This is a genomic window from Lentimicrobium sp. S6, assembly GCF_013166635.1.
Classification (GTDB): Bacteria; Bacteroidota; Bacteroidia; order Bacteroidales; family UBA12170; genus UBA12170.
This window is the reverse complement of record NZ_JABKBZ010000026.1, coordinates 1-57671: the sequence shown is the minus strand read 5'-3', so window position 1 is coordinate 57671 and position 57671 is coordinate 1. Positions and strand designations below refer to the sequence as shown.

The window sequence follows — 57671 nt, the reverse complement described above, 5'->3', positions numbered from 1 at the left end:
TGTGCACTTCCCAATCTTTCTTCAATGGTACCATTCCATGAATTTTCATCATGATTAGTAATAAAATACATTTTGTATGCCCTTTGGGGAGTATTCTCTTTTTCTTTATCTATATACTCTAAAAGCTCTTTCTTTCCTTTTTCACCCTTAGCAATAGAATTCATAAGGTGATGAAATTCCCAACCATAATTCATATCAAATGCATATTCTAGCAAATCAGATTCCTCAGATTCTGCTAACATAAAAACAGGTTTGATTTTATCTAATTCTGTTCTTACTTCATTCCAAAAATCTGTTGGTACTTCAGAAGCCACATCACAACGATAACCATCAATATCAGCTTCGCGAACCCAATATTTAAGAGCATCTATCATTTCAGCTCTCATTTCTTTATTATTATACTCTAAAGAAACCACATCGGACCAATCATAAGGTGCAAACATCTCTCCCTGCTCATTCAATTCATAATACTCAGGATTACTCTTCATCCAATGGTGATCCCAAGCAGTATGATTGGCTACCCAATCAATAATGACATGCATTCCTTGTTGATGTGCTTTATCAACCAAATTCTTAAAGTCTTGAAAATCTCCGAATTCTGGATTTACTGCTTTATAGTCTTTAATTGAATAATAAGAACCTAAGCTTCCTTTTCTATTTTTTTCACCTATTGGATGAATTGGCATAATCCAAAGAATATCAACTCCCATTTTTTTAAGCCTTGGTAATTCTTTTGCAAAAGCATTAAAAGTACCTTCTTCAGTATACTGACGAATATTAACCTCATAGATATTAGCATTTTTGCTCCAACTAACAGGAAGTAAATCTGGATCTAATTTCATTTTTTCATTAGTTGAATTATTACAACTCATAAAAATAAGCAGTCCAAAAACTCCAATTAAACTTAAAATCTTCTTTTTCATGTTTTTTTGTGTGTTAAATTTTTCGATTTAAATATTCTGTATAATCTTTGATTTTCATTTCATATTCTTCATGAAATAAGGGTGAAGTAATAACGAAGTCGGCTGTTGATCTATTAGAAGCGGTCACCACATTATAGAGGACTGTCAATCTTAGCAGAGCTTTCACATCAACATCGTGAGGTTGTGCAGCCATAGGATCCCAAAAGAAAATTACAAAATCAATTTTCCCTTCTGCTATTAAGGCGCCTAATTGCTGATCACCTCCAAGTGGGCCTGATAACAAACGATGGACTTCCACAGCATGCCCACGAACATCTGTATTTAATTCATCCTGAACCATTCTCCCAGTAGTTCCTGTGCAAGTAATCAAATGCTTACGCAATTCCATCTTATTGAAGACCACCCATTCCCGAAGGTCTTTCTTTCTATTGTCATGAGCTACTATAGCTATTCGTTTCTTTTCTTTCATATTTTCATTTTTCGATTTGATAGTGGTACGTTCCTAAAATAATTATTTGATAATTTCAATGGAAAAACTATTCTTCTCCCATGGCATATTTATGGAGAGTGTCTTTGTTTTGCTATTATACTTAGCATCTATATTTTTTATGACAGGTTTTTGCAGAACATTATAGACATACTGTTCTTCTCCATCAATCAATAAAGACTCAGGAAAATCAACTAGATCATGAATAATCCAAACAATCCTTCTGCTGCCTTTATGGTATTCAAAATCTGACTCCTCTTTTTCAACTGAAATTTCCAAACTCTCTTCAGTGTTAGTCGACCAGAAATGATTGATTTGATATTGTTGATTCTCTAGGTTCTTTGCATTTTCACCATCATCTTCAAAAAGGTCATATGAAGAGGTTCTCCCTTCCTCAGCAGGATAATAATGCATATAAATTTTTTGATCTGGGTACTTATCAGTTGTTTGATAATCATCGAGCATTGGAATGAAAGAACCAGACTTAACGAAAACTGGAATTTCTGTCATACTAATAGGAAAAGCTTTTAATACTCCACCTTCCATTTTCTCTCCTGTATAAAAGTCAAACCAAATTCCTTCCGGCAAAATGATGTCTTTCTCAGATACTCCTCTATTGACAACAGGTGCAACTATCAGTTGATCACCATAATAGTAGGCCGAAGAATAATCAGTCAATAAAGCATTCTGATCGTGATAATAAAACAAAGGTTTCACAATAGGCTTACCAAATGCCGTATTTTGATAAGATGCATTATAAATATAGGGCATAAGTCGGTAACGAAGCTTAATGGAGGCTCTAACAATTTCTTGAGTTTTATCAGAAAAGAAAATAGGCTCCGAAGGAATTCCAGAACCATGCGGTCTGAATACAGGATTAAATACTCCCATTTGTAACCAACGTGTATATAATTCTTCATCTTTTTCACCTAAGGCAAATCCACCCAAATCACTTGAAATATAACCCAAACCACATAAGCTCATATTCAGCATTAAGGGAAGTTGCGCTTGCAATCCACTCCAACTTCTACTCACATCGCCTGACCATGGAAATATGGAGAAACGCTGACTTCCTGTTGCTCCAGAACGATTCAAATGGAACAACCTTGTTTCGGGGTAATGCTCTTTATATTTATGAAAAACCATTGACTCCCATTCGTGGGCATACATATTATGAACTTCAAAGGCTTTTCCATTAATGTGGAACATATCTTCGGGATGTGTTTCAGGCTCACCTAAATCACCCCACCAACCGGCTATGCCTATCTCTATTTGCTTTTGATACTGCTCCCAAAACCAATCCTTAGTAGTGGATTTGAACATATCCATCAATCCAGCATTTCCAAAATAGAATTCTTTCATCACATAAGTATCGCCATTCTTCTTGGTGGCCAATAATTGACTAGTATCGCAATGAGTAAACCAATAGCTAGTATCTATTACAAATGGCTCTGTAATTAAAATTGTTTTCACCCCTTTCTTTTTAAAATCACTAATCATTTTCTCTGGGTTAGGCCAATTTTTCTCGTACCACTTTAAATTTCCAAGGCCACCTTTTATGCTATCGCCAAACCAATAAAAGTCAATAATAACAGCATCTAAAGGATAATCACTCTCAATCATCTTGTCTACAATCCCTTCCAACTCAGATTGGGTTCTATAAGCCATCCTCGATTGAAGATTACCAAGAGCCCAACGTGGAGGTATGGGTTGACGACCCACTAATTGAGTAAAAGAAGAACTAATTTGGCTATGGGATTTTCCGGCCACGATGAAATATTTCATTTCACCACCTATGGCACCGAATTCTAAAATATCATTTTCTTTTTCACCTATATCTAAATACCCTTTTTGAGGATTATCAACGAAAAGCAAATATTTTCTATTTGAGAGCAATACAGGCAAACCATAATTAAGTTCACGGGCATTGATACCATAATTATAATCTGGTCTGTTGAACAAATCCAGTTTATAACCTCTTCTATTCATAGGAACTGAGCGCTCACCAGCACCATAAATCATTTCATCATATGAAAGTTCAAACCTTACTCCGATGCTATTCTCTTTTTCAAAGAAACCCAATTCCTCTTTCAACAATAATTGATTGGCATAGGAATAACTAATCACTAAGGGCTCCTTCTGAATATTCAAACTCATATCACCATTAGTCCATATAAGATGCTCACCATTCAATCTTAAATCTGGAACATATACATTAGGCTCCATAACAACAGAAATAGAGGTATCCTTTATTTGAACTCCTTCTGGAATAAAAGTAACTTTGATAATATCTTCAGCATAAAATTGGAATTTATAGTCTCCTTCTGAGGTCAATAATAACAAGTAATTGTCTTTTAATTGATGCCCTCTGTAGGTTCTACTTTGATATTTATATGGATCAGTAATAGGAACTTTAGGTTTAAACCCATTTAAGGGGATTAAAAAATCTGAGTCTTTATCAGTTTTTGCAACCAATTCTCCTTTGACATCTCGAAATACTAATGCTAATTGCTGAACTTCGATATCTGGTTCAAGTCCAAATCTCTCCGCCCAATTTATTTGTATTCGATATTTATCTCCGCCCAAACTTTCCATTTTTAGCTCAGGATCTGGCTTGCCCCAATCCCCAATAACAAATTTCCAATCGGAGGCTGATTGAGAAGTAGAGGTGATTAATCCTGCATGAAAAAAAACATCATCCTCATATCCAAACAAGGCTTTATTTCCCTTTCCAGCATCGAATATGATTTCAAATTCCTCATCAAAATTTGGCTGAGGCGGGCTGGTGAGAATTTGGCCTTCTGTTGTAAATACAATTACAAATAGAAGCACAAGAATTGAAAATATGTTTTTCATCTTAGCAAATATTAAACTGATTGGTTCGTAAATGGTTAAGCATCAACAAAAATAATACTTCTGGCAAAATTAAAAAAACAAATGACATCATATGAATATTATTTATATTTGGATATGGAATATTTCATTCTTTTCCTTTCAGGAATCGTTGGGGGATTAATAGCGGGATTATTGGGTTTAGGCGGTGGCATATTTTATATTATGGTCTTGCCATTTGTCATTCAATGGTATGGCATTTCTGCTGAGGACTCCTCTGCTTTTGTTGTGGCTAATTCTCTACTTGGTATCTGTATTGCTTCTGGAAGCTCAATGGTCACGGCATTTAAGAAATTAAAAATATATATTAAGGAAAGCTTAATGATTGGAATTCCAGCAATCATTATTTCTCTTCTCACTACTCATTTTATCGTACATAGCGAATGGTTTTCAAAAGAATTATTCAATGGTTTTGTGGTTTTATTAATGATTTTCATTCTTATTCAAATGATAGTCAAAACAAGAAAAACAACTGAGATATCACAATCTGATTCATTAATTCCATTATTACCAGCAGCTATTGGAGGAAGCATATCTGGCTTAATATCAGCAATAAGTGGGCTTGGAGGAGGAATTATCATTATCCCATTACTCCAAATCAAATTTAAACAAAGCCTAAAAAAGTCAAAACTAATTTCTTTAACTATAATATTTTTGTCTTCGCTCTTATTAAGTATTCAAAACCTGTTATCGGAAACGAATTTAAAATCGGAGGGGCTAAGTCAGATAGGATATATTCTCCCATCAATTGCTATTCCTATTGTTTTTGGGGTGGTGATTGGTGGTCCGCTTGGTATTACATGGAGTAGTAAAATGAAAGACAATACAATAAATAAAATCTTTATTGCATTTGTCACAATTATCCTTATTGAAAAAAGCACATATTTTATTTTTTAAAATGAAAGCTTAGGCTTTTTTCCTTTTTCAACAATCTCTAATTGAAAAACATCTTCATATAATGCTTTTAACATTTTTGCTGACTTAAGCCAACTGTATTTTTCAGCTTGCCTGTATCCAGCCTCTATCAAATTGTCTCTTTCTACTGAATCCACTGAGTATTTCATTATTCCTTCCGCAATTGAGTCGGAGTCAAAAGGATCTACAAAGCAAGCTCCTTCACCTGCTATTTCTGGCATACAAGATATATTAGAAGTAATAACTGGTGTTCCCATCACCATTCCCTCCAAAATGGGAATCCCAAAGGACTCTCGAATACTTGGGTAAATAAAAAGCTGACTATTTTTGTAAATCGATGGAATTTCCCAGTTACTTACATAACCTATAAACTTTAGATAGTCCTTATAATCTGAGTTTGCCGAATTTAAAAACAAAAACAAATCTCCTGGAGAATGATCTGCTAAAACCAATGGTACCTTTTCATCAGAATTGTCTAAATATGTATAATAAGCTTTCAATATATTAGTTAAATTCTTCTTTGGGCTGGTATTTCCCAAACAAAAGAAATATTTATCGGGCAGTTGATATTTTTCCTTTACCGCCTTAAAATTATTTTGCTTGCTACTTTTAAAAGACTCCCCATAACTGTTATAAATGACCCTCAATTTATCTCGTAGTTTAGGGTATTTTTGAACAATAGTACTTCTTTCAGTATTACTAACTGTAATAATTCTTTTTGACTGTTTTAATATTCTAGGGACTACCCATCTTCGGTAAAAATTCCCGATCAATTGATATAAGGTTGATTTATAAGAAATAAATTTAAAGTTCTCAAGATAAATAATATCATGAAGCGTTAGCACTAAAGGAACAGTAATAAACATCGGAGCCGTATTACTGGTGCAATGAAGAATATCAACTTTATGTTTTAGCACGGCTCTGGGCAAAGTAAATTGCTCCCATAGATGATAGGGCCGTTTTTTTAGACGAATAATATGAAAGTTCTTGGTGGGTTCAAACCAAGTGTCATCATCCCCGTCCTTTACAAAAATAAAATACTCATTCGCACTATCCAGAAGCTGAAGAGACTTAATGAGTTCCATTGCAACGATATCCATGCCATGTTTCTCCTTTCGAAATAATCGTTGTCCTTCAATTCCTATTCGCATGTTGTTTTTATTTTATTTATTGTAAATATAATAAAAATATGGCATTATTAATAATGTTATTTACTTAAAATCGCTTAAGCTTTCTACTAATTACAATGATTATTTAATGGATAAAAGAAAAATAACAAAATGGAATTTTTAAGAATTAGCTTAGGTAGCCAAACTTTTTCAACTCGTTTTCATTATCTCGCCAATCTTTCATCACTTTAACATAAAGGTTAAGAAAGATTTTCTTTCCAAAAAAAGCCTCCATGTCTTTTCTAGCTTCTGTACCTACTTTTTTCAGCATCTTTCCCTCATGACCAATTAGAATACCTTTTTGGCTTTGACGAGCAACATATATAACGGTATCTACTTTTATTAAACCTGCACTCTCCACAAAAGCTTCCACTTCTACTTCAGTGGAATAAGGCACCTCCTTTTGATAGTTTAGCAATATTTTCTCTCTAATAATTTCGCTGACAAAAAATCGTTCTGTCTTATCGGACATATCTTCTTTATCAAAATAGGCAGGAGATTCAGGAAGCTTTTCTACTATCACTTCAAGAACTTTTTCAATATTAAATTTCTCTAGGGCTGAAATTGGAATTACAATAGCATTTGGAAATTCGTTTTGCCAATATTGCATGCAATCCATTACAAGTTCTTGATTTGCCAAATCAATTTTATTAACGGCTATAATAAGAGGTTGAGAAGTGGTTTTTAAACGTTTAGTAAAATTCTCATTTTTCAGCTCCGCTTTTCTTTCAACTAAATATAAAAAGATATCTGCATCAATAATTGCAGTATCTACAAAACCCATCATTCCCTCTTGCAATTTATAGCTTGGACTTATTACACCAGGGGTATCGGAATATACTATCTGAAAATCCTCCCCGCTAACGATACCCATTATTCTGTGACGTGTAGTTTGCGCTTTAGAGGTAATAATACTCAATTTCTCTCCTACCAACGCATTCATAAGAGTCGATTTCCCTACATTGGCATTACCAATAATATTAACAAAACCGGCTTTATGTTTCTTATCTTTTGTATCAATCATTATTTGCTTACCTCTCCAATTTTATCTTCTATACTTTTAATTTTCGAATCTATTCTATTTGACTTATTTTTCTGAATATCAAAATTCACCGCACAATATATCCTATCATGTTCTTTTATCATTTCATAAGAATCCTCAATAATTTTTAATGCTTCTGGCATGGTTTCAGTTTCAAAACTGGTTCCCATAGGGTTCAATTTATAAGAAACACCAGATGAATCTATCATTTTAATGATTTGACTCACATATTTACTAACACTTGTTCCGCTATCTGTAGGAAACATGGCAAAATTTACTAAAACTGACATTTTAACTCTTTATTTTAAATTGTATGGCATTATATTCTTGTCCATCCCGTTCTACTTTTGAGCGCACAAAGATAAGCTTAGTATGGAATATATTATTGTATAATGAGATTCTTTCTTTTGTCAACTGCTCACAAATAATCTCTTGTCCTCCATATCTTTTGATATAGCACTTCCCTTCATCAGAGAAACCAAGTCCAATATCAATGATTTCATAAATAATAAAAGAGTTTTCTTTATATATATTAATTTCAATCCTATTGTCTTCATCTGATTGCTGAACACACTCCTCTGCTGCATATTCCAAAAAAGGATAAATCAACATAGGCGGAACTTTCTCTTTAACTAAATCTAAATCAGGATTAATATCAATAATGAACTTCATATCATCACCAAATCGCAACTGCTGTATCTGCATAAACTCCATAACAAAACTTATTTCAGCCTGAAGGGTGATATATTTTTTATGAGTTATGGTGAGTACTTTAGTAATTAAGCTAGAAAACACAGTTAAATAATGAATAGCTGTTTCAATTTGGTTTTGATAAATCAGACTTTGAATGGCTGTTAATGCATTAAACACAAAATGTGAGTTCATCTGTATGAAAATCATTTTTTGTGAGATACCAATTAGCCTTCTTCTACTCTTACTCTTATTGTATAAGAAAAGTAAATAACTAGAGATTACTACTAGAATTAATGAAGCTAGAATAAATTTGATGATGATCATATTCCTATCTTTCAAGCTTTTTTGCAACAAAGTTTCTGCACGTATTTCTTTCTTTTGCTGCATATATTTTTCCAATTCGATATTGGTCTCTAACTGATCTAACTTTTGCTTATTCAACATCAAATAAATACTATCTTCAATCTCAATAATAGCTTCCAAGGCTTGATAAGCCTTATCAAATTCATTTCTTTTTAAAAATATTTCCTGCTTTACCTCAAGTCCACGAGTAATATTTCTTTTTATAGGATAATTAATATAATTTACTGCACCCAACTCTGTATAATAAAGAGCACTGTCATATTGTTGCATCTGAATCAATGTATTTGCCATATTAGTATAGGAACTTGCAACAAGGTAAAGAGAACCCAATCGCTTACGTAAATTCAATGCTCTTCTGTTATAACCTAAGGCATCTTTATAATGTTCCTGCCTCATTGACACTGCGGCCTGAAGCGTTGTCACATGACTTTCAGATATTCTATCATGAGTTTGTCTCAAATTTATTATAGCTTCGTTAAACAATTCGTTTGCTTTATTTAAGTTTTTTTGGTGAAAATAAAAGAGGCCTTGAGCAACTAAAACATGAGCATTTACACCATTATCGTTTATAGTTTTTGCTAAATCTTTTGCCTTAGTTAAATAAATAAGTGCTTTCCCGAAATTATGAGTTTTTATATTTAATCTTGAAATGGATAACCACAAATAGAATTGAGTTTTCGGCTTTCCACAATCATCAATCAATGATAAGATATCGGTCTCATAATTAGTAGCTTTTTCCAAATCACCATTATCCGTACTGATAACCAATGCTTTATGAAGTAGTTCTAACTGACCATCAATAAATCCACTTTGTTGATAGATTAAGTAAGCTTGCTTTGCATATTCTAGTGCTGCTAAATTCTCATTGTAAACTTTGGAAATAAAATATTTGTCTTTTAATATTTCAGCCTTCACAAAAGGGTGAAGATTCTTAATTGGAATATTAATTAGAACATCATGAATACTATCAGACAAACTCAGATTACCGATATGAAAAGCAGCCCTTCCAGCTCTTGACAATAAAGAGCTATACATTCCAGGTTTATCATAGAATTTAAGCTTATTAATTTCATCCAAACAAAGAGATAAACTTAGGTTGAAATCATTTTGTGCTAAACTATCAGCTTTATCTAACAACTCCTGCTTTTCTTCATCTAATTCAAAAGAATGAATATCTATGAATTGCGAAAAGCTAGGGTAGGGAAATAAAAAACATAGGGCAAACCATAAAATTGATTTCCCCAAATATCTATTATAATTTCTCAATATGATTCGTTTCATGAAGAATATCAAGTTAGTCCTGCTATTTATCGAATATAAAATACAACTCCAGGACTTTTTTTTAATTTATCTCAAAGATAGTCATAATTATATGGTTTGCAAATACCAATATTTGTATCTTTGGATCTTTAAAATGAGAACCAAACATAAAAATTTAGAGATATGTCAGACCAAATTTTAGATCATATGGAACCGGGTGTTATTTTCGGTGAGGATGTCAAAAAATTATTTGAATTAGCAAAAAAGAATCAATTTGCTTTACCAGCTGTAAATGTAGTTGGAACAAGTTCAGTTAACGGTGTTTTAGAGGCTGCAAAAAAAGCAAACTCTCCTGTTATCATCCAATTGAGCAACGGTGGAGCTAGTTTTTACGCAGGTAAAGCTTTATCAAACGATGGCCAACAGGCCGCTATTTCTGGAGCTGTTGCTGCAGCTTATCATGTTCACGAGATGGCTGAACATTATGGAGTTCCCGTTATCCTTCATACAGATCATGCTGCTAAAAAATTATTACCTTGGATTGATGGTTTATTAGATGCAGGCGAAGACTTCTTCGAAATGAATGGGAAGCCTTTATTTAGCTCTCACATGCTTGATTTATCTGAAGAATCTTTGGAAGAAAACATTGCCATTTGTAAAGACTATTTAGCTCGAATGAGTAAAATGGGAATGACTTTAGAAATTGAACTTGGGATCACAGGTGGTGAAGAAGATGGTGTAGACAATACTGATGTAGACACTTCAAAACTCTATACCCAGCCAGAAGAAGTTTCTTATGCCTATGAAGAACTTTTAAAAGTGAGCCCTAATTTCACTATTGCTGCATCTTTTGGAAATGTTCATGGTGTATACAAGCCAGGTAACGTTAAGCTTACTCCGAAAATACTATTAAACTCTCAGAAATTTATAGAAGAGAAATTTAATACTGCTAAACAACCCGTTGATTTCGTTTTCCATGGTGGTTCTGGTTCAAGCCAAGAAGAAATTAGAGAAGCTATATCTTATGGTGTTATCAAAATGAATATTGATACCGATACACAATGGGCATTTTGGGATGGTTTAAGAGCATATGAAGCTAAGCATCATGATTATTTACAAGCTCAAATTGGAAACCCTGATGGTGACGATATTCCTAATAAAAAATATTACGATCCTCGTAAAGTGTTAAGAGCTGCTGAAGAGGCTTTTGTAATTAGACTTCTAAGAGCATTCGATGATTTAAATGCTATGAACAGAAACTAATATGAATTAATGATATATTTAAAAGGAGCTTTTTTAGCTCCTTTTTCTTTTTCTATTCTTAGAAAAGATAAGGCCTATAAATATTTGAATTAATCAAAATCAAGATTGATTGTTTTTTTTATTGACAAATTGAAAAAATATACTTAAATTTGATAGATTAATAGTAGGAAAAGATATTCGATATGACAGATAGCAATATGAATTACGATTGGAAAGGTAAAACGGTTTTAATTGTTGAGGATGTAAATCACAATTATAAGTTTATTGTTCATGCCATAAAAGGTACTCAAGTAAGTATCCTATGGGCTAAAAATGGTAAAGAAGCATATGAAGCATGTAAAACTGATACCCAAATCGATCTTGTGTTGATGGATATCAATATGCCTATCATGAATGGCTATAAATCGATAAGATTGATTAAAAACCTAGGCAAGAATATTCCAATAATTACACAAACTGCCTATGCTTTTGCTGGAGAGAAGGAAAAAAGTTTTGCTGCCGGGAGCGATGACTATATCCTAAAACCAATTAGAACTTCTGAACTTTTAGAAGTGATGGCTAAGCATTTAAAGTAAATAGATACAGATATAACATAAAAGGCTCTTTCAAATATTTGAAAGAGCCTTTTTATTATGCTTTTACTTGTCACTAACGACTCATAGTCATTATAAGTTCTTTAGGTTGAATATTTAAAACTGGAATATGTGATTTCGTTATTAATTGCTCTGCAAATGTACCTTTCCAAAGGTTAGAAGCTGAAGATACCTGTACCGTCATACTTGAAATCAAATCTGCATTAATATCTTCGGAATAATCAATAGTAGTCTGAACAATATCATCTGTTTCAACAGATTTCACAATAAAATTAACCTGCTGTCTTTCTAGATATTCTGCAGCTTGACGAGTATAAGAAATAATATTTTCCTTCACCATTTTCACTTTACTATGATACATAGCTAACATATGTACTTCTGCATTATAAATTTTTGCGAGCCTTACTGTAAAAGGCACCTTTTGACGACTCTCTAAAGTTGCATCTATAGGAACCAAAATGGTTTTTATTTCTGTATTAATATGTGCACCATCCTTAATAGTAACTACTGGAATGGCACTCTTTTCTACAATTTCAAAAGCCAAAGAGCTACTAAATAATTTTATACCTGTATTTCCATGTGTTCCAACAACAATCATCTCCGCTCTACTTTCTACAGCTTGTCTATCTAGTTCTTCAGGAATTTTTCCTTCACGGATCTTATAGCTAAAACGGTTTTTATCCAAAATATCAGAGTACTTTTCAACTAAATTAATGAATCTAGCTTCAACCTCCTCATAAATTTTACTTTTAGGACGCTGAAATATATCTTTAGATTTATCTGGCTTATTCACAAAAACCAACATCACATAGCAATTTACTTTAATTGCCATATTCACTGCAAATTTCATGGCAGCATATGATTGGTTTTGAAAATCTATTCCTACAACAATTGATTTCATAAATGAGGTACTTTGATGATAGCGTAAATATACAATTTTTTTTTATTCGAACAAAGGTGGATTATAGATCTTATCTTTTACTTCAAAAGCAGCAGGATAATCATCAATAATATCCTTCAAGAAACCTTTAGCTTCTATTATAGTTCTAAAATCTCCTACGCGTATTCTATAATAAGGTTCGCTAAAAGAGAGATAATATCTAATTTCTGGATAATTTTCCTGGAACTTCTCCGCTGTTGCCATAGCTAAATCTTTGCTATAATTTCCACTTTCAAAAAATATTTGCACCCGATAACCAGGCACCAAACTATCTAAACTATTAATTCTTTTGTGCAAGATAATCAAGCTATCTAATTTACTGTCCTGCTGAATAAACTGGGTTTGTGCCAATAAATACAGTGGGCAAAAAAACAATATCGAGACTAACAACTTAAATTTTATCATGTATTAAAAATCATTTTATCAGGTTTAACACTTAAAACAGGAATTGGTGATTGATTAATAATCTGTTGTGCTACTCTTCCCATGAGCATATCGGAAGTAGCTTTATTTTGATCTGTCATGATTACCATCAAATCCGCTTTATCATTCTCTGCATACTTAACGAGTGAAGCAGAAATATTATTTGATGTACAATGAATAAATTTGTGATTCACCTCATTTTCAGCCAAATATTTTTGAGTTTCTCTAACAAATTTATCTGTACGCTTACGAATAAAAGCTAAATCACTATTGTAAACCCCCAATATTCTTATTTCAGCATCAAACTCTTTTGCCATATCAACAACCATTGGTACTTTCTTTGTAGTATCCAATGAATCGTCAATAGGTAAAATAATCCTGTTAATATTTCCTCCTAGTCTATAATCGGTTCTTACGCTAATCACTGGGCAAGGGCAATAACTTATTATTTTATAAGCGTTACTTTCAACCCAAAATTCCTCGGCACCATTGATACCATGAGTGCCAATAATAACAATATCGGATTGGTTATGATAAGCAAAAGAAGCTACTTCTTGATAAACCTTACCTCTTTTCTGCTTAAAGTTCACTTTCAGTCCTGGTTGTTTAAGTATAATCTTTTCAACTAAATTTTCAAGTTCTACTTTTGCGTCATAGCGAATCTCATTCCTTTCACCAGGCAATACTTTATCTCTAGAGCTCGGCTCCACCCATAAAAGTGTGATTTCCGAATCCGTATTAACCGCCACATCCACAGCATATTCAAGGGCATTTAAAGCTCCTTGAGAAAAATCCATTCCTACAGCAATTTTTTTCAAATCATTTTGTTTTATTGTGATGCTAAAATAATAATTTTTTTTGCATGCTTTAGGATTAATTATATAATTAATAATATCCAGTATTCATTTGACCATTAAACCAATACATACAAAATACTATTCTCGTATCATTTATTCATTTTTAAATACAACATATATCCAAAACCCCACGCAATTACGTGAATCCCGTATTTATAAAAATTTGTAAAGCATTTATAATTAATCTACAAGCTAAATAAATATGTATTGATATTTTTTACGTAATTTGCAATAAAAATATTTGTGGACATTTTTCAATCAATAAGACCATATAAAGATTCTGAAGTTAATAGTATTTTACAAAAATACTTGGACAACTCAGTTTTTCATAAGCTTGTAAATCATGTTTATCCTAGTTGGGAAGATGATATACTACCAAAGAAATTAAGTAAAATAAAAACTGTTAATGCTTTCAAAGAACAGTTTATTTATCCAGCTACCAAAGCCGGGATAGATAGAAGCATGGATAATTTTACGGTTAGTGGTTACGAAAATATAAAAAGAGACGAGAATTATCTTTTCATTTCGAACCATAGAGACATTGTACTGGATAGTTCCTTACTGTTCTATGTTCTATATCAAAACGAATTTAAAACAGGTGAAACAGCTATTGGGAATAACCTCCTCAGCTCTGAGATAGTAACAGATATTGTTAAACTAAATCAGAATTTCATTGTCAACCGTAATCTTCCAACAAGAGAAATGATCAATAACTCTAAACTATTATCTAAGTATATTGGTCATGTCTTACAAGAAAAAGAACAATCTATCTGTATAAGTCATAGAGAAGGACGAACCAAAGATGGCAATGACAAAACCAATCCTGGTGTCCTTAAAATGATTGCCATGGATGCTGATGCAAATAAAATAGATTATTTGCTAAACTTGAAAATCGTACCTGTAAGTATTTCATATGAATTTGAAAGCTGCGACTTGTTAAAAGCCAACGAATTGGCTGAAATAGAGCTTAATGGTAAATACGAGAAAGATGGCACTGAGGATATGAAAAGCATCATCACTGGAATCACTCAACAAAAAGGAAGAGTTCATTTAGCATTTGGTCAACCTATTAAGAAAGATGATTTAGATTTAAGCTCTGATAAAATACAGAACCATTTTAAAGAATTAGCAGATCATATCGATCTTCAAATACATAAAGATTTTAAATTATTTCCAGGAAACTATATTGCTTATGATTTGGTAAACCAAAGCAATCAGTTTAGCGACAAATACAATGCCTGGGAAGAAGGGAAATTTATGGAGCACATCAATGGAATTTTAAATACCAGAAAAGATAAAGATGGCTTCGATATTTTTAAAAGAATTTTACTCAATATATATGCAAACCCTGTAGTCAACCAAGTTGAAAAAAATATTTTATGAGAAAATTAATTGAATGCGTTCCCAATTTTAGCGAAGGACGTAATATGGACATTATTAAGCAAATTACAGATGCTATTGAAAGCGTTGATGGTGTTAAGCTTTTAGATGTAGATCCAGGTGCAGCTACGAACCGTACGGTGGTTACCATTGTTGGTGAGCCAGAACCAGTTATGGATGCTGCCATCTTAGGAATGAAGAAAGCTAAAGAACTGATTGACATGTCGAAACACCATGGTGCACACCCTCGTTTTGGAGCTACTGATGTATGTCCTTTAGTACCTGTGGCTAACATTACTATGGAAGAAACCGTGGAATATGCACGTCAACTAGCCAAAAGGGCTGGTGAAGAGTTAGATTACCCAATCTATTGTTACGAATTTGCTGCACTGAGCCCAGAAAGAAAAAATTTAGCTCATGTCCGCTCTGGTGAATATGAAGCTTTAGAAAATAAGTTAAAAGAAAAACAATGGAAACCTGATTTTGGTCCGGCTAGATTCTGCCCTAAATCGGGTGCTACAGCTATTAGTGCCAGAAATTTCTTGGTCGCTTTTAACGTAAACCTAAACACCACCTCTACTCGCAGAGCTAATGCTATTGCATTTGATGTTAGAGAAAGAGGTCGCGTTAAAAGAACCGGACACCCTATTACTGGGAAACCGGCTATAGATGAGAATGGTGAACAAATTATGATTCCTGGCTCATTGAAATCTGTAAAAGCCATAGGTTGGTTTATTGAAGAATATGGCATTGCTCAAATTTCTATGAACTTAACTGATATTTCAATTACATCGGTTCACGAAGCTTATGATGAAGTATTCAAAAAATCACTAGAGAGAGGAATTAGAGTTTCAGGTTCTGAATTAGTAGGAGTTATTCCTTTGGATGCCATGCTTAAAGCTGGAAGGTATTTTTTAGCCAAGCAAAATCGTTCATTAGGTGTAAGTCACGAAGAATTGATTAAGGTAGCGGTGAAGTCCATGGGACTAGACGATTTAAAACCATTTGATCCAAGAAAGAATATCATCGAATATCTAATTGAGGATGGTAATGAAAAGAAATTGATCGACATGGATTTAGCAGCATTTGCAGACGAAACAGCGAGCGAGTCTCCTGCTCCAGGTGGTGGTAGTATTTCTGCCTATGTTGGTGCTTTAGGAATTTCATTGGGAACAATGGTGGCTAATCTTTCTGCACACAAACCTGGTGCAAACTGGGAAGATCAGTGGGAGAAGTTTTCTGAGCAAGCCGAGAAAGGTCAGAAATTAAAAGATCAATTGGTTCATTTAGTGGATGAGGATACTAATGCTTTTAACAAAATTATGGATGCCATTAGACTACCAAAAGGAAGCGATACTGAAAAAGCTGCACGCTTACAAGCGATTGAAGAGGCCTCTAAATACGCCATTGAAGTTCCATTTATGGTGATGGAGAAATCATTAGCTAGCATGGACGTAATTAAAGCTATGGCTGAATATGGTAACCCAAATTCTGTTTCAGATGCTGGAGTTGGGGCTCTTTGTGCTCGTACAGCTGTTATGGGAGCCTATTTAAATGTAAAAATTAATGCTGCTGATTTAGAAGACAAAACTTATGTGGATGACATCCTCAATAGAGGTGCTGAAATTGAAAGAAAAGCCAATGAATTAGAGCAAGAAATATTAAAGATCACAAACGAAAAGATTAACAAATAGTTCTTATTTTCAAGAGTAAAAAAAACCGGAATCACAATGTGATTCCGGTTTTTCTATTTTATAGAATAAACTATATCCATTTAATCAATGGGAAAGAGTTAGGATGAACTATCAAATCTGATTTAGGATAAATTCTAAATACATAATCGTGAACTCCAGCCCTATATATTGGAATATTACATTCATAGATATGTAAGTCACCTGATGAGGTCACTGTAAGTTCTTGTTTATGAACAATAGATTTCACTTCATTATCATACTTTTTAGCGAACAAAATCTCTACTCCAATTTCTTCAGGAGCCAATCCATTTAAATCCAATTCAATTTTAGCTTCAAAAGTATCATTGGTATTTAAACTATTTTCCTGATTTGTTTGGGGTAGGGTTTCAGAAACCACTTTAATATTATTCCATTGCGCCAAAATATCGCGTTTCCATGCTGTTACTTTTCCAGCATATTCATAATCATTGGCTCTAACTTTTCCAGCTCTAACAAATAATGAATTATAGAACTTTCTATAATAATCGTCCAACATTCTCTTCATAGTGAAATTAGGAGCAATTTGAGCAAAAGTATTTTTAATATGCTTTACCCAAGACTCTGAAACTCCAGACTCATCTATTGTATAGTAGGAATTGGTAATATCATTTTCCAGCGTATTATAAATAACTTCGGCATCCAGCATATCCTGTAAACCTTGATTCTCATATGTTCTTTGCTCATCAATGGCCCAACCAGCACCAGGTTTATAACCTTCTGCCCACCAACCATCAAGAACACTAAAATTCATCACTCCGTTCATTATAGCTTTCTCACCGCTAGTTCCAGAAGCTTCTAATGGTCGTGTTGGAGTATTTAACCATACATCTACACCACTAATTAAATGCTTAGCTAAGTGAATATCATAATTCTCAATAAACATCACTTTACCAACAAAATCAGGCATTCTAGATATTTCCACAATTCGCTTAATTAAGTCCTGTCCAGCTTTATCATGTGGATGTGCTTTACCTGCAAAGATAAATTGTACAGGTCTATCAACCTTAGCTAGCAACCTCTTCAACCTGTCGATATTAGAGAACAGTAAATGCGCTCTTTTATATGTAGCAAAACGGCGAGCAAAACCTATAGTTAATGCTTTTTCGTCCATACTTTGCAACACATTAAATATGTGAGCAGGATCTTCTTGACGAGAAGTCATTTCACTAGTCAACCTCTTCTTTAAGTAATCGAACAATCTCTTTTTCTGAATATTATGAAGCTCCCAGATTTTCTTATCTGGCACATCAAAAATCTTTTTCCAAACATCAAAATCATCTTGCTTACTTAAGAAGTCCTTCCCGAAAATTTCATAATGAAAATCTTGCCACTCTTTAGCAGCCCATGTTGGATAATGAACTCCATTGGTTACATAATTTATATGCAATTCATCGGGATAATAACCAGGATAAAGCCCTTTGAACATATCTTGAGATACTTTACCATGAATCTGACTCACACCATTCATTTCCTGTGAAAGCTTAGCTGCCAAAACACTCATAGAGAACTTCTGATTCCCTTGGTTTTCTACCCAACGACCTAGGTTCATAAAACGCTCCCAACTAATATGTAAACGATGAGGATAATGAGGGATATATCTTCTCATTAATTCTTCGTCAAAGCTATCGTGACCAGCAGGAACAGGTGTATGCGTAGTAAATAGAGTTGTTGAACGAACTACCTCAACCGCATCATCGAAGTTGAGTTTATAAACGTTCATCAAATTATTCAAGCGTTCAATGCTATTAAAAGCAGCGTGCCCTTCATTAGCATGAAATATTGAAGGCTTAACACCAATTGTATTTAGTAGCCTGATTCCTCCAACTCCTAATAACAACTCCTGCTTTAATCGATTTTCCCAATCACCACCATATAACTTATGTGTAACCTCTCTATCTTGATGTTGATTTTCTTCAATATCTGTATCCATTAAATACAATGGGATTCTTCCTACATCAACACGCCATATTTTTGCAGTCATATTTCTACCAGGCAAAGAGATAGAAACTTTTTGCCAATCGCCATTTGCATCACGGACAGGGCGAATTGGAAGATGAGAGAATTTCTGTGGATAATACTTGTCTATTTGGACTCCAAAACCTGAAATTTGCTGCTTGAAATAACCATATCGATAGAGCAATCCAATACCCACCATACTCACATTACTATCACTAGCTTGTTTTAAATAATCACCTGCCAATATACCAAGACCTCCACTAAATATCTTCAAAGTATCATCAATACCAAACTCCATACTGAAGTATGCTGTCAGATCTTCTTTGTTTTGAGTAGGCTCAGCCATGTATGTATTGAATTTATCAATAACTGAATGATAGGCAACCATAAATTGAGGATCTTTCACTAATTTTTGAAGACGATCAGAGGAGATTTCCTCCAATAAAGAAATTGGGTTTTGCTCCATTTGATTCCATAATTCAGGGTCAATTGAACAGAATAGTTCACGAGCATCAATATTCCAAGTCCACCACATATTTTTGGCAAGAACATCTAATCCTTTAATTTCTTTTGGTAATACAGGCTTTATTAAAACCTTTTTCCAATCTGGCTTCTGTTGGATAGTCAAATTGTTTGTCTTCTTTAAGATTGTTTTAATCACTGGGCTCATCTCATCAGAACTTGTAGAAACCTTTGCAAAAGCAAATTCGTAAGCTTCAAAATAATATTTTACAAGATTCTCCCATTGTGCTGTCTTACTAATCTTTTTAGCTTCTTTTGATGATTTATCTTTATCAGTTGCAGATGCATGAGACATTTTCAGTATCAAATCCATCAATTGAGCTTCAACCTCATCACTATTCTCGTCATTTCTTTCTAAAACAGTAATTCCATTTGCTGATGGTTTAGATTCCTTTTGTACCCATTTGCCAAAACCAGCCAAATCAGTAGTAACGGTAGGAATTGCAAAAGCCAAACTTTCAAGAGGGGTGTAGCCCCATGGTTCGTAATACGAAGGGAAGATACTCAAATCACACCCCATAAGAAGATCATAATAATCCATATTAAATACCCCATCATCCCCTCTTAGATAAGCAGGAACAAAAACTACGGTTAATCCACTGCCCCCAAGATTATTTAAACCATGCTGATTACAAAATTCTATAATTGGATCTTGATCATAATCTATCAGATTATGTGTCAACCTAGCATCTGTAATTTCTGTAGTCTTTCCTTCTAATCTTTTCACAAGGTTTACATCAGGACCAAAGTGAGCCGTTGGAACGGTAATGAATGCCAAAACATTTTTTCCTTGTTCTATTTGAGGTTTTAGCGTTTTGAGTGTCTCTAAATAAATATCAAGCCCTTTATTTCTATATTCATATCTACCACTTGTAATAGTGATAAATGTATCATCTTTTAAATCCTTTCCACTGAGAGCCGCTGCAACAGAAATCATTTTTTTTCTGGCTTTTTCTCTTATGGTATGATAAGACTTTCCTTTCGGAACCAAAGTGTCGTCGAATCCATTTGGAGTAATGATATCTGGTTTTTTTCCAATAAAAACTTCACACTCGCGAGAAGTAACATCACTTACGGTTGTAAATACATGTGCATGTTCAGCTGCTTTTTTTTCTAAAGAATATTTGGATCGCAAATTAAATTCTGTAGAAACTACTTCGGGATTATAGGCTTCCATATCGTCGTAAAGATTCAATCCATTACCTGCAATGGAACGACCTAAAACAGTAGCATGTGTTGTGAATGCCCTTGCAATCTGTGGTGCATTAGATTCAAGGTATAGAACTCCAGCACCTGTCATCCATTCATGGAAGTGAGCGGCAACTCGAGATCCAAAGTTCAGGAAATAACTATAATAGGATTCTATAACTTTACCAGCTGCATAGCCAAACAAAGCAGGTTCTACATAATCCCATTGCCCACTTAAACTATCTAGCTGGTAGCGCTCCCATAGCTCTGCTAATATCTCGTTCTTCTTAGGGAATAAAGCTGTAAAATCGATAAGGATTGCTATGGGAGAACCTTCAATCTTCCACCTACCAATTCTTATAATAACACCTTCCATAGCCATTTGGTCTTTCCAATCGGCCATTAGGTTTTTATCTTCAATAAATTCAGTATTCCCCTGTGTATCCTTATTCAACTCGGGTCCGATAAACATATACTTATCGCCATATTCAGGTTGAATGCTTTTCAATTTGGTAGCAATAACAGTATGGATTCCTCCAACTTTATTACACACTTCCCACGATACTTCAAAAATATAATCTGGTTTAACTTTTGTTTGCATTTCTTATCATTTTAAAATAAGTGAAGGTTTGTTAGTGAATGAAAATGAAAAATCATGACATACAATAACAAACCCAAATACTATAATCATTTATCATTAAATCAGCTGCTTATAAAAAGCGCTGAATTAATTTCTTGGTTTTATCTAATTGATCTTTAGAGAAGGATTTTACATCCTCTAAATCGGCTAAAGCTTTTTGTTTTCTTTTGCCTAAATACTTCTCTATTTTCTCGTTTAGGTCATTACTCACAATTGCTCGTACTTTGGCTAAATCTTCTACATCTATTTCAGCTAAAAACTTCTTTAATTGAGCGGCAGTCATTTTTTGCAATTCAGAGAAATCAATGCTTAGTTTACCCTCCTCTAATTGAACAACATCTCCCTTTTGCTCCACCATTTCGTTTACCCGGATTTGGAAATCTGAAAGCACATTCATATAATTGATGAAGGCTTCATAGGGTGATGGATATGGATTAAAATATTCATGAACATCGCTATCAGCAAACCATTTGGTACACATATAATAAAAATGATCTGAGGCTTGTAGTTTCAACCAATCGGTTTGTAATTTTGGGTCTGTGGCCCCTTTCATTTTATCTGCCAGAGCATAAAGTTTATCGAAAGCTTCATCTTGCATTTCATTACCTAACCAAGCTGTAACATCACGCTCTTCATCTGCCCAAGAAATAGGGTAAGGCACGTGCAACTCAGATACGACTTTTGCTTCTTTTGCAATTTCCGAAGGTGTTTTAAAATCAAATTCACCATCCTCAATAATCTTAGTTGGTAAGATTCTCATAAACTCAAATATTCCACTCTCAGCCCATTGATGCTCACCAAAAGTTTCATAATCCATAAATAGATTGACCACTTGCTCGTCCTTCTCTACTTGCTTCAACCAATGCAAATATTTATCAGTAGTTAATGGCCATTCAGACCATGATTGAGAAGAGAAACGGAAAGCTACATCATCACTCAAACGAAAGTTCTTTAATAATAACTTCAAGTTTTTATGCTCTGGGTGATGGTAAAGATAATTTGGGCTTTTCCAACCTAAAACATGTTTAGCTCCTTCTGTTAACATAGTCTCGAAGCCAAGTTCAGCTACTTTAGTTCCAACCTCGTCAGAATAAATAAGCTCCGTATTTCGAAAAGTCACAGGCTCTATTCCAAATAACTCTTTAATCTTGCTTTTATGCATTTCAACCTGACGCTTGAATTCAACATCATTTTTCAAAGATACTAATGAATGGGCATAGGTTTCCGCCAAAAACTCGACCTGACCAGTAGCTGCTAATTTCTTAAAACTTTCTAATACTTCTGGAGTATATTGCTCAAACTGATCTAAAGCTAATCCTGAAATCGAAAAACTAACTTTAAAGTCTTCGCCGTGTTTCCCGATTAAATCGAGCAACAAATTATTCATGGGTAAATAACTCTTTTGAGCTACTCTTTCTACAATAGATTTATTTAGGTATTCATCATCATAATAATGGTCGTTTCCCATGTTAAAAAAACGATAATCCTTTATGCGATAAGGCTGATGTACCTGAAAATAAAAACAAATGGAGCGCATATATATTTTTTTTAAGATTTCTAATTTGATATTACCTTTTGGTATAATTCTTTGATTTTTTCTGCAGCATGTTCCCACTTCAGATTCTCTACTTCTTCTTTTCCTTCTACTTTAAACATATTGGATAAAGACTCGTAGTGTAATAATCCATAGATAGCATCTGCCATTCCATCCACATCCCAAAAATCAACTTTCAAGGCATGCTTTAGAACTTCTGCTACACCAGATTGTTTACTTATCACAACTGGAACATTACTTCTCATGGCTTCTAGTGGAACCAAACCAAAGGGTTCCGATACTGAAGGCATTACGAAAACATCACTTAACAAAAACATTTTGTCTACATCCTCCCCTTTTAGGAAGCCTGTAAAATGAAAACGATCTGCAATTTTCAATTGCGCTACCCGACGAATCAATTGATTCATCATATCGCCATTTCCTGCCATTACAAAACGGACATTATTATCTTTCTCCAAGATTTTTTTAGCCGCTTCCACAAAATACTCTGGCCCTTTTTGGAATGTTAATCTCCCCAAAAAGGTAACGACTTTTTCTTTTACTGCTTTTTTCACTTTTAAATCAGCTTGTTCAACTGGTTCAATAGCATTATGCACAGTGATAACTTTTGCAGGATCTATACCATATTTATTTATCACAGTCTTTCTAGTAAGGTTACTCACAGGAATAACCAAATCTGCTTTTTCCATTCCCATTTTCTCCAAATCGAAAACATTGGAATTCACACGTCCTTCACCACTTCTATCATACTCTGTGGCATGCATATGAACTACTAGAGGCTTTCCTGTTAATTCTTTGGCTGCAACACCAGCGGAATAGGTCAACCAATCGTGTGCATGGATAACGTCAAAATCGAATTGTTTGGCAATGCTGGCTCCAACTAAAGCATATCGAGCTACCTCTTCCATTAGGTTTGAACCATATTTACCCGAGAAGTCATATTTTTCGCCTAATACTAAATGTTCTTTCTCTTTAAGAAGTTTTCCTTCCTCTTGATGAAGATTTTCAAACTCTAAAGGGTCAATATAAGGCATAATACTGCTTCCTACTTCTAGATAAGTCATTCTATGATAAAACTCTTGAATTTCTTTGCTCTTATAATTTACTGGAATTTCGCTGGCATTTACAATTCTAGCAGCCCTCTGATCCTCATCGCCATAAGCTTTGGGAACCACGAAAATGATATCCACATTATGTTTTACTAATCCTTTAGTAAGACCATAAGATGCAGTACCTAATCCGCCAGTGATATGAGGAGGAAACTCCCAACCAAACATCAATACTTTCATTCGTTTTGCGTTTTTTATTAATCTTTTTCTGTTTTCTCTATCAACCAAATGATTCTTCTCATCTCGGCCACACTCCAAGCTTGTGAAATAGCTCCTTTACCATGGTGAGGAGGGTCTCCATTATACAGCTCAGAGATAGTACCTAAACCATGAAGTTTCATTTCCTCCTCGAAGCCTTTCACTAAGTTCTTAATCTCTGCCAATCCTGATTTACCATGAAGTTTCAAATAAGCTTCGGCATAAGCTCCTAAAAGCCATGGCCATGCTGTACCTTGATGATAAGCAGAATCTCTCGCTTCAATATTACCCTCATACACCGATTTATAATAGGCATTTTTAGGTGATAGAGTTCTAATTCCTCTTGGGGTTAATAATTCTTTTCTTACTATATCTAGAATTTTTTTCTTTTGCTCGTTATTAAGTGGAGAATAGGGTAAAGATGCAGCAAATAACATATTGGGTCTAACATCCCAATTACAATGGTCTTTGGCAACATAATCACAAATTAATGCTTTTTCTGGATGTGTAAATTTCTCTAAAAAAGCCGAATCTATAGTTCTTTGAACGGGGTTCCATCCTATCACAAATTGAACGTCCTTGTTTTTCGTGGCTAAATTCATAACGAAAGCTACAGCATTATACCAAAGTGCATTTACCTCTACAGCGAATCCAGGCCGCTGTGTTACTGGTTTTCCATGAAGTACAGCATCCATCCAAGTTAATGGAGTATTCTCTTTTTCAGCATAAACCAAACCTTTCTCATCTACATATAGACCTAATTCTTCAATGCCATTACGATAGCGGTTTAGGATATCTTTCATCAATTTACCATGCTTCTTCCAAACCCATTCTTCGTCACCAGTAAATTCAATATACTGTTGCAAGGATCGGAAAAACCATAGTGAAGTATCTGATGACAAAAAGTTTTTATCCTTTCCTGTTCCCTTATTGGGAAACAGGTTATCTTCCATTTCTTTAATTAGAGTATCGAGGACCGATTTGTATAGCGCAACATCACCTTGTATAAGTGTAATACCAGCCAAACTAATTAAAGTATCCCTTCCCCATCTACCAAACCAAGGTAATCCAGATGCTAATTCTGTATTCCTACCTTTTTTAATCACAAACTGCTGTGCAGCATTGGCTAAGTTATGCTCAAAACTATCTCTGGGAATCCTTTTAGAAATCTCATTATTAAAACTTCTTAGGAAGGTACCAGGGTTACCTTCTTCAATAGCAGCTTGAAAAATAACAGACTCACCTTTCTTAATAGTGAATTCAAAATGACCTGAAACCAGCAAATCTTCATTCGCTTCATATCCTCGGCTAGCTTCTTTCATATACTCTATGTCTTTATGCCAAACAGGATCATGCTTATATTTCACCTTTTTACTAAACTGCATATAAAGTGGAGTGAAACCAGGATAAAGATTCATCATTACACCATTCTTGGCTGGATTGCAATCGGTATTTGCATGAGAATTCTCTTTGGTTAACTCATGTATACTTCTGAAAGCTAAAAATGGACGAACTTTTAAAGTAGTTGGAGAATGGGCATCTTCCAAAGTATATCTGATAAAGATACGTGCCAATGATTCACTGAAGATTCTTTCCACTGATAATAAAACTCCGCCAACTCTGTAAGTTAGTTTTGGAATAGGATCAGATTGAAAACTTCTAATATACTTATGGCCTTTAGGTGAATATCCACCTCCTTTATATTTGTGGATTCCTAAATTGAATTCAGCATCTCGTTGCATCACAGTTACATCAGCATTTGCCAACAAAACATGATTTATTCCGCCAAAATTTTCTTGAGGAACCACTAATAATCCATGGTATTTTCTAGTATTACAGCCTATAATAGTAGAACTAGCATATGAACCTCCTCTATTGGTTCTCATCAACTCTAACTTTAAGGCATACTCTAAATTGGTCAATTGACCTTTATCTATTTCTATATAACTCATATGTATTTAATGAAGTTATTATTTGGTTCTAAAATCATTTACATGTTCATTTATCACAATACGTATTGGACTTATTTATCCTCAGTAAATAACGCAACAAAGATATTCCAATTTCTATCAATGAACAAGGAAAATTAAGAGGTCTTAACAATTCTTTAATTTGCAAATAACGACATATGCATACCACTGAATATCAAAATCTTAAAACAGGAACGAAAACATAATATTACTATTTCACATTCACAATCTAATCATATCTTATGAACATCATTATAAAATATGAAAAATGAGGATTCGAAATGGGTAAATACATTTTCAAAACAAAATATTTAGAGATATGGATTATCATGAATCTCAACATTGAATGCATTTTTAACATTCCAAAACAAACCATCTACATAAGCCCAAAACATTTTAAGGTTACCCCTTAAAAGAAATGATATTGCATTCTTTCCAATAGCCACAAAAATTTGATAAATCATACTAATGACAAAATCTTTTCCATGAATATTTCTTCTCATATAAACCAACCTATTTCTAGTGAGGTAATATACTTTTAACACACTTATCTTACCGGTAGTTACAGACTCTTTATGAAATACTTTAGAATTATGAACATAGCCAATTTTATAACCATGATTTCGAATACGATTACACCAATCTGCTTCCTCATAATACAAGAAAAATTCATAACTCATCATCCCCACATGCTTCACTACTTCCATGGGTACCATCATAGCAGCTCCATGAGCATAAGCCGTTTCATAATCTTCATCGTATTGCCCATTGTCTATTTCACCTTTTCCAATGGTTTTATTTCTTACAGTCTTGGTATCAATATTTGTAAAACCGGCATATTGAATGGTATTGATGGTATGATAGTACATGATTTTAGGGCTAATAGCTCCATAATCTGGATTTTTTTGGAACTTCAACACTAAAGGCTCTAAAAAATCTTCAGGAACGATTACGTCATTATTCAATAATAAAATATAATCACCTCGAGCTCTCATGATACCCAAATTATTACCCCCAGCAAAACCATAATTGATGACACTTTCAATCAGAATAACTGAAGGATATTTCTCCTTAATAAGCTGAGGATTATCATTTGGGGAGGCGTTATCTACTACAATAATCTCAATGTTTGAATAGCTGATTTTAGAAATTGATTCCAGCAACTCTAATGTAGTTTCAGAATGATTATAATTCACTGTAATAATTGAAACCAAGGGGTAATAATCTAATTTTGTCATTGTTGTGTCTTAATCCTTGCACAAATTTAATTTTTTTTATTATCTTTATAATAGAAATTAATTATTAAAACAACAGCCATGTTTGAAACCTATCTTTATGGAACTTTTAAATCCAATAATGAAATCACAAACGAACTCAACATTCAAATAGAAAGTGGAAATATTAAAAACCTTGCTTTTTCAAATTTCGAATATATTAATACATCCGACTCCGCTTTGGTGTTTAATGGTATTATTTATAATAGAAAAGAATTATTAGATTTTACTGGTTTAAAGCAAGCCACAGACCCCGAAATCCTTTTAGATATTTTCCGAAAGGAATCCTACCAAGGATTTAAAAGGATAAATGGTAAGTTTTTAATCCTTGTTCAAAGGGATAATGAATTAATTGTGGCTCGAGATAGATACGGCCAAGGACCTATGTTTTTCTATAATAATGAGGTTTTTACCAATCAATTTTGGCAGTTAAAAAATTTTAAGGGTTTCGAATACCAACCTAATACAGATGCCTTAGGAAACTACCTCATGTATAGCTATATTCCCTCCCCTCTTACTTCTACAGTTGGGGTAAGCAAACTACATGGCGGTGATGTTTTAATAAAAACTCAAAATGGAATAAAAACCGAAAACTTGTTTACATTTGAAGAGTTCACCGAGGAGAGGATGCAAATTGATGAACATGAGGCCTTAGAAGAATATGACAGACTATTCAAACAATCTATAAAAAGAAGAATTGGCGATCACGAAACTGTGGGAGCATTATTATCTGGTGGGTACGATTCAGGCGGAAATATATGTACTATTCCTGATGTCTTTAAAGGCCCTATAAAATCGTATAGTATTGGTTTTAAAGACAACCCCTTTTCAGAGCTACCATATGCCAGAATGATGGCGGAAGAAAATGGAGCCCAACATAACGAATACCTTATGGATGGCAGTGAAATTGAAGACCTCCCCTTTTTAGTTAGAAACTTGGGAGATCCGTTCTCGGAGTCGGGTTGGATGCTCAATAATTCAGCCATGAAATTAGTTCATGATAAAAACCTGCCTGTAGTTTTAGGTGGTGATGGTAGCGACCAGTTATTTACTGCTGCACTAAGAGAGATTGCTTATAGGTATAAATTTAAGAAGAAAATGTTAGCTCCTGCGCAAAAAATATTTGGGGCAATGGCCGAAAACAGCATGTTCGAAAACGACAACCTCCTCTTTAAAGCCCGTTTCCATAATGATAAAATTTTAAACATCCTAGCTCCTGACCATTTTGGATTTAGAAAATATCAGGTGAAGGAATTAATGGGAACTCATTTTAATCCTCATCCAGCCTTAGATGCTATTCCAAAAAGTTTTAAAAATTTCGATGAATTATTCAATACCAGAAATTTCTTTGTAGATATTAAACAAAACTCTACTGAAGTCATCTTATTTAAAGCCAGTAGAATCTCTCAATTATATGGAGTAAATCTTGCTTTCACCTATATTGACGAAGACATTGTAAAATTTGTAAAAGCATTGCCAAGGCAACTAAAAGCTAAAGGAAATGTGGATGATTTAGCTGCTGGAAAAGGAATTAGCAAATATTTACTAAAAGCACTCATTAAGCCCAAATTACCAGAAGCCGTAACCAGCAGAAAGAAACAAGGCGGATTCTCTCCACTACAGATTTTCTTTAGTGATGATTTAAAAAGAAGAAAAATGTATGAGTTCGTATTAAGAAGCGACATCAGCAAAACCTATCTTAATAAAAAGCATCTTCAAAAATTCTTGGAAGCTTATGACAAAAGTCTTAAAGGAGAATATTGGTTTTGGTATAAACAAACCATGGCCAACAGACTTATTAACCTACTAGTCCTCAGTATTTGGTGGGAAGTATTTATGAATAATAACTATAAAGAGAAACTATCTGATTATACTGGGTAAGACCTCAATTTATTAACAATCTTCGGAGAATAATTATTCGTAAAGACTAATCAGAGCGGTAAAAGATAATGTACTTTTACCATCAGATTCTTTGCCTCAAGAAATGAAGACTATATGAAGGAAATTGAAGTAGTATTAAGTATGCCCCTTTTTCATCACCGATTGGTGAGGAAGAACAGTATAGCTGTCGTTATTGATATACTTCGTTCTACCACTTCTATTATAGCCGCATTAGATCATGGCGTTAAAAGTATTATTCCCGTGAGCTCAAAAGCCGAAGCAGAAGTCATGAAACATGAAGGATATTTATTAGCCGGTGAAGAAGATGGACGAAAATTTGATTTTGCTGATTTTGGAAATTCTGCTGATGAATTCTGGAGGGATGACATTATCGGAAAGGAGATTGTCTACAGTACGGGAAATGGAACTAAAGCATTTCGCCTTACAAGAGAAGAATCTGACAAAGTTGTTATCGGTGGTTTCCCGAATTTAAGTGTATTATCTAAATTCCTAGTTGAACAAAACAAAAACGTCGTACTTGTGTGTGCAGGTGAAAAGAATATGATGGCACTAGAAGATCAACTTTTTGCAGGAGCTTTGGGAGAAAAATTAATGGAATCTGGGCAGTTTGATCATTCTTGTGACAGTTTAATATCAAGTATGAGTGTTTGGAATGAAGCCAAAAATGACTTATTCAGCTATATTAAAAAGCTCAACCAACTCAAGAACAATCCAAATTTAATCAATCAAAAAGTCATGGACTATACATTTACTCTAGACTCTTCTCAATCTATACCTACCCTACATTTCAATCACATCACTGCCATCTCCTATAAATAGAAGTCGATTCACTTCATTTTCTCTTATGAATAAAGCATAGTCATAACCTAGCATAAATATAGTATTTTTGCAAAAATGATTACTAAACAAAATACATTTTCATATAAATGATTATCGATAATTTTAAGATACAAACTGAACAATTTGCAGACATTAGAATCCTCAGATACCAAGTACCAGGTTTCGAAAATTTAACTCTAAATAAAAAACTACTCATCTATTATTTATCTCAAGCTGCTCTTTGGGGACGAGACCTTATTTGGGATCAGAATTTCAAACACAACATAAAAATTCGAAAAACTTTGGAGCATATCATTTCAACTTATAAAGGTGATAAAAGCTCTAATCAGTTTCAAGAATTTGAAGACTATGCAAAAAAGGTATTTTTCTCCAATGGAATTCATCATCATTATTCTATGGACAAATTCTTTCCACTTTGTGATAGAGCTTATTTCGAGTCTTTAATTGAGAACTCCAATAAAGAAGGATTCCCTATAAACATGAATCAGTCTTTACAGCAGTTCAGCTATGATATTACAAATATTATATATGATAAATTAGAATTTCAAAAAAGGGTGAGTTTGGATACTTCTGGTGATTTAGTAGAAGATAGTGCTTGTCACTACTACGATAACGTAAATCAAGCAGAGGCCGAATCTTTTTATTCTAAACTACAAAAAGGTAATTCAAAATTATCATGGGGTATAAACTCTACTTTGATTAAAAAGGACGGACAAGTAAAAGAAGAAGTCTGGAAGTTGGGTGGTAAATATTCTGATGTTATTGAGAAAATGATTTTTTGGCTAAAAAAAGCGGTTTCTTTAGGCGAAAACGAAGAACAAAAGCAAGCTCTTGATAAATTAATCCAGTATTATGAAACTGGAGACCTTCAAACTTTTGATGATTATTGTATTCTTTGGCTAAAAGACATCAACTCCACTGTAGATATCATTCATGGGTTTATTGAAGTATATGGCGACCCTTTAGGAAAAAAAGCCAGCTACGAATCACTTATTTCCATTATTGACGAGGAGGCTTCTAAAAGAGCAAAAACCATAAGCGATAATGCCAGTTGGTTTGAGCACAACAGTAGTACAGACCAAGCCTTCAAGAAAAAAGAAGTAAAAGGAGTAAATGCAAGAGCTGTACATGTTGTGATGGAAGCTGGTGACTGCTCCCCTGCTACTCCCATTGGAATCAACCTCCCCAATGCAGATTGGATAAGAGCAGAATACGGTTCTAAATCGGTTACCATCTCCAATATTATAGATGCTTATGACGAAGCTTCAAAAGGGAATGGTAGTATCAATGAATTTGCTTTCAATGAGAAAGAAATTGAAATCCATAATAAATATAGTGGCATTGCCTCCAAGCTTCATGTTGACTTACACGAAATTGTAGGCCATGGAAGCGGGAAATTGGCTGAGGGAGTTTCAGATCCTTCTGAGACTTTAAAAAGCTATGCTTCAACAATAGAAGAAGCAAGAGCCGATTTGGTAGCACTATATTTTGCATTGGACGAACAATTAATAAAATGGGGCTTAATGCCAAGTATTGAAGTAGGCTATTGTGAATACAATAGTTATATACGTGGAGGCCTAATGACACAGTTGGTTAGAGTAGAAGAAGGTAAAGTTATTGAGGAGTCTCATATGAGAAATCGTCAACTCATTGCCAAATGGGCATTTGAGCAAGGAAAAGATAAAAAGATTGTAGAGAAGGTCCAAAAAAATAATAAAACCTATTTTGTGATAAATGATTATCTTGGCCTTCAGAAAATCTTTGGACAACTCCTAAAAGAAGTCCAGAGGATAAAGTCAGAAGGAGATTATGAAGCTGCACAAAACCTAGTGGAAAACTATGGTGTAAAAGTTGATACAGTGATTCATAAAGAAGTGTTACACCGCTGGGAGAAACTAAAAATTGCACCCTATGCAGGTTTCATCAATCCTCAATATGATTTATTAGAAAAAGATGGAAAAATAGAGGATGTTATTATTAGATACCCTGACAATTTCACCAAACAAATGCTATATTACGGGCAAAACTATAGCGCCCTTTAAAAGAAAAATATGTTCAAAGATTTAAAACTATCTGGTGATATTCTCGATGCAATAGATGCAATGGGTTATAAAGACGCCACTCCAATTCAGGAACAAAGCATCCCCATTATTCTAGAAGGTTCTGACCTGATGGCATTTGCTCAAACAGGAACAGGAAAAACAGCTGCTTTTCTACTTCCCATGGTGGACATCCTCCTGGATTATGCCGATGAAGCCTATACTAAAGCCCTCATCATTGCACCAACTCGTGAACTTGCTGGACAAATAGACCAGCAGTTACAAGGTATGGCCTATTACACTCCAATTGATTCTTTAGCTATATATGGAGGAGGCGACGGAAAAGATTTTAGCCAAGAAAAAAAGGCATTAGAGAGAGGGGCCAGCATTATTATTGCCACTCCTGGAAGATTCCTAAGCCACTTAAAAATGGGATACGTAGATTTGTCAAAATTAGAATTTCTAGTTCTTGATGAAGCAGATAAAATGTTAGATATGGGATTCCTTCCTGATATCCTAGAGATTAAAAAACAGTTATCTGGTAAACAGCAAAACCTATTGTTTTCAGCTACAATGAATCCCAAAATTAGAACCCTGGCCAAATCTCTTTTAAACAATCCCAAAGAGATTAACATCGCCATGTCCAAACCTGCTGAAGGAGTTATCCAAGCAGCATATCTAGTCCATGATTCTGAAAAAATCAGACTCCTTAAACATTTGCTCAAAGATAAAACGGAGCAAAAGATGATTGTGTTTGCTGGAAGTAAAATTACAGTAGACAATATTGCAAAAAACCTAAAAGATTTAAAACTTGGAGTACAAGCCTTTCACAGTGGATTTGATCAAAAAGATCGTGAAGAAATCATGCTCAATTTTAGAAGTGGAAAAACCAAAGTCCTCATTGCTACGGATATTGTAAGTAGGGGAATTGATGTTGATGATATTGACCTGATATTAAATTTTGAGTCCCCTAGCGATGCTGAAGATTATGTGCATAGAGTGGGACGAACCGCCAGAGCAAAAAGGTCTGGTTTAGCCATCAGCTTGATCAACTCTGATGATGTTTACAAATTTCAACAAATAGAAAAACTCATCGATAGAGTTATTCATAAGATACCATTACCAGCAGATTTTCCAGCAGGGCCTGAATACACATCAAAAGGAGGAGGCCGGAAATTTTCACCCAAAGGTAAATTCAATAAGAAACCTGGAAACAAAAAATTCAATAAGAAGCCTAATATTAAAAAAGATTAAAGAAATTTAAATGACCTAAAAGCTTAACAAATTTTAAGTCCAAAAATTTTTATTTCATCTTTGAAAAAAGCACATTTGCATAAAATTAATCTAAAACCACATGAGTTTATTATTCTTTGTTCTGAGTATTCCAGTTTTGCTAACTATTCCAGCAGCTTTTGCATATCCTTTATTTGAGAAAGCAGGAATACCAGGTTGGAAAGCACTGATCCCCTTTTATAATTTCTTTATTTGGGTAAAGTTAGTTGAGAAATCTTATTGGTGGTACCTATGGTTGATCATACCATTTATCAATGTATTCACATTCATGCTATTATGCATTGAACTCATTAAAGGATTTGAGAAAAACAAACCATTAGATCAGGTTTTAGTAGCCCTGTTCCCTTTTGTATATATGCCCTGGCTAGGAACTAAAAATGAACTAAAATGGATTGCCCCAGAAGATCGTCCTAAGATTAAAAAGTCTACTATTAGAGAATGGACAGATGCCATTGTTTTTGCAGTTATCGCAGCAAGTATCATCAGAATATTCCTTATGGAAGCCTATACAATACCTACTTCTTCTATGGAAAAAAGCTTATTGGTTGGAGATTATCTATTTGTAAGCAAAATGGCTTTCGGGCCAAAATCCCCACAAACTCCAATTGCTTTTCCGTTTGTTCACCACACGCTCCCAATGACCAAAATCACCAAGTCCTATGTTGAATGGTTGGAACTGCCTTATCACAGATATCCAGGATTTGATGTGGTAAAAAATAATGATGTAGTGGTTTTCAATTATCCAAGTGGTGATACTGTGGTTCTAGAAAGACAAAACGAAGATTACTATCAAATAGTTAGAGATAAAGAACTTGAATTAGCAGAAAGATATGGCGACAAATACAAACCAGGAATGGGAAGAAAAGCCATCTGGAAAGCTTATCACGTTACAGATAGACCCGTTGATAAAAGAGAGAATTATATCAAACGCTGTGTAGCCATTGCGGGTGATGTTATCGAAATAAAAGACCGCCAATTATTTGTAAATGGTGAAATGGCTGATAATCCAGAGAATATGCAATTCATGTATGATGTTTACACAAATGGAACTGGTTTTAACAAAAAAACCATTGACAAATTAGACATTACAGAAGGTGGAAGAATGAATAATAGTCATTATGTATTGCCATTGAGTGAGGATAAATTAAAAGTCTTAGAGAAATATCCAAATGTAAAGAAGATTACTCCAAGAATTCAAGCAAAAGGAGAAATCTACTCCCCTATTTTCCCACACGACACTAAGAACTTCCAATGGAACCAAGATAACTTTGGTCCATTAACCATTCCTAAAGCAGGAGAAAATATAAATATAAGCCTCAACAATATTGCACTTTACAAAAAAATCATCATGAAGTATGAGGATAATGATTTTGAAATAAAAGGTGATAAAATCTATATTAATGGAGAATTGGCTACAACATATACTTTTAAACAAGATTATTATTGGATGATGGGCGACAACCGCCACAATTCAGCAGATTCAAGATACTGGGGATTTGTTCCTGAGGATCATGTAGTGGGCAAAGCAGTATTTGTTTGGTTATCATTAGACCCCAACAAAAGTTTAAGTGATGGCAAAATTAGATGGAATAAAATATTTAGAACAATAAAATAATCATAGAAATGGCAACAGCAGAAATTAAAACCAAACATGGTGTTATGAAGGTGGAGTTTTACGAAAACGATGCCCCAAAAACTGTAGAAAATTTTATCAAATTAGCTAAAGATGGCTATTATAACGGATTAACCTTCCATAGAGTCATTCCTGATTTCGTAGTTCAAGGCGGATGCCCTGATGGAACAGGAATGGGTGGACCTGGTTACACAATCAATTGTGAATTAAGTGGAGAAAACCAACGTCACGATCGTGGTGTATTAAGTATGGCTCACGCAGGAAGAAATACTGGTGGATCTCAGTTTTTCATTTGCCACAGCCGTGAAAACACTGCTCATTTAGATCGAAACCATACTTGCTTTGGAAAAGTAATTGAAAACGTTGATATCGTTGATCAAATTCAAGCTGGTGATAAAATGGAAGAAGTTATAATTATCGACTAACCATACATTTTTACAATACAAGAAAGCCTTATTTCATCATATGATTTAAGGCTTTTTTATGTTTATATCATCCATATATTTACATGATGGCTATAAATCAGATTTATCAAAAAACCAACCCTAAGTATAATCCCCTACAAAGCCTACAAACATTAGCCCTACATAACAACAGTAACCTTCAGAAAAACACCTAATAATTATTAATCTCAGCCCATTTATAGTTTTTCAATAGGAACCTAATTATTCTTCTATTGGCCACTAAATATCTCCTTTCTATTAATACCTTGGAATTCCATGATACCAACACAAAAACAAAAGACATGCAAAATTATCTGCAAACAACTGCCTTCACTGATGTTTAGAGATTCATAAACCATTCTTAATCTAATTTTTACACTTCGACTGGGTGAATCCGAAAAATAACAATCCAATCCCAATATGGAGCATTAATGGCTGATCAATTAAATTAAATAAGCAATAAACAATTTCCACCTCAAGCTAAACGGCATGTTACTACATATGTAAATATCCTAATTTTTGTTTCTGAATATCCAATAAAGCATGCCATTCGTGAAAATCACTTAGAAACATTCATAAAATAGAACTTAACTATTATCTAAATTTGAAGTACACAGATTTTAATAATTTAAAAATATTTCTATGAAAAAAACATTACTTTTTTTAATGAGTCTTGTACTTACTATTAGTGTGCAAGCACAATGGATGATTCAAAGTCCAAATTTCCCTGATGAATCAACAGGAGTAAAACACATCAGCATTGTTAACGATGATATTGTATGGATCTCTGCTTATGATGGTTCTGCATCTAGCGAACATCGACAAAATTTCAGCAAAACTATTGATGGTGGTACCACATGGACTGCTGGTATGATTGATGTTGGATCTTCAACCGTAGATATTGCAATGATTACAGCCATTGACGTAGATAAAGCATGGGCTGTTGGATACCCTAACACCTCAGGGCAAGGTGGCATTTTCCATACTTCTGATGGAGGAGTAACTTGGGCACGTCAGGAATCGGCTTCTTACACTGCAGCATCTTCTTTCTCAAACGTTGTTTGGATGGATATTGATGGTAATGGTTTTTGTCAAGGTGACCCAATTGATGGCTACTATGAAAACTATACAACTAATGACTATGGTGCTAATTGGACACGTGTTCCTGAAGCTAATATTCCTACTCCCATTTCTGGTGAATATGGTTATGTCGGCCAAATTTATAGTACAGCAAATTCTATTTGGTATACAACAAATAAAGGAAGAATTTTCAGATCGACTGACAAAGGTTTCAACTGGGAAGCTTTCCAGAGTCCCATTTCAGATTTCGGTAGTGCAACATCAAGTGGAAACATTGCTTTTTCAGATAATAACTATGGTTTACTCATCAACAATACTGGAAGTGTATGGAACACTGAAAATGGTGGAGAAACATGGACTGAGTTAAATACTACAGGAACTATTTTTATGAGTGGTTTAGATTTCGTTGATGGAACTTTGTTTGCTGTAGCCACTGGTGCTGCTACTGATAACTCAGGTTCTGCCTGGACACAAGATGGAGGTATCACATGGAATGTAAATGATGGAGATGTTGACCAACACACTTTTATAGCTCTTAATGAAAACCACCAAGGATGGAGCGGTGGATTCACCGGTGCAGATGGTAGCGGTGGTATTTACAAGTATAATGGGACCTATGTGAAAGTAGAGGAAATGGATGCAAAACAAAACATTACATGCTTCCCAAACCCTACTAACAATTTATTACAAGTGCAATCTCAAGAGCAAATTAAAGAAGTTCGTATTCTTAATTTTGTTGGTCAGATAGTAAATAGAATTCAAGGAACAGATGCTTATATGACCATTGAAATGGCAGGCCTAAAAAACGGTGTTTACTTTGTAGAAGTAGAAACTTTAAATGCTCAGCATTCTGTAAAAGTTGTGAAACAATAAAAACACATCTCATTCATTTCACTTTGAAAAGAGGCTATTTCCTTTATTGGATTTAGTCTCTTTATTTTTGAAGCCTTACCATCCAAAAATAGCACCATTATTTTGGGTTTAAAACCTAGAAAATGACTTCACATGCAATAAACCCAACCTCAATCTCCTAATTATCTTATCAGAACATGTGGTAGAAATGGATATTTTGTGCACAATTCCCTTTTAACAACTTTACGGCATCCTTCTACCCTCCTCCTAATTTTACCCTATTTTTGTATTAAACATAGTATATCCGGATGGCAAAGAAGACAAACAAAACAAAACCAGAAAGCCCTAAAAAAAGCTCAACAAAAACCAAGAAGAAAAGCTCAATAAAAGCTCCTTCCCTGTCATTTATTCAATCGGATAAATTCAAGTTGAGTCTGGGAATATTTCTTCTTCTTCTTTCCATTTACATGACTTTTTCTTTTCTGTCTTATTTATTTTATTGGACGGCCGACTACGATAAAGTTTATAATTTTGAATGGTCCGATTTAAGTGGGACCGTCCCTGTAAATAATTGGGGAGGATATTTAGGGGCTTGGCTGGGACATCTTTTTATTTACAAAATGTTTGGTATCGCTTCCTTTCTTTTCATCCTTATCTTCTTTTTAATGGGAAGCAATCTTACCCTTAGAATAAGTTTTCTTCCTTTCAAGAAAACACTCAAAATTTCATTTGTAACCATGCTTTGGTCTGCTGTTTTCTTTGGAAGTATTTTCCACCATTCCGCTTTAGCTATTTTAGGAGGCACTTTCGGACATCAAGTTTCTTCATGGATTCAAGGTCTTATGGGCATGACAGGACTAATAATCATTCTTGCATTTAGCCTCATTTCGTTTCTTATTGTCCATTTTAACTTTCCTATGAAATGGTTTAATAGATTTTATGCTCAAAAAAGCAAAAACAACATCCAGGATAAGGATGAAACGACTACCAATTTTGATGAAAATAATAATGGCGACAAATACAATACCAACGAATATGCTGTAAAGGAAATAGAAAAAACAGAAGATGACAAGGAATGGCAGGATTCTGTTCCAACACCAGAACCCGTCATTATAAAGGAAGAAGATAACTCTGGGCCAATAACCCTTGTTCACGAAGAGGAAACAAAACTAAAAAAGAAGAACAACCCCAATTTAGATTTGGAATTAGACGAGTCAATGCCAATTGATATAATTGAAAATACAATAACTGAATCTTCATCACATATATCTGAGTCTATTAGTGATATTGAAACAGAAAGTGTAACAGGCATGAATGTGTCCATCGGGAAAGAAGAAGTGGTTGAGGAAACCAAATCTCACAGTATTGATACACCTTATGATCCTACTGAGGATTTATCTGACTATCAACTCCCTCAGATTGATATTCTTGAAGATCATGGTTCGGATAAAATTAATATTTATAAAGAAGAATTAGAAGCCAACAAAAACAGAATTGTTGAGACTTTGAATCACTATAATATTAAGATTCAAAAGATAAAAGCTACTGTTGGACCAACAGTCACCCTCTATGAAATTGTTCCTGCACCAGGAGTTAGGATTTCTAAAATCAGAAACTTAGAGGATGATATTGCTTTGAGTCTTTCTGCTCTCGGAATTAGAATTATTGCTCCAATTCCTGGAAAAGGTTCCATTGGAATTGAAGTACCAAATAGCAAACCCGAAATTGTTCCCATGCGTGCTGTCATTCAATCCAAAATATTTCAGGATTCAACTTATGAACTACCAGTAGTAATGGGAAAAACCATTAGCAATGAAAGTTACATTTTCGATCTAGCCAAAATGCCTCACCTTCTTATGGCGGGTGCTACAGGGCAAGGTAAATCTGTAGGCTTAAATGCTATCATTACCTCACTACTTTATAAAAAACATCCAGCACAATTAAAATTTGTTATGGTTGATCCTAAAAAAGTAGAACTTACTTTATTTAGCAAAATTGAAAGGCATTTCTTAGCCAAACTTCCGGATAGCGAAGAGGCAATCATAACAGATACACAAGCTGTTGTTCAAACACTATACTCCTTAGTGAAGGAAATGGATAACCGCTATGATTTATTAAAAGATGCTCAAGTAAGAAATATTAAAGAATATAATGCCAAGTTTATTGCTCGTCGATTAAATCCAAATAACGGCCACAAATACATGCCATATATAGTATTGGTTGTGGATGAGTTTGCTGATTTAATGATGACGGCAGGTAAGGAAGTTGAAGGACCAATTGCTCGTTTGGCCCAGTTGGCTCGTGCCATCGGAATTCACTTAATCATTGCCACTCAACGTCCATCAGTAAATGTTATTACTGGTATTATTAAAGCCAACTTCCCAGCTCGCATTGCTTTTAGAGTAACATCAAGAATCGATTCTCGAACTATCCTTGATTCAGGAGGAGCAGATCAATTAATTGGTCGTGGAGATATGTTAATGTCAACTGGTAACGATATGGTCAGAATACAATGTGCCTTTATTGATACGCCTGAAGTTGATAGCATTACTGAATTTATTGGAAGCCAAAGAGCCTATACTTCAGCATATATTCTGCCAGAAAGCGAAAGTGACATAGGAGACCAAGGTTCTGAAATTACCATTGCCGATAGAGATGAATTATTTGAAGATGCTGCAAGAGTAATAGTAAATGCTCAACAAGGTTCAACTTCTTTAATTCAAAGGAAACTTAAACTGGGATATAATAGGGCAGGCAGAATTATAGATCAATTAGAGTCCGTTGGCATTGTAGGACAGTTTGAAGGAAGTAAAGCAAGAGAAGTTCGTGTGGCCAATGAAATGGCTTTGGAACAGTTTTTGAAAGACCTTTATGCTAAAGAGCTAGAATAATAATTGAATTATTGTACTTTTGCTCGCTATTTAATAAATTATCCTAATACTATTACAATGAAAAAAGGTATTCAATACATGATCATACTTGCCATTAGCTTAAGTTTCATGAACATGAGTTTTGCTCAAAAAGCAGAAGATATTCTTGAGGAGCTTAGTACAAAAACTAACTCCTATAAAAATATTAAAACCAGTTTTGCTTATAAAATGGTGAATTTAGAAGCGGAGATTGACGAGACTACCAATGGAACATTAATTGTAGCAGGTAACAAATACCATTTAAATATAGCCGGACAAGAAGTTATATGCGACGGAGAAACCCTTTGGACTTATCTAGCAGACAGCGAAGAAGTACAAGTCAATGAAGTTAGTGATGACGAAGGCTTCAGCCCTACTAAACTATTATCGAGCTATAATGATGACTATACCTCAAAACTAGGAGATGACATTATTAAAGAAGGCGTATCTTTTTATCAATTAAATCTTAAACCAAAAGATAAAAACTCTAATTTCGATTATGTTGTATTATCAGTAAATAAGGAATTATTACAGCTTTCGGAGTTTACCATGTACGATTTTGATGGAAACATATTTTCTTATGAAATCAAGCAATTTGTTACTGATAGTGAAATTCCATCAGACAGTTTTACATTTGACACTGCAAAATATCCAAATGTAGATGTTATTGATATGCGCTAACTGAAATTAGTCCATCCACTTTTTAAAAACCTTTTTCATATCTTCAAAATTTACTGGTTTAGAAATAAAATCTTTCATCCCAGCATTTAAACATTGTGCTTCAGACTCCCCTAATACATTTGCTGTCATGGCAAATATCAATGGTGCTTTTCTCCCTAAGTCCTGATGATGTTTGAGAATATTTCTAGTAGCATCCAAACCATCCATTTCAGGCATTTGCACATCCATTAAAATTATGTCATAATCTTTTTCCATACAAGCTTCCACAGCCAAGCGACCATTCACCGCCAAGTCGGCTTCTAAGCCTAGGTTCTTTAACTGACTCAATGTTACTTTCTGATTGATTAGATTATCCTCGGCAACTAATATCTTTAACTCCGATAACTTAAAGCTAGAATCCGTCTTAGCTAGAATCATTTTATTTCTATCATCCTCTAATAATCCCATAGCTAACCTAATGGAACGACATAATTTATGCTCGCGGGCAGGTTTCATTAAATAGATATTAAACAAATCTCTTTCTTGTGGACTAAAATCTACTTTAATACTAGAAAGAATAATGATCGGAAGAGCAGAAAAGCCTGATGTAGTTCTTATTTTCGAAGCTACCTCAATACCTAAACAATCGGGCATCTGCATATCTATAATTGCTAAATCGATATTTAGTACTTCAAATTTCTCTATGGCCAATAAAGGATCTTGAAAAGCAAAAACCTCAAATCCCCAAATAGACAATTGCTTCGTTAAAATGGTTAAATTGGTTTCATTATCATCAAGTATTAAAGCTCTTTTATTTTCAAATATGCATTCATCAGATATGTTTCCTGGTAAATGTTCCGACTTGTCCATCTTTGCAAGAATAGTGAAATAAAATACAGACCCTTTGTTTTCTTCCGACTCCAGTCCAATTTGGCCACCTAATAAATTTACCAATTGCTTACTGATGGCTAATCCTAAGCCAGTACCCTCAAAGCGTCTTGCAATACTTGCATCCACTTGTGAAAACGATTGGAACAAACGATCAATCTTATCCTTTGGAATACCGATGCCTGTATCTTTCACTCTAAACTCTACTTCAACACCCTCCTCCGAGCTGTTTATTATTCCAAGATGCAGCAGAATTTCTCCCTCAAAAGTGAACTTTATGGCATTATTTATCAAATTAACAAGTACTTGTTTTAACCGATGTGGATCAGAAATAATATATTTCGGCAAATTATCATCATAAGTTAACAAAAGCTCCAGTTTCTTTTTTGCTGCAGTAGAGGAAAGCAGAGCGAGTACATCTTCGGCCGTTTCTACTAAATTGAAACTTTGCAATTCCAACTCCATTTTTCCTTGCTCAATCTTAGAGTAATCTAAAATATCATTAATTACGGTCAATAGATTATCTCCACTTATTTTTATAGTTTCCACATACTCAAATTGCTCCTTTGTAAGATCCGTGCGTTTTAGAAGATCTGTCATTCCAATGACACCATTCATAGGTGTTCTGATTTCATGACTCATAGTAGCCAAAAACTCTGCTTTAACCTTAGCTCCTTGCTCAGCTTTTAGTTTGGCTTGCTTAAAATAATAAGCAAATTGATAAGATAGAATTAGAGATTGAAAGAAAAAGAATAATAAATACCCAATGAAATACCAATAAGGATAAGCAGGTAAATAGCCCATATAATTCAAGATATGAGTTACAAAAACACTAAAAAGGACAAGAACACTTATTATTCCATAAAAAGATCCTGCTCTCTTTCGATAAGCAGCAAAAACAAAAATCCATGTTCCATAGGCTATATAAACAAATAAAATCCCAAAAAATGGTAATATCAAAAAGGTGAAAATTTTACTACTTAAGAAAATGGTGATAAATACCAATACCAATGACATGGCTTTTAAAACATTGGCTGCCCACTTTTTGGTTTCTTGTGGATATACCGATTGAATAAAAAGCATAAAAAAGAAGGGACTCAAAAACAAGGTAATATATTCTAGCCTTACCGTCAGGTGCCAACTTAAATTTGGGAATATGGAATGAAGATAATACTCCCCTGTCCCGATAATCCTATAGCTGTAAACCAAACAAAACATGCTAAAATATAAAATAGCTTTATTATGCCTACCAAAAATAAACAACCCCATAAAAAACAATCCTCCCATGAGTAATGCTCCTGTCAAAAGCAGATCTATACCAATAAGTTTTTCTCTTTCCTGAAGTACATTTTTGGCTTTACCTAAAAGTGGAGGTATAATAAGACCACCTTTACTATGATGAAAATTAGAGATTAGAATAACGAGTTCCATACTATCTGAATGAACCCGAAAGGGATATGCTTGAGGAAGCCAATGCGGAACTGACTCTTCCTCTTTGTCAGATACCACACCATTCTTAGCAATGAGCTTTCCATCCATATAAAATTCATAAGCAGAATAGAAGTCATGAAGCCTAAAGGCGAGTATTTCATTGGTTTTGGGCATCAGTAAGGTCAATCGGTAAGTTGCATATCCATAAGATGAATAGGAATCACCCTCCAAATCACCCCAAAGGTGAGGGAAGTAAAGATATTCTGGATTCATATTCAAAATAAACTGGTGTGGCCTTATCAGTTTATTCCAATAAAACTCCCATTCCCCAGGTAATTCAATAATACTTTTCTCATCCCAATCACGCAGATCTAAAACACCATTTTTAGCATATATCCCATTATTTCCAACATCAGTTGCCGCTCCAAAAAGAGGAAATACCAAACAAAGAAGCCAACAACCGATAATATTTCGAGCTAATAGGAACATAAAAATCGAGTTTTCTAATAATCTATTTATTTCAATTAACTAATATACAAAAATTAACAAGCCTTTTCTACTAGCTTTTTATTATTTGGGATTATACTCAAATTCTATTGTTTTTATTAACCAAAATCATTACATTTACAATAAGAAATCAATTATTAAACAATTCAGACATGAAACATAAAATTTGGTATGATGACAAAACTGGAATTACCTTCATAGAGTTTGTTGGTGATTACTTAAGAAAGGATGTTGAAGAAGTCATTAATACAGTAAAAGAAAAATTTGAAGGAAAACCCTATAAACAATTACTCACCATAATGAGTATTAACGACAAAGTCGAAAACAGAGAAACTCGTGAAGCTTCAAGCAAAGGATTAGCCACAACAGGAGCAACCGATATTGCCTTTGTTGGTGGGAGTGCCGCAAACAGAATGGTAGCAAGAGTCTTAATCAAAACAGGTGTTATTAAAATAAATGGTGACTTTTTCAAATCTGAAGAAAAAGCTATAGAATGGTTGAAAAGTAAAAGATCATAAAAAAATGGAAGAAAATTTAGAATTATCAAATGTAAAAGCACGCATCGATCATATTGAAGATGTACTTTCATCAGTAGCTGCTGGAGATTTAGATATCAGAGTTGAATCAAATATTGAAGATGATCTCACTGGTATTGAAGAAGCTATTAATATTTTAATTGACGATCTCACCTATGAGCTCAAACAAAGTATTAATATGCAAAATGATCTTCAAGAAAAACTAAAGAAAATCCAAGAACAACAAAAGACTATTGTTCAACAACAAGAAGATTTAATGGAACTTTCGAGTCCTGTAAGTAAAGTTTGGGACAATATCCTCATCCTTCCTGTAATTGGAACTTTAGATAGCCAAAGAACTCAAATCATGATGGAGAATCTTCTTCAAAAAATTGTGGATACCAGTTGCACCATGGCCATTCTTGATATCACTGGAGTACCGACTGTTGATACTCAAGTGGCAAATCACCTTTTAAAAACAGTAACTTCTGCAAGGCTTTTAGGCGCCGATTGTATCATCAGCGGAATTAGTCCTGCTATAGCACAAACCATTGTTCACCTTGGAATTGATTTATCTATCATTAGAACCAAAGCAACATTACAAGACGCCATGATTTATGCTATGAAGCAAAATAAAAAATCGGGAGCAGTCATAGCAAGTAGTATGGAAGAAATAGAAGAAAGAGAGGAATAATGGATCATTTTCAAGAAAAAAAGATCCCTATTATAAAAATAGGCTCATATTTAATCGTATCTATTCAGGTAGATATGCACGACAAACTTGCCCTCCAATTACAATCTCAAATTCTAAATGAAATTGAGAAAACAGGAGCCAAAGGAGTTCTAATTGATATTTCTGTTTTAGAAATGGTAGATAGTTTCATTGGCAGAATGCTTTCAGGAATGGCATCTATGGCAAGCATTATGGATGCGGCTGTAGTAATTGTAGGTATGCAACCAGCAGTAGCAATAACCCTAGTAGAACTCGGCCTCGAAATGCCAGGAGTTGATACCGCATTAAATATGGAACGAGGAATGGAGCTTCTTGAAAGAAGAATGGCCTCCATCAATGATGATTAAAAAGTTCAGACTATGCAAGCTTTTGAATATGATAGCGATTGGACTGAGCTGGGTGTTTTTCCTGTGAAAACAGAAAACGATATAGTAAAAGTTCGTCAAATGGCACGACAGTATGCCAAGGATTTCAAAATGGGAATCGTTGAGCAAACTCGAATAACCACGGCTGTTAGCGAACTACTCAGAAACATGTACCAATACGCAAATGGAGGTGAAGTAACCATTAACCAAGGTTATTTCGATGGGCATAATGCACTCATATTTACCTTTGAAGACCAAGGCCCAGGAATAGAAAACCTTGATTTGGCCATGAGCGATGGCTATACCTCTGGAGGCGGTATGGGTTATGGCTTACCTGGGGCAAAACGACTGGTAGACTCCTTTGAAATAAGAACAGAAGTAAATACTGGAACACTAATTCGACTCATGAAATGGAAGTAAAACGAAGTCATATTTTAAGTTTCCCTATAGATAATGAATCTGATGTTGGAGTCTGTCGAAGGAAGTCAGCTGTACTGGCTTCCCAAATAGGTTTTAACCAAGTAAAAACTGGTGAAATTGCAATTATTGTAACAGAGTTAGTTACCAATGTATTAAAACATGGTGGAGGCAGCGGAAAAGTAGTTATCTGCCAATTAGAAAATAACATCAACCAAAAAGCCATTGAGCTTTGGTGTTGTGATTCTGGGGAGGGAATTTCAAATTTTAATGATGTGCTTAAAGATGGAGTAAGCAATGCTAATACATTGGGACTTGGCTTAGGAAGCATTAGAAGATTTAGCGATGAATTAGAAGTAAATCCGGAACCTCATTCTGAAATTAATGAAATCTATTTTGACGATTTACATACTTTTAAAAACTGTATAAGATCACGTAAATGGTTACCACCTAAACAATGGTTAGGAAACAATTCAAAATTAGAAACGGGTGTGGCATCCAGACCAAAACCTGGTGAAACCTTAAATGGTGATGGCCATGTCATTACTCATATTAACTCAAACAATTGTGTTGCAGCTTGTATCGATGGTTTAGGTCATGGAAAAGAAGCCAATATCGCTTCCCAACTCGCCAAACAAGCCATCATACAAAAAGCAGAACTTCCTCTCGATGCTTTAATGAAAAACATTCACCAATCTATTAGAGGAACAAGAGGAGTGGTTATGGGTTTAGTTTCCATAAATACAGAACAAGAAAAAATATCATTTTGTGGAACTGGAAACATTGAAAGTTTTTTAATGACAAACAATGGTAAACAAAATTTACTTTCCTTTGGAGGGATAATGGGGCATAATATGAGAACTCCACGGGTTTTTGAATTTCCTTTTAAAGCAGGAGATTCCCTTTGTATGTACTCCGATGGAATTACCTCTCGATGGAAACACGAAGATATAGACTGGACTTTAGCTCCACAAAAGAATGCCGAATATATTTTAAATCAATTTTCTAGATCCAATGACGACGCTACCGTTCTTATCATCAGCCACACTTTATAATGTAGGCGAACTTAAGATTCAATTTGAGTCAGATGTGGTTCGTGGTCGTAATTTGGGCTCCATGTTAGCTCAAGAAATAAAGTATGACAATACGAACAAAATTCGTATTGGAACCACAATATCTGAACTTACCAGAAATATTATTGAACATGCAAGTCATGGAACCCTAAACTTTTCAATTGCAACTCGAGAAAGAGGCTCCGATGGCTTGGTTCTTGTCTTTGCTGATCAAGGAGACGGAATTATCGACTTGGATTTGATCAACTCAGGTTCTTTTCAATCAAAAAAAGGTATGGGAGTTGGTCTTATGGGCTCACAAAGACTAATGGATGAATTTGATATTCAAACAAGTACTAGAGGAACTATCATTACCGCTGTAAAATGGCTTCCTCCTTATGTCACTTTATTGGATGAGGAGAATATTAAGAAAATTCAAAAAGCTTTTTTACAAACTATTGAAAGAGGCGATAGTAGTTTAGTAGAAACAATAAATGCCCAGAATAATGAGCTCTTTTATTTACTTAAAGAACTACAAGAACAAAATTCTACCATAGAATCTATTAATCACGAATTAGAGGAAACCAATAGAGGAATTTTAGCATTAAATAGAGAATTGGAGAATAAAGCTCATGATATTGAAATTGCAATGGAAGCGGCACAGGCTGCAAACAAAGCAAAAAGTGAATTTCTTGCCAATATGAGTCATGAAATCCGAACTCCAATGAATGGAATTATCGGGATGTTGGAATTGGTTTTACCCACTAATTTAAGCATGGAACAATATCAGTTCCTCAAAATGGCAAAAGATAGCGCTGACCTTTTATTAGATTTAATAAATGACATTCTCGATTTCTCGAAAATAGAGGCTGGTCAATTAGAATTGGAAGATATTGATTTCAACTTACACGAAGTTGTTGAAGCAGTTTCAGACGTTATCATCCAACAAGTAGAAAACAAAGGTCTTGAACTTAATCTATTTGTAAAGCCAGATGTTCCTCAATTTATTATCGGAGATCCTACAAGATTAAGACAAATACTAACCAATTTAGTAAGCAACGCACTAAAATTTACGGAGCAAGGAGAAATCAACATCACTGTTGACATTGACAAAAATAAGCATAATGAATGTCAAGACTCTTCTGCAATCAACCTTGTGTTTGGAGTTAAAGATACGGGACTTGGAATACCCGAGGATCGGCAACAAGCTATTTTTGAAAGCTTTTCTCAGGCGGACTCTTCTACTACAAGAAAGTTTGGAGGCACAGGTCTTGGTTTGAGTATTTGCAAGCAATTAGTTAATTTAATGCATGGTGATATTTGGGTAGAAAGTGAAGTGAATGAAGGAAGTACCTTCTTCTTTACCGCATGTTTTAACGATTCAAAGAAAAACAAAGACACACTATTTAAATTACCAGAAAAACTTCATAATCTTAGAGTTTTAGCTGTTGACGATAATGAAACCAACAGGGTCATTATTAGAGAAACACTAAAAGCCTATGGCTTTGTTTCAGATATTTTTGAATTCCCAAAAGAGGCTTTAGAATTTTTCAGGAGCAAGAAAGAAGGTTATTTCAATTTATTAATTACTGATTTTCAAATGCCCGAAATGAATGGTTACCAATTGCTCAAAGAAATAAGAGAAACCAGCCAAATCCCTGCTGTAGTTCTAACTGCGGTAGGGGCTTGGGGCGAAAAGAAGATTTTCAAAGAATTGGGGAATATTGCTTATATGACCAAGCCAGTGAAACAATCTGTATTTTTCGATAGCGTAATTAATGTCCTAGGTATTTCTGAGCAGAAGGGAAATCCCATTCAAGACCATAATATCGATCACCTGAATAGGCTCAAAGAATTACCATCTACTACTAGTGTTTTATTAGCCGAAGACAATTTAATCAATCAAAGAGTAGCAATGGCCTTATTAAAAAAGGCAGGAATTATTGTAGATGTTGCTCAAAATGGTCTTGAAGCCTTATTAGCTACTAGAAACAAAAAGTATGACTTGGTATTAATGGATGTTCAAATGCCAAAGATGGATGGATTAGAAGCCACTCTTGCCATAAGAAAAGAACTAAGTGCCAAAGACTTACCTATAGTAGCCATGACCGCTAATGCGATGAAAGGTGATAAAGAGAAATGTTTAGCTGTAGGAATGAATGATTATTTGTCGAAACCTATAAAACCCAAAGAACTCTATTCTACATTAGAGACTTGGCTCATTCACGACTAAACTCTAAATCCCATTACCAGAATATCATCTAATTGCTCCTCCTCTCCCATCCAATCCATAATGGTATTGTCGAGATGTTGCTTTTGTGTTTTCACATCCATTTGATGAATGCTAGAAAGCAGTTCTTTAAATCGTTTCCTCATGAATTTCTTCCCTTTTGGACCTCCAAACTGATCAATATATCCATCGGAAAATAAATAAACCATATCTCCCTTTTTCGTTTCTACCACATGATTGTCAAATTTCTTTGGTTCTAAAGAAGAGCCAATGGGCTGTTTGTTGGCTTTAATTTCTTCTATACCATCCCCATTTACAATATAGAGAGGATTCTGTGCACCGGAAAATTCAACCTCCATGGTATCCAAATTAATACTCACCAAGGACATATCCATTCCATCTTTAACATCACTATCAGAATGTCTTACGAAAGTATCTACTACCAAATCGTTTAGTTTATTCAAAATTTCGGCAGGCTGTCTCAAACCAAACTCCATCAAAGTCCTGTTCAAACTATTATAACCCACAATACTCACAAAGGCTCCAGGAACTCCATGACCGGTACAATCTACAGCAGAGGCATAAATGGTATTGTCTACCTTCTCCATCCAATAAAAATCACCACTAACAATATCTTTAGGTTTATATAGGATGAAGGAATTAGGCAAATGCTTTTCTACAAATTGATCACGAGGTAATATAGTTTGCTGAATTCGTTTGGCATATCTAATGGAATCCATAATATTTAGATTCTTCTCTTCAATTTCTACTTTTTGCTCTGTAATCGCAATATTTGCAATATTCAAATTGCTGTTCTTTTCTTCAATTTCAATATTCTTACTTTCTAGCAAAGCGTTGGCCTTCTTCTTCTGTTTATATCCTCTAAAAACCTGTATTGCGATTAAAACAACTAAAAGCAAACCTCCAAACATGGCAAATAGCATAATTCTTTGACTGCGACTTTGTGCATGTTGTTTTTCTATGGTTAGATTTTGCTTTTCAATTTCTTGTTGCTTTTTCTCTGTTTGATATTTGGTCTCCATTTCCTGAAGCTGCTTTGCACTTTCCTCATTGAACAAACTATCTTTCATCTGAGAATACAGTACATGATATTCATAAGCTGGCTTATATTGATTAATCTTCACAAAACTTTTTGTGAGTGATAAAGCGGAGGATCTAACATTAGTTTTAGACTGAAGCTTTTTGCCAATTTCTAAACTTTTCTCAGAGGAGTCTATGGCTTGTTTGTATTTTCCTAATGCATAATATATATCTCCGATATTATTTAAACAAACGGCAATATTCTTACTATCGTCTTGCTGATACAATAAATGAAGCGAACGAGAATAATAGTCCAATGCATTCTGAAACTTTCCCAGTTTTTCATAAATATATCCAATATTCATATAAGTAATACTCAATCCGGCATTGTCTTTTTGTTCTTCTTTATACGCTAAGATATCCTCATATAAACCTAAAGCTTTATCATAATCTTCCATTTTAGAATAAACAGTTGCCATATTCTCTTTAGTTTCTGCTGCTCCTTTTTCATCTTTGAGTTGCATTTTTATTTCTAATGCTTGCTCAGAATACTTCAAAGCTAATGGGTAATTCTGCAACTCATCTTGAATATTAGCAATATTATTTAAGATTAAAGCCTGACGTGATAATTGATTAGTTTTCTCCGCCATAACCAAGGCCAATTGATAAGATTCTAAAGCCTTAGGATAGTTTCCTTGTTGATAATAACAAACCCCTATCATAAACTCACTTGCTACAATTGTAATACTATCATTGATATGCTCAGCATTTAAAATACATAATCGATAATTCGTAATAGCATTATCAAAATTTCTATCAATATAATTAATAACCCCCAGCTTACTATAACTAGATTTCAAAATCTTAAAGTCCTGTAATTCCGCAGCTATATCAATAGATAATTTAATAAACTCTTTACTTTTCTTGAAATCCTTTTTATAGTAAAAAGCAAATCCAATATTTTTGTTTATTTCACTTTCTGATTTTGCTAATTTATTTTCCTTAGCAATAAGCAATGCCTTATTATAGATAAAAATTGCTGAATCCGATTTTTTTTTGCGCATGGGTTTAGCCATCTCCAGTAATAAATCGACTTTCTCTTGCGGAGATTTCAATTTATCAAGGTCTTGATAAGACTGAGAATGCAATACAGAAAAAGATAAGATAAATGCTATGAATGTAATTATAATTTTCTGTGCCATAAAAGTGAAATTTGGGTTTCTAAATTACGAATATTTTAATAATTAGTTAGCTTTGCCAAAAATTAGTCAAATGCGCATTGATATACTCACCATATTTCCCGAAATGTTTGAAGGCCCTTTTGGTCATTCCATAGTAAAAAGAGCTATTGATAAGAACAAAGCCGAAATTCACCTTCATAATATTAGAGATTATTCTACAAACAAGCATCGCAGAGTAGATGATTATCCCTTTAGTGGTGGTGCTGGAATGGTGATGATGGCTGATCCCATTGTGAAACTCATAGAGGAATTAAAAAGTCAAAGAAAATATGAGGAGCTTATTTTTATGACTCCCGATGGTAAAGTATTTAATCAAGGGATGGCCAATAGAATGTCTTCTTTTGAAAATATAATGATTCTTTGTGGCCATTATAAAGGAGTAGACGAGCGCGTGAGAGAAAAATATATCACCTTAGAAATTAGTGTGGGTGATTATGTATTAAGTGGTGGTGAAATTGGAGCCATGATAGTTGCAGATAGTTTAATCAGATTAATCCCTGGCGTTTTGGGTGACGAAACCTCTGCCCTTTCCGATTCTTTCCAAGATGGATTACTCTCCCCTCCTGTTTATACTCGTCCTGCTAACTTTAATGGACAAGAAGTTCCAGCTATCCTCCTCTCAGGAAATGATAAAAAAATAGCGGAGTGGAAATACGATCAAGCTATTGAAAGAACAAAAACAAGAAGACCTGATTTATACGAAAAATACATCTCTGAGAATGAATAATAAATAGGATAATTATTTAAAAAAACGCTTTCAAGTGGCCATTTGCCAATTCTTAGTATATTTACTGTCACTTTTATAATTATAATTCGTCCATTAGGTATTAAGACTATCTGTTTTTATGAAGAAAATCCCAAAATATAAATCGCTCAGGATATTTATCGTCTCTGGATTGTTTTATTTCTTTCTATTAATGCCATTTATGGGAATGATGCTGATTCAGAATATTCCAGAATATTTGGAAAAAGGAATACTAAGTCCTGACAGAGAAGAACAGGTTGGCCCTATTACGATAAGACCTGATGGTCCTATCATGAAAAGAGCTAAACAAGATACGCTTGCTCAAATTATAGATTCCACATTAACAACTGACGAAATTGAATTAGCTAATAAGATCGATGGCTTTGCTAATAAAATCGAATATCTAGTCAAAGCAGATAGCATACAATCTGCTCAAATCATATCCATTGACACTTCTAATAAGAGTGGTAATAAAATTACTATTAATGATACGTTTACCTTATCCGATTCTACAACTGATATAAATCGTCCAATCTATTTCAATAGAAGCTTCGATATTTTCTACTATGGCATATTAATTGGTTTTATTCTCACTTTTTTAATAAGCTATCCATTTAGAAGGTACTTTAGTAGAAAGCGCAAAATGAAAGAAATCAGTACAAGATTGGATTTCTTTTGCAGGAGGTACCTACTCTATACTCCAATATTCCATGCTACCATTTTTGGTCTGGTCATGTTAAGCACAGTTGGATACATAGCATATATCAATTTTTTCGTGGACTTTTCAGACTCCATAAATGCAGGTATATTTGATGAATACTTATATATTGCAGCCCTTTCTGGATTTCTTTCTACAATATTTGTTTATTACTGGCACAAACACCGAGTACATATCTTTTACCTTGAAGTATTATTTTATGAAGATGAATTGAGAAAACGAATTTTCAGAAATTCAATTGGAAAGATTAGAAATAGGCTCTGGTTAGCCAGTGGAATGACTACATTATTACCATTAGCCATTGTTATCTTTTATTTGATTCTCAGTGTAACAAAGGTTCAAGATGCAAATATAGATTTAGCCAATGACCAAGTCAGAAATGTTATTTTAGGAAACTATACTCAATTATTAGAAGATAGCAAAATTGACGATTTCTTTTACGTGAACTCAGTAAATGCATACATGATGTTTGTAGGAATTGGAATCAGTATATTTATTTCTCTAGTCTATATCCTAACTTTTGTTAGGTGGACCACATTGGACATTGTATTCCCCGTAAAAGAATTATTAGGAAATATGCAAAAAACTGGGGAGGGTAAAAACACTAATTTCAGTGTGGTAAGAACCAATGATGAAATTGGAGAGCTGGCAGAGGGCTTCAACCTGATGTCGCAAAGAATAAAGAATTACATTGATGATATTAGTGAAATTAATAATTCCTATTATCGATTTGTTCCCAAGCAATTCCTAGACTTTCTTGACAAAAAAAGCATAACGGATATTCATCTAGGCGATCAAGTACAGAAAGAAATGACAGTGATGTTTTCAGATATCAGATCTTTTACTGAAATCTCTGAAAACATGACTCCTCGAGATAATTTCAATTTCATCAATCATTATTTGGGATATATGGAACCTATTATTTCTCGAAACCATGGTTTTATTGACAAATATATTGGGGATGCCATCATGGCCCTATTTCCTGAATCTCCAGATGATGCGCTCAATGCTGCTATAGAAATGCGTGCAAAACTACAGGAGTTCAACGAGGACCTAAAACTAAACGGCCAGGCACCTATAAATAGTGGAATCGGCATGAATACTGGTAATTTAATGCTCGGAATAGTTGGAGGAAAAGGTAGAATCGAAGGAACAGTAATTTCCGATCACGTAAATCTAGCCAGCAGATTAGAAGGATTAACTAAAAAATACGGAGCCTCCATCATCATCAGCCAAGAAATGCTAATAAAATTAGATAATCCGGCTAACTACCAATTCCGTTTCCTAGATATGGTCACTGTAAAGGGAAAACGAAACTCAGTAAATATATTTGAGATTCTTGATGGCGAACCTCATCAGGTAAGAATTGCAAAAATTGCGACCAACGCACTATTCAAAGATGGGCTCCAACACTATAGAAATAAAGAAATGGATAAAGCACTGGAAGTATTCCTAAAAATTGAAAAAGAATCACCAGAAGATATGACTACCAAGTTATATATTAGTAGATGTCAAAATTTTATTGAACAAGGTTTGCCAGAGAATTGGGATGGAACACAATCTTTTTCTGAAAAATAATTCATTTAATCAATTAGATTAAACGAATAATAATTCTCTGTCAACATATATTCATTTAACCGGAGAAGGAGTTTAGAATAAGTATATTTGTATCAAATTCCTATTCTATGATAACAGACGTATTAATAATGACCTATATTGTCATGATGGCTCTTCTAATATTTCAAGCTGAGAAACTCCCGCACAATTCTTTTAAAGTCATTTTAATTGGATTGTTTTTAACGCCTATTATCGGCTTTGGGGCATGGATCTATTATCAAAAGCAATATCAACAGTCATTCGAATAGTTTTATTCAGAACGCAAATAAAAGGGGCTAAATTAATTTTAGTCCCTTTTTTTGGTTTCCATGGAGAAAACTATTTCTTTTTTCTCTTTCTTTTTTTATAGGCTATCTCATCCACTTCCATATCCTTCATCAAAGATTTCCAGTCAGAATGAGTTTCGTTAGATTGAATTACAATTGCTTTATAACCTTCTCTATCCATTTCAACAATTGGAATCTTCTTACCAATTAAATCTTCAATTTCTACTAATAAAGGTTTCTCTTCAGTACTACAAAAGGAAAATGCTTGGCCTCTCTCTCTTCCCCTACCTGTCCTACCTACTCTATGCACATAATTTTCTGATTGCTCTGGCATATCATAATTGATTACATAATCCACATTTGGAATATCAATACCTCTAGAACTGATATCAGTTGCAATTAATAGCTTGGTTTCACCTTTTTTAAACCTATCCATTATGGAGTTTCTATCCACCTGCTCCCTATCGCTATGAATACTTTCAGCATGAATACTCACCCTTTCCATAGCCTTTACTACTCTATCAGCTCTTACTTTAGTCCTTGTGAAAACGATAAACTTGGCATCTGGACTTGCTTTTACTAATCTTTCCAAGAAAAATCTTTTGTCATCCATCTCTACATTCACCAATGCATGATCTACATTCTTAGAAACTGGATCCTTTGGTGAGATTTGAATTCTGATAGGATTAGTCACCAAACTATAAGCTAATTTTTTGATTTCCTGATCAATAGTGGCTGAAAAGAATAAAGTTTGTCTTTTATGGGGCAAATGCTTTATCAAATCTCTAATATCCTTGATAAAACCTAAATTCAACATATGATCTGCTTCATCTAAAACCAAAATATTAATCCTATTGAGTTTAATAAACCCCTGGCTAACCAAGTCAAACAACCTCCCTGGAGTGGCTATAAGAATGTCAATCCCTTTTTCTAACTTGTGAATTTGTGGGTCTTGTTCTACCCCACCAAACACGGAAAAGCTCTTGACTCTAGTATTTCCAGATAACTCAACAAATACTTCATTAATCTGAATGGCCAATTCACGGGTTGGAACCATGACTATGGCTTTTATCCCATCTTTTCTTGATTGTTGTTTCTTTATAGTATGTAATTTCTCAATAATGGGAATCGCAAATGCCGCTGTTTTTCCAGTACCAGTTTGCGCAATCGCTAATACATCCTCCCCCTTTAGAATATGGGGAATGGTTTTGTATTGAATATCGGTAGGCTTTTTAAATCCCAGCTTACCAATACTCATCTTCACTTCTTCAGAAAAATTATAATCTTCAAATTTCATAATACCTTATTAATAGGCTGCAAAGATAATAATCAAATCGAGGATGGTATCGAAATTGTGTAAGAGAATAAAATAGAATTAATATATTAGCATAAAAAAAATGGAGTCCATCATACAAGCTGCTCATTTAATCATTAATTCAAAAAGGACATTTGCTTTTACGGGTGCTGGAATATCAGTGGAAAGCGGAATCCCAACATTTAGAGGAGAAGATGGTATATGGAATCATTTCAATCCTAAACTATTTGATCTTCAATACTATTTAAATCACCCCAATAAAGCTTGGCCTCATATAAAGAGACTATTCTATAAAGAGCCTAATTCATTTCTACCCAATAAAGCCCACTGGATTCTTGCAGATTGGGAAAAACGCGGATTCTTAGAAGGAACTATAACTCAGAATATAGATTACCTTCACCAATCAGCAGGCAGTAAATTGGTGTACGAAATTCATGGCACAACAAATAGCTTTATTTGTTTATCTTGCAACACCATATATAATAGGAGTGAAATTATAATAAATAAACACCCTCCCACCTGCCTTAATAAAGCTTGCTCTTCCCTCTTAAAACCAAACTTCACCTTTTTCGGCGAAGGAATTCCACAACATGCCTTTTTAAAAAGCCAAGAATCAACATTAAATACAGATGTATATTTGGTTATAGGAACATCAGGAGAAGTATGTCCTGCAAACCAAATACCCATCATGGCAAAACAAAATGGAACAACAATTATAGAAATAAATACAAAACCATCTCTTTATACAAAAAAAATAACAGATTTGTTTATTCAAGGTAGGTCAACAAAAATAATCAAACTAATAGATGACAAAATTAAATCCTTCTTAACAAAATAATAAAAAACCAACTTTAGATATAGTATACCTTTGCCAGACTATGCTAAAAAACTACTTTATCAGATTTAAATCTAAATGGAATATCGATTCCAATTGGAAATTATTTAAAATAATGACCGTATTTGCATTGGCAGGACAAAGTATATTATTTACCATGCCATTAGTAAAAGACTTTTTCGGCGTTCCCAATGAACTATTCGTATTATGGAAAATACTATTTTTTGTATTCGTATCCTTTCCTATATACCAAATTCTTCTTCTTTTCTGGGCTTTACTCCTTGGTGAGCTACAATTCTTCATTACATTTATAGCTACAACCTTCCGTAAAACAGCAAAACTATTTAAGATGACAATAAAAAAGTAAATATTTTACAAATACTAAACCCTGATTTCACATCACTTAGGCTTATCTCAATAAATTAATTTGAATTAACATTAGGAAAAGCGAAATAAAGCAGTACTTTTGCACTCGCAATTACAGCAACGTTCCTTACATATTGGTGTTTACATACTTGTTTTACAGATAGTTGAAATTAGTTTTCGGATTAAATAAATTATTTTAAAACAAATGTTGCACGAATCAAATAACATTGTATATTTGCACCCGCTTAGCGAAACAAACTTAAGAATAAGTTTACTAGCGGCGAAAAGCTCTCTAAAAATTTTAAAAAATATTTCAAATAAAGTTTGAAGTTTTAAAAAATAGAGTATCTTTGCACTCCCAATTAACAAGGGGTTTAAACAAAAGAAAGTTCT

At 34.1% G+C, this 57671-nt stretch carries 43 protein-coding genes (1 of these 43 running past the window's edge); 25 read left to right on the top strand and 18 right to left on the bottom strand.

Annotated elements, in window-relative coordinates:
• The 3 genes in view from HNS40_RS10405 to HNS40_RS10395 are tightly spaced (at most 42 nt apart) and all read right to left on the bottom strand, a layout consistent with a single transcriptional unit that may run on beyond the window.
• Positions 1 to 923 carry the 5' portion of an alpha-amylase family glycosyl hydrolase gene (locus HNS40_RS10405; protein ID WP_172280493.1) on the bottom strand. 433 nt of this gene lie to the left of the window's left edge, so 923 of the gene's 1356 nt are visible here — the first part of the coding sequence; it begins with the start codon at positions 921 to 923; its stop codon lies off the left edge, out of view.
• A 13-nt stretch (positions 924 to 936) separates the two neighbouring features.
• Positions 937 to 1392 carry a methylglyoxal synthase gene (locus tag HNS40_RS10400; protein WP_172280491.1) on the bottom strand — a complete coding sequence of 152 codons (456 nt, stop codon included), beginning with the start codon at positions 1390 to 1392 and terminating at the stop codon, positions 937 to 939.
• 42 nt (positions 1393 to 1434) lie between these two features.
• A complete protein-coding gene (locus HNS40_RS10395; protein WP_172280489.1) occupies positions 1435 to 4266 on the bottom strand; it encodes a TIM-barrel domain-containing protein in 2832 nt (943 codons plus the stop codon).
• Between the two features lie 81 nt (positions 4267 to 4347).
• Between HNS40_RS10395 and HNS40_RS10390 the strand changes: the two genes are divergently transcribed.
• Positions 4348 to 5199, top strand: a complete 852-nt coding sequence (locus HNS40_RS10390) for a sulfite exporter TauE/SafE family protein (protein ID WP_172280487.1) — start codon at positions 4348 to 4350, stop codon at positions 5197 to 5199.
• Here the strand turns inward: HNS40_RS10390 and HNS40_RS10385 are convergent.
• The 4 genes from HNS40_RS10385 to HNS40_RS10370 form a co-directional block, all read right to left on the bottom strand.
• Positions 5196 to 6368: a glycosyltransferase family 1 protein gene (locus tag HNS40_RS10385; protein WP_172280485.1), complete on the bottom strand. Its 1173-nt coding sequence runs from the start codon at positions 6366 to 6368 to the stop codon at positions 5196 to 5198. The genes HNS40_RS10390 and HNS40_RS10385 overlap by 4 nt on opposite strands.
• 145 nt (positions 6369 to 6513) lie before the next feature.
• Entirely contained in the window at positions 6514 to 7410 is an 897-nt protein-coding gene (gene era, locus HNS40_RS10380) for a GTPase Era (protein ID WP_172280483.1), read from the bottom strand.
• A complete protein-coding gene (locus tag HNS40_RS10375; protein ID WP_172280480.1) occupies positions 7410 to 7718 on the bottom strand; it encodes an MTH1187 family thiamine-binding protein in 309 nt (102 codons plus the stop codon). The genes era and HNS40_RS10375 overlap by 1 nt, the downstream gene beginning before the upstream one ends.
• A 1-nt stretch (position 7719) precedes the next feature.
• Positions 7720 to 9765: a histidine kinase gene (locus HNS40_RS10370; protein WP_172280478.1), complete on the bottom strand. Its 2046-nt coding sequence runs from the start codon at positions 9763 to 9765 to the stop codon at positions 7720 to 7722.
• Between the two features lie 162 nt (positions 9766 to 9927).
• On the opposite strand from HNS40_RS10370, the gene fbaA reads away from it, so the two are divergent.
• Both fbaA and HNS40_RS10360 read left to right on the top strand, forming a co-directional pair.
• Positions 9928 to 11007, top strand: a complete 1080-nt coding sequence (gene fbaA, locus HNS40_RS10365) for a class II fructose-bisphosphate aldolase (protein WP_172280475.1) — start codon at positions 9928 to 9930, stop codon at positions 11005 to 11007.
• A gap of 182 nt (positions 11008 to 11189) precedes the next feature.
• Positions 11190 to 11582, top strand: a complete 393-nt coding sequence (locus HNS40_RS10360) for a response regulator (protein WP_172280473.1) — start codon at positions 11190 to 11192, stop codon at positions 11580 to 11582.
• 73 nt (positions 11583 to 11655) lie between these two features.
• On the opposite strand, the gene HNS40_RS10355 is transcribed toward HNS40_RS10360, so the two are convergent.
• Genes HNS40_RS10355 through HNS40_RS10345 form a run of 3 tightly spaced genes read right to left on the bottom strand, consistent with a single transcriptional unit; the run spans position 11656 to position 13781 of the window.
• Positions 11656 to 12501, bottom strand: a complete 846-nt coding sequence (locus tag HNS40_RS10355; protein ID WP_172280471.1) for a universal stress protein — start codon at positions 12499 to 12501, stop codon at positions 11656 to 11658.
• A 42-nt stretch (positions 12502 to 12543) separates the two neighbouring features.
• Positions 12544 to 12945 carry an SPOR domain-containing protein gene (locus HNS40_RS10350; RefSeq protein WP_172280469.1) on the bottom strand — a complete coding sequence of 134 codons (402 nt, stop codon included), beginning with the start codon at positions 12943 to 12945 and terminating at the stop codon, positions 12544 to 12546.
• Positions 12942 to 13781 (bottom strand): universal stress protein, encoded by an 840-nt coding sequence (locus tag HNS40_RS10345; RefSeq protein WP_172280467.1) that lies wholly within the window; start codon positions 13779 to 13781, stop codon positions 12942 to 12944. Before HNS40_RS10345 ends, HNS40_RS10350 begins: the two co-directional genes overlap by 4 nt.
• A gap of 282 nt (positions 13782 to 14063) precedes the next feature.
• On the opposite strand from HNS40_RS10345, the gene HNS40_RS10340 reads away from it, so the two are divergent.
• Together HNS40_RS10340 and ftcD are read left to right on the top strand one after the other, a co-directional pair.
• Positions 14064 to 15203, top strand: coding sequence for a 1-acyl-sn-glycerol-3-phosphate acyltransferase (locus HNS40_RS10340; protein WP_172280465.1), 1140 nt, complete (start codon positions 14064 to 14066; stop codon positions 15201 to 15203).
• Positions 15200 to 16894: a glutamate formimidoyltransferase gene (gene ftcD, locus HNS40_RS10335; RefSeq protein ID WP_172280463.1), complete on the top strand. Its 1695-nt coding sequence runs from the start codon at positions 15200 to 15202 to the stop codon at positions 16892 to 16894. Before HNS40_RS10340 ends, ftcD begins: the two co-directional genes overlap by 4 nt.
• Before the next feature lie 70 nt (positions 16895 to 16964).
• On the opposite strand, the gene glgP is transcribed toward ftcD, so the two are convergent.
• The 5 genes from glgP to HNS40_RS10310 all read right to left on the bottom strand — a co-directional run bounded on the left by glgP (position 16965) and on the right by HNS40_RS10310 (position 27309).
• The gene (glgP, locus tag HNS40_RS10330; RefSeq protein WP_172280461.1) at positions 16965 to 21200 is read right to left on the bottom strand and encodes an alpha-glucan family phosphorylase; all 4236 of its coding nucleotides are present in this window, start codon (positions 21198 to 21200) and stop codon (positions 16965 to 16967) included.
• A 109-nt stretch (positions 21201 to 21309) separates the two neighbouring features.
• Positions 21310 to 22776: a glycoside hydrolase family 57 protein gene (locus HNS40_RS10325; RefSeq protein WP_172280459.1), complete on the bottom strand. Its 1467-nt coding sequence runs from the start codon at positions 22774 to 22776 to the stop codon at positions 21310 to 21312.
• A 20-nt stretch (positions 22777 to 22796) separates the two neighbouring features.
• Positions 22797 to 24083 carry a glycosyltransferase family 4 protein gene (locus tag HNS40_RS10320; protein WP_172280457.1) on the bottom strand — a complete coding sequence of 429 codons (1287 nt, stop codon included), beginning with the start codon at positions 24081 to 24083 and terminating at the stop codon, positions 22797 to 22799.
• A gap of 17 nt (positions 24084 to 24100) precedes the next feature.
• Complete coding sequence (locus HNS40_RS10315) at positions 24101 to 26053, bottom strand: amylo-alpha-1,6-glucosidase (protein WP_172280455.1); 1953 nt, start codon at positions 26051 to 26053, stop codon at positions 24101 to 24103.
• A 329-nt stretch (positions 26054 to 26382) separates the two neighbouring features.
• Positions 26383 to 27309 carry a glycosyltransferase family 2 protein gene (locus HNS40_RS10310; RefSeq protein WP_172280453.1) on the bottom strand — a complete coding sequence of 309 codons (927 nt, stop codon included), beginning with the start codon at positions 27307 to 27309 and terminating at the stop codon, positions 26383 to 26385.
• Positions 27310 to 27387: 78 nt separating this feature from the next.
• Here HNS40_RS10310 and HNS40_RS10305 point away from each other — a divergent pair, with 78 nt between their 5' ends.
• The 9 genes from HNS40_RS10305 (at position 27388) to HNS40_RS10265 (ending at position 41017) form a co-directional block, all read left to right on the top strand.
• Positions 27388 to 29226 carry an asparagine synthetase B gene (locus tag HNS40_RS10305; protein ID WP_172280451.1) on the top strand — a complete coding sequence of 613 codons (1839 nt, stop codon included), beginning with the start codon at positions 27388 to 27390 and terminating at the stop codon, positions 29224 to 29226.
• Between the two features lie 114 nt (positions 29227 to 29340).
• Complete coding sequence (locus tag HNS40_RS10300; protein WP_172280449.1) at positions 29341 to 30066, top strand: 2-phosphosulfolactate phosphatase; 726 nt, start codon at positions 29341 to 29343, stop codon at positions 30064 to 30066.
• A 107-nt stretch (positions 30067 to 30173) separates the two neighbouring features.
• Positions 30174 to 32129 (top strand): dihydrofolate reductase, encoded by a 1956-nt coding sequence (locus HNS40_RS10295; protein ID WP_172280447.1) that lies wholly within the window; start codon positions 30174 to 30176, stop codon positions 32127 to 32129.
• Positions 32130 to 32138: 9 nt separating this feature from the next.
• Positions 32139 to 33380: a DEAD/DEAH box helicase gene (locus HNS40_RS10290; RefSeq protein ID WP_172280444.1), complete on the top strand. Its 1242-nt coding sequence runs from the start codon at positions 32139 to 32141 to the stop codon at positions 33378 to 33380.
• A gap of 100 nt (positions 33381 to 33480) precedes the next feature.
• Positions 33481 to 35034 carry a signal peptidase I gene (lepB, locus tag HNS40_RS10285; RefSeq protein WP_216663647.1) on the top strand — a complete coding sequence of 518 codons (1554 nt, stop codon included), beginning with the start codon at positions 33481 to 33483 and terminating at the stop codon, positions 35032 to 35034.
• 8 nt (positions 35035 to 35042) lie between these two features.
• On the top strand, positions 35043 to 35477 hold the full coding sequence (locus HNS40_RS10280) for a peptidylprolyl isomerase (RefSeq protein WP_172280442.1): 435 nt from the start codon (positions 35043 to 35045) through the stop codon (positions 35475 to 35477).
• Between the two features lie 660 nt (positions 35478 to 36137).
• Entirely contained in the window at positions 36138 to 37448 is a 1311-nt protein-coding gene (locus HNS40_RS10275; protein WP_172280440.1) for a T9SS type A sorting domain-containing protein, read from the top strand.
• 287 nt (positions 37449 to 37735) lie between these two features.
• Positions 37736 to 40318, top strand: coding sequence for a DNA translocase FtsK (locus tag HNS40_RS10270; protein ID WP_172280438.1), 2583 nt, complete (start codon positions 37736 to 37738; stop codon positions 40316 to 40318).
• A 57-nt stretch (positions 40319 to 40375) separates the two neighbouring features.
• The gene (locus HNS40_RS10265) at positions 40376 to 41017 is read left to right on the top strand and encodes an outer membrane lipoprotein carrier protein LolA (protein WP_172280436.1); all 642 of its coding nucleotides are present in this window, start codon (positions 40376 to 40378) and stop codon (positions 41015 to 41017) included.
• Between the two features lie 6 nt (positions 41018 to 41023).
• Here the strand turns inward: HNS40_RS10265 and HNS40_RS10260 are convergent, their stop codons facing one another.
• Positions 41024 to 43804, bottom strand: a complete 2781-nt coding sequence (locus HNS40_RS10260) for a response regulator (protein ID WP_172280434.1) — start codon at positions 43802 to 43804, stop codon at positions 41024 to 41026.
• Between the two features lie 170 nt (positions 43805 to 43974).
• Between HNS40_RS10260 and HNS40_RS10255 the strand changes: the two genes are divergently transcribed.
• Genes HNS40_RS10255 through HNS40_RS10230 form a run of 6 tightly spaced genes read left to right on the top strand, consistent with a single transcriptional unit; the run spans position 43975 to position 49137 of the window.
• On the top strand, positions 43975 to 44340 hold the full coding sequence (locus HNS40_RS10255; protein WP_172280432.1) for an STAS/SEC14 domain-containing protein: 366 nt from the start codon (positions 43975 to 43977) through the stop codon (positions 44338 to 44340).
• A 4-nt stretch (positions 44341 to 44344) separates the two neighbouring features.
• The gene (locus tag HNS40_RS10250; RefSeq protein WP_172280430.1) at positions 44345 to 45031 is read left to right on the top strand and encodes an STAS domain-containing protein; all 687 of its coding nucleotides are present in this window, start codon (positions 44345 to 44347) and stop codon (positions 45029 to 45031) included.
• Positions 45031 to 45417: an STAS domain-containing protein gene (locus HNS40_RS10245; RefSeq protein ID WP_172280428.1), complete on the top strand. Its 387-nt coding sequence runs from the start codon at positions 45031 to 45033 to the stop codon at positions 45415 to 45417. The genes HNS40_RS10250 and HNS40_RS10245 overlap by 1 nt, the downstream gene beginning before the upstream one ends.
• A 12-nt stretch (positions 45418 to 45429) precedes the next feature.
• The gene (locus HNS40_RS10240; protein WP_172280426.1) at positions 45430 to 45855 is read left to right on the top strand and encodes an anti-sigma regulatory factor; all 426 of its coding nucleotides are present in this window, start codon (positions 45430 to 45432) and stop codon (positions 45853 to 45855) included.
• A complete protein-coding gene (locus HNS40_RS10235) occupies positions 45846 to 46907 on the top strand; it encodes an ATP-binding protein (RefSeq protein WP_172280424.1) in 1062 nt (353 codons plus the stop codon). Before HNS40_RS10240 ends, HNS40_RS10235 begins: the two co-directional genes overlap by 10 nt.
• A complete protein-coding gene (locus HNS40_RS10230) occupies positions 46867 to 49137 on the top strand; it encodes a response regulator (protein ID WP_172280421.1) in 2271 nt (756 codons plus the stop codon). The genes HNS40_RS10235 and HNS40_RS10230 overlap by 41 nt, the downstream gene beginning before the upstream one ends.
• Here HNS40_RS10230 and HNS40_RS10225 read toward each other — a convergent pair.
• Positions 49134 to 51377, bottom strand: a complete 2244-nt coding sequence (locus HNS40_RS10225) for a tetratricopeptide repeat protein (RefSeq protein WP_172280418.1) — start codon at positions 51375 to 51377, stop codon at positions 49134 to 49136. The two genes, HNS40_RS10230 and HNS40_RS10225, sit on opposite strands and share 4 nt — an antisense overlap.
• Before the next feature lie 70 nt (positions 51378 to 51447).
• On the opposite strand from HNS40_RS10225, the gene trmD reads away from it, so the two are divergent.
• The 3 genes from trmD to HNS40_RS10210 all read left to right on the top strand — a co-directional run bounded on the left by trmD (position 51448) and on the right by HNS40_RS10210 (position 54744).
• Positions 51448 to 52143, top strand: coding sequence for a tRNA (guanosine(37)-N1)-methyltransferase TrmD (gene trmD / locus HNS40_RS10220; protein WP_172280416.1), 696 nt, complete (start codon positions 51448 to 51450; stop codon positions 52141 to 52143).
• A gap of 118 nt (positions 52144 to 52261) precedes the next feature.
• Positions 52262 to 54457, top strand: a complete 2196-nt coding sequence (locus HNS40_RS10215; protein WP_172280414.1) for an adenylate/guanylate cyclase domain-containing protein — start codon at positions 52262 to 52264, stop codon at positions 54455 to 54457.
• A gap of 107 nt (positions 54458 to 54564) precedes the next feature.
• Complete coding sequence (locus HNS40_RS10210) at positions 54565 to 54744, top strand: hypothetical protein (protein WP_172280412.1); 180 nt, start codon at positions 54565 to 54567, stop codon at positions 54742 to 54744.
• A 70-nt stretch (positions 54745 to 54814) separates the two neighbouring features.
• On the opposite strand, the gene HNS40_RS10205 is transcribed toward HNS40_RS10210, so the two are convergent.
• The gene (locus HNS40_RS10205) at positions 54815 to 56059 is read right to left on the bottom strand and encodes a DEAD/DEAH box helicase (protein WP_172280409.1); all 1245 of its coding nucleotides are present in this window, start codon (positions 56057 to 56059) and stop codon (positions 54815 to 54817) included.
• A 100-nt stretch (positions 56060 to 56159) separates the two neighbouring features.
• On the opposite strand from HNS40_RS10205, the gene HNS40_RS10200 reads away from it, so the two are divergent.
• Together HNS40_RS10200 and HNS40_RS10195 are read left to right on the top strand one after the other, a co-directional pair.
• Positions 56160 to 56915: a Sir2 family NAD-dependent protein deacetylase gene (locus HNS40_RS10200; RefSeq protein ID WP_172280407.1), complete on the top strand. Its 756-nt coding sequence runs from the start codon at positions 56160 to 56162 to the stop codon at positions 56913 to 56915.
• A 40-nt stretch (positions 56916 to 56955) separates the two neighbouring features.
• Positions 56956 to 57279 (top strand): DUF6787 family protein, encoded by a 324-nt coding sequence (locus HNS40_RS10195; RefSeq protein ID WP_172280405.1) that lies wholly within the window; start codon positions 56956 to 56958, stop codon positions 57277 to 57279.
• The last annotated feature ends 392 nt before the right edge of the window (positions 57280 to 57671 follow it).

What these genes read in the sequence shown, in the direction of transcription:
- glgP (WP_172280461.1), bottom strand. Translation starts at nt 21,200, where the DNA reads ATGCAAACAAAAGTTAAACCAGATTATATTTTTGAAGTATCGTGGGAA.
- HNS40_RS10310 (WP_172280453.1), bottom strand. Translation starts at nt 27,309, where the DNA reads ATGACAAAATTAGATTATTACCCCTTGGTTTCAATTATTACAGTGAAT.
- HNS40_RS10205 (WP_172280409.1), bottom strand. Translation starts at nt 56,059, where the DNA reads ATGAAATTTGAAGATTATAATTTTTCTGAAGAAGTGAAGATGAGTATT.
- HNS40_RS10235 (WP_172280424.1), top strand. Translation starts at nt 45,846, where the DNA reads ATGGAAGTAAAACGAAGTCATATTTTAAGTTTCCCTATAGATAATGAA.
- ftcD (WP_172280463.1), top strand. Translation starts at nt 15,200, where the DNA reads ATGAGAAAATTAATTGAATGCGTTCCCAATTTTAGCGAAGGACGTAAT.
- HNS40_RS10230 (WP_172280421.1), top strand. Translation starts at nt 46,867, where the DNA reads ATGACGACGCTACCGTTCTTATCATCAGCCACACTTTATAATGTAGGC.
- HNS40_RS10265 (WP_172280436.1), top strand. Translation starts at nt 40,376, where the DNA reads ATGAAAAAAGGTATTCAATACATGATCATACTTGCCATTAGCTTAAGT.
- HNS40_RS10320 (WP_172280457.1), bottom strand. Translation starts at nt 24,083, where the DNA reads ATGAAAGTATTGATGTTTGGTTGGGAGTTTCCTCCTCATATCACTGGC.
- trmD (WP_172280416.1), top strand. Translation starts at nt 51,448, where the DNA reads ATGCGCATTGATATACTCACCATATTTCCCGAAATGTTTGAAGGCCCT.
- HNS40_RS10350 (WP_172280469.1), bottom strand. Translation starts at nt 12,945, where the DNA reads ATGATAAAATTTAAGTTGTTAGTCTCGATATTGTTTTTTTGCCCACTG.
- HNS40_RS10295 (WP_172280447.1), top strand. Translation starts at nt 30,174, where the DNA reads ATGATTATCGATAATTTTAAGATACAAACTGAACAATTTGCAGACATT.
- HNS40_RS10355 (WP_172280471.1), bottom strand. Translation starts at nt 12,501, where the DNA reads ATGAAATCAATTGTTGTAGGAATAGATTTTCAAAACCAATCATATGCT.
- HNS40_RS10400 (WP_172280491.1), bottom strand. Translation starts at nt 1,392, where the DNA reads ATGAAAGAAAAGAAACGAATAGCTATAGTAGCTCATGACAATAGAAAG.
- HNS40_RS10270 (WP_172280438.1), top strand. Translation starts at nt 37,736, where the DNA reads ATGGCAAAGAAGACAAACAAAACAAAACCAGAAAGCCCTAAAAAAAGC.
- HNS40_RS10240 (WP_172280426.1), top strand. Translation starts at nt 45,430, where the DNA reads ATGCAAGCTTTTGAATATGATAGCGATTGGACTGAGCTGGGTGTTTTT.
- HNS40_RS10315 (WP_172280455.1), bottom strand. Translation starts at nt 26,053, where the DNA reads ATGAGTTATATAGAAATAGATAAAGGTCAATTGACCAATTTAGAGTAT.
- HNS40_RS10390 (WP_172280487.1), top strand. Translation starts at nt 4,348, where the DNA reads ATGACATCATATGAATATTATTTATATTTGGATATGGAATATTTCATT.
- HNS40_RS10375 (WP_172280480.1), bottom strand. Translation starts at nt 7,718, where the DNA reads ATGTCAGTTTTAGTAAATTTTGCCATGTTTCCTACAGATAGCGGAACA.
- HNS40_RS10385 (WP_172280485.1), bottom strand. Translation starts at nt 6,368, where the DNA reads ATGCGAATAGGAATTGAAGGACAACGATTATTTCGAAAGGAGAAACAT.
- HNS40_RS10370 (WP_172280478.1), bottom strand. Translation starts at nt 9,765, where the DNA reads ATGAAACGAATCATATTGAGAAATTATAATAGATATTTGGGGAAATCA.
- HNS40_RS10215 (WP_172280414.1), top strand. Translation starts at nt 52,262, where the DNA reads ATGAAGAAAATCCCAAAATATAAATCGCTCAGGATATTTATCGTCTCT.
- HNS40_RS10195 (WP_172280405.1), top strand. Translation starts at nt 56,956, where the DNA reads ATGCTAAAAAACTACTTTATCAGATTTAAATCTAAATGGAATATCGAT.
- HNS40_RS10250 (WP_172280430.1), top strand. Translation starts at nt 44,345, where the DNA reads ATGGAAGAAAATTTAGAATTATCAAATGTAAAAGCACGCATCGATCAT.
- HNS40_RS10280 (WP_172280442.1), top strand. Translation starts at nt 35,043, where the DNA reads ATGGCAACAGCAGAAATTAAAACCAAACATGGTGTTATGAAGGTGGAG.
- era (WP_172280483.1), bottom strand. Translation starts at nt 7,410, where the DNA reads ATGATTGATACAAAAGATAAGAAACATAAAGCCGGTTTTGTTAATATT.
- fbaA (WP_172280475.1), top strand. Translation starts at nt 9,928, where the DNA reads ATGTCAGACCAAATTTTAGATCATATGGAACCGGGTGTTATTTTCGGT.
- HNS40_RS10260 (WP_172280434.1), bottom strand. Translation starts at nt 43,804, where the DNA reads ATGTTCCTATTAGCTCGAAATATTATCGGTTGTTGGCTTCTTTGTTTG.
- HNS40_RS10245 (WP_172280428.1), top strand. Translation starts at nt 45,031, where the DNA reads ATGGATCATTTTCAAGAAAAAAAGATCCCTATTATAAAAATAGGCTCA.
- HNS40_RS10300 (WP_172280449.1), top strand. Translation starts at nt 29,341, where the DNA reads ATGAAGGAAATTGAAGTAGTATTAAGTATGCCCCTTTTTCATCACCGA.
- HNS40_RS10395 (WP_172280489.1), bottom strand. Translation starts at nt 4,266, where the DNA reads ATGAAAAACATATTTTCAATTCTTGTGCTTCTATTTGTAATTGTATTT.
- HNS40_RS10210 (WP_172280412.1), top strand. Translation starts at nt 54,565, where the DNA reads ATGATAACAGACGTATTAATAATGACCTATATTGTCATGATGGCTCTT.
- HNS40_RS10325 (WP_172280459.1), bottom strand. Translation starts at nt 22,776, where the DNA reads ATGCGCTCCATTTGTTTTTATTTTCAGGTACATCAGCCTTATCGCATA.
- HNS40_RS10200 (WP_172280407.1), top strand. Translation starts at nt 56,160, where the DNA reads ATGGAGTCCATCATACAAGCTGCTCATTTAATCATTAATTCAAAAAGG.
- HNS40_RS10290 (WP_172280444.1), top strand. Translation starts at nt 32,139, where the DNA reads ATGTTCAAAGATTTAAAACTATCTGGTGATATTCTCGATGCAATAGAT.
- HNS40_RS10275 (WP_172280440.1), top strand. Translation starts at nt 36,138, where the DNA reads ATGAAAAAAACATTACTTTTTTTAATGAGTCTTGTACTTACTATTAGT.
- HNS40_RS10360 (WP_172280473.1), top strand. Translation starts at nt 11,190, where the DNA reads ATGACAGATAGCAATATGAATTACGATTGGAAAGGTAAAACGGTTTTA.
- lepB (WP_216663647.1), top strand. Translation starts at nt 33,481, where the DNA reads ATGAGTTTATTATTCTTTGTTCTGAGTATTCCAGTTTTGCTAACTATT.
- HNS40_RS10225 (WP_172280418.1), bottom strand. Translation starts at nt 51,377, where the DNA reads ATGGCACAGAAAATTATAATTACATTCATAGCATTTATCTTATCTTTT.
- HNS40_RS10305 (WP_172280451.1), top strand. Translation starts at nt 27,388, where the DNA reads ATGTTTGAAACCTATCTTTATGGAACTTTTAAATCCAATAATGAAATC.
- HNS40_RS10255 (WP_172280432.1), top strand. Translation starts at nt 43,975, where the DNA reads ATGAAACATAAAATTTGGTATGATGACAAAACTGGAATTACCTTCATA.